The sequence below is a fragment of the Sphingomonas endolithica genome (assembly GCF_025231525.1).
GTDB classification, from domain to species: Bacteria; Pseudomonadota; Alphaproteobacteria; order Sphingomonadales; family Sphingomonadaceae; genus Sphingomonas; species Sphingomonas endolithica.
Genome location: NZ_CP103057.1, coordinates 566,177 through 623,070, shown reverse-complemented (window position 1 = coordinate 623,070; position 56,894 = coordinate 566,177). Strand labels below are relative to the sequence as shown.

53 protein-coding genes, 2 tRNA genes and 1 other annotated feature (2 of these 56 running past the window's edge) are annotated in these 56,894 nt (G+C 63.7%); of the genes, 17 read left to right on the top strand and 38 right to left on the bottom strand.

From position 1 onward, the window contains the following. Positions 1-627, bottom strand: partial view of a lytic murein transglycosylase gene (locus tag NV382_RS03035; protein WP_260599069.1) — the 5' portion only. 417 nt of this gene lie to the left of the window's left edge; 627 of the gene's 1,044 nt are visible here — the first part of the coding sequence; its start codon is at positions 625-627; its stop codon lies off the left edge, out of view. Positions 628-785: 158 nt separating this feature from the next. Between NV382_RS03035 and NV382_RS03030 the strand changes: the two genes are divergently transcribed. The 3 genes from NV382_RS03030 (at position 786) to NV382_RS03020 (ending at position 1,842) form a co-directional block, all read left to right on the top strand. Continuing rightward, positions 786-875: transfer RNA gene (locus tag NV382_RS03030), tRNA-Ser, on the top strand. 74 nt (positions 876-949) lie between these two features. After that, positions 950-1,444, top strand: coding sequence for a hypothetical protein (locus tag NV382_RS03025; protein WP_260599068.1), 495 nt, complete (start codon positions 950-952; stop codon positions 1,442-1,444). Next, the gene (locus NV382_RS03020) at positions 1,420-1,842 is read left to right on the top strand and encodes a hypothetical protein (protein ID WP_260599067.1); all 423 of its coding nucleotides are present in this window, start codon (positions 1,420-1,422) and stop codon (positions 1,840-1,842) included. Before NV382_RS03025 ends, NV382_RS03020 begins: the two co-directional genes overlap by 25 nt. Before the next feature lie 283 nt (positions 1,843-2,125). Here NV382_RS03020 and rpmE read toward each other — a convergent pair whose 3' ends face one another. From rpmE to NV382_RS02965, 11 genes are all read right to left on the bottom strand, one after another. Then, positions 2,126-2,356: a 50S ribosomal protein L31 gene (gene rpmE, locus NV382_RS03015; RefSeq protein ID WP_260599066.1), complete on the bottom strand. Its 231-nt coding sequence runs from the start codon at positions 2,354-2,356 to the stop codon at positions 2,126-2,128. Positions 2,357-2,452: 96 nt separating this feature from the next. Continuing rightward, on the bottom strand, positions 2,453-2,875 hold the full coding sequence (gene fabZ / locus NV382_RS03010) for a 3-hydroxyacyl-ACP dehydratase FabZ (RefSeq protein ID WP_260600288.1): 423 nt from the start codon (positions 2,873-2,875) through the stop codon (positions 2,453-2,455). A 59-nt stretch (positions 2,876-2,934) separates the two neighbouring features. Then, complete coding sequence (locus NV382_RS03005) at positions 2,935-3,624, bottom strand: OmpH family outer membrane protein (protein ID WP_260599065.1); 690 nt, start codon at positions 3,622-3,624, stop codon at positions 2,935-2,937. Continuing rightward, positions 3,624-6,374 carry an outer membrane protein assembly factor BamA gene (bamA, locus tag NV382_RS03000; protein ID WP_260599064.1) on the bottom strand — a complete coding sequence of 917 codons (2,751 nt, stop codon included), beginning with the start codon at positions 6,372-6,374 and terminating at the stop codon, positions 3,624-3,626. Before bamA ends, NV382_RS03005 begins: the two co-directional genes overlap by 1 nt. A gap of 92 nt (positions 6,375-6,466) precedes the next feature. Next, positions 6,467-7,600, bottom strand: a complete 1,134-nt coding sequence (rseP, locus tag NV382_RS02995; protein ID WP_260599063.1) for an RIP metalloprotease RseP — start codon at positions 7,598-7,600, stop codon at positions 6,467-6,469. Next, the gene (locus NV382_RS02990; RefSeq protein WP_260599062.1) at positions 7,597-8,754 is read right to left on the bottom strand and encodes a 1-deoxy-D-xylulose-5-phosphate reductoisomerase; all 1,158 of its coding nucleotides are present in this window, start codon (positions 8,752-8,754) and stop codon (positions 7,597-7,599) included. The genes rseP and NV382_RS02990 overlap by 4 nt, the downstream gene beginning before the upstream one ends. After that, positions 8,751-9,500: a phosphatidate cytidylyltransferase gene (locus NV382_RS02985; RefSeq protein WP_260599061.1), complete on the bottom strand. Its 750-nt coding sequence runs from the start codon at positions 9,498-9,500 to the stop codon at positions 8,751-8,753. The genes NV382_RS02990 and NV382_RS02985 overlap by 4 nt, the downstream gene beginning before the upstream one ends. Before the next feature lie 50 nt (positions 9,501-9,550). Continuing rightward, positions 9,551-10,291, bottom strand: a complete 741-nt coding sequence (locus tag NV382_RS02980; RefSeq protein WP_260600287.1) for an isoprenyl transferase — start codon at positions 10,289-10,291, stop codon at positions 9,551-9,553. 14 nt (positions 10,292-10,305) lie between these two features. After that, positions 10,306-10,863, bottom strand: a complete 558-nt coding sequence (gene frr, locus NV382_RS02975; RefSeq protein WP_260599060.1) for a ribosome recycling factor — start codon at positions 10,861-10,863, stop codon at positions 10,306-10,308. A 3-nt stretch (positions 10,864-10,866) separates the two neighbouring features. Further along, a complete protein-coding gene (gene pyrH / locus NV382_RS02970; protein WP_260600286.1) occupies positions 10,867-11,535 on the bottom strand; it encodes a UMP kinase in 669 nt (222 codons plus the stop codon). Between the two features lie 212 nt (positions 11,536-11,747). Then, positions 11,748-11,996 (bottom strand): hypothetical protein, encoded by a 249-nt coding sequence (locus NV382_RS02965; RefSeq protein WP_260599059.1) that lies wholly within the window; start codon positions 11,994-11,996, stop codon positions 11,748-11,750. Positions 11,997-12,158: 162 nt separating this feature from the next. After that, positions 12,159-12,214: a sequence feature (sul1 is cis-regulatory element that is thought to sense ions involved in sulfur or methionine metabolism; They are found in Alphaproteobacteria), on the top strand. 68 nt (positions 12,215-12,282) lie between these two features. Between NV382_RS02965 and NV382_RS02960 the strand changes: the two genes are divergently transcribed. Beyond that, positions 12,283-13,761: a SulP family inorganic anion transporter gene (locus NV382_RS02960; RefSeq protein WP_418066749.1), complete on the top strand. Its 1,479-nt coding sequence runs from the start codon at positions 12,283-12,285 to the stop codon at positions 13,759-13,761. A 61-nt stretch (positions 13,762-13,822) separates the two neighbouring features. Here NV382_RS02960 and tsf read toward each other — a convergent pair whose 3' ends face one another. The 4 genes from tsf to NV382_RS02940 form a co-directional block, all read right to left on the bottom strand. Next, positions 13,823-14,755, bottom strand: a complete 933-nt coding sequence (tsf, locus tag NV382_RS02955; RefSeq protein ID WP_260599058.1) for a translation elongation factor Ts — start codon at positions 14,753-14,755, stop codon at positions 13,823-13,825. 102 nt (positions 14,756-14,857) lie between these two features. After that, positions 14,858-15,742, bottom strand: a complete 885-nt coding sequence (rpsB, locus tag NV382_RS02950; RefSeq protein ID WP_260599057.1) for a 30S ribosomal protein S2 — start codon at positions 15,740-15,742, stop codon at positions 14,858-14,860. A 397-nt stretch (positions 15,743-16,139) separates the two neighbouring features. After that, on the bottom strand, positions 16,140-16,946 hold the full coding sequence (gene pssA / locus NV382_RS02945) for a CDP-diacylglycerol--serine O-phosphatidyltransferase (RefSeq protein WP_260599056.1): 807 nt from the start codon (positions 16,944-16,946) through the stop codon (positions 16,140-16,142). A 7-nt stretch (positions 16,947-16,953) separates the two neighbouring features. Continuing rightward, complete coding sequence (locus NV382_RS02940) at positions 16,954-17,685, bottom strand: phosphatidylserine decarboxylase (protein WP_260599055.1); 732 nt, start codon at positions 17,683-17,685, stop codon at positions 16,954-16,956. A 165-nt stretch (positions 17,686-17,850) separates the two neighbouring features. Between NV382_RS02940 and NV382_RS02935 the strand changes: the two genes are divergently transcribed. After that, positions 17,851-19,071 carry an NADP-dependent isocitrate dehydrogenase gene (locus NV382_RS02935; RefSeq protein WP_260599054.1) on the top strand — a complete coding sequence of 407 codons (1,221 nt, stop codon included), beginning with the start codon at positions 17,851-17,853 and terminating at the stop codon, positions 19,069-19,071. Positions 19,072-19,485: 414 nt separating this feature from the next. Here NV382_RS02935 and NV382_RS02930 read toward each other — a convergent pair whose 3' ends face one another. Beyond that, positions 19,486-20,694: an FAD-dependent oxidoreductase gene (locus tag NV382_RS02930; RefSeq protein WP_260599053.1), complete on the bottom strand. Its 1,209-nt coding sequence runs from the start codon at positions 20,692-20,694 to the stop codon at positions 19,486-19,488. A 39-nt stretch (positions 20,695-20,733) separates the two neighbouring features. Here NV382_RS02930 and NV382_RS02925 point away from each other — a divergent pair, with 39 nt between their 5' ends. Next, positions 20,734-22,560: a cation:proton antiporter domain-containing protein gene (locus tag NV382_RS02925; RefSeq protein WP_260599052.1), complete on the top strand. Its 1,827-nt coding sequence runs from the start codon at positions 20,734-20,736 to the stop codon at positions 22,558-22,560. A 17-nt stretch (positions 22,561-22,577) separates the two neighbouring features. Here the strand turns inward: NV382_RS02925 and NV382_RS02920 are convergent, their stop codons facing one another. The 5 genes from NV382_RS02920 to NV382_RS02900 form a co-directional block, all read right to left on the bottom strand. Next, on the bottom strand, positions 22,578-23,273 hold the full coding sequence (locus tag NV382_RS02920; RefSeq protein WP_260599051.1) for a hypothetical protein: 696 nt from the start codon (positions 23,271-23,273) through the stop codon (positions 22,578-22,580). A gap of 127 nt (positions 23,274-23,400) precedes the next feature. Beyond that, positions 23,401-26,055 (bottom strand): alanine--tRNA ligase, encoded by a 2,655-nt coding sequence (gene alaS, locus NV382_RS02915; RefSeq protein ID WP_260599050.1) that lies wholly within the window; start codon positions 26,053-26,055, stop codon positions 23,401-23,403. 824 nt (positions 26,056-26,879) lie between these two features. After that, complete coding sequence (locus NV382_RS02910) at positions 26,880-27,725, bottom strand: hypothetical protein (protein WP_260599049.1); 846 nt, start codon at positions 27,723-27,725, stop codon at positions 26,880-26,882. A 168-nt stretch (positions 27,726-27,893) separates the two neighbouring features. Then, positions 27,894-28,793: a diacylglycerol/lipid kinase family protein gene (locus NV382_RS02905; RefSeq protein WP_260599048.1), complete on the bottom strand. Its 900-nt coding sequence runs from the start codon at positions 28,791-28,793 to the stop codon at positions 27,894-27,896. Continuing rightward, a complete protein-coding gene (locus NV382_RS02900) occupies positions 28,790-30,040 on the bottom strand; it encodes a M24 family metallopeptidase (RefSeq protein ID WP_260599047.1) in 1,251 nt (416 codons plus the stop codon). Before NV382_RS02900 ends, NV382_RS02905 begins: the two co-directional genes overlap by 4 nt. An 88-nt stretch (positions 30,041-30,128) precedes the next feature. On the opposite strand from NV382_RS02900, the gene NV382_RS02895 reads away from it, so the two are divergent. Continuing rightward, positions 30,129-31,448, top strand: coding sequence for a dicarboxylate/amino acid:cation symporter (locus tag NV382_RS02895; protein ID WP_260599046.1), 1,320 nt, complete (start codon positions 30,129-30,131; stop codon positions 31,446-31,448). A 141-nt stretch (positions 31,449-31,589) separates the two neighbouring features. Here NV382_RS02895 and NV382_RS02890 read toward each other — a convergent pair whose 3' ends face one another. The 8 genes from NV382_RS02890 to dapA form a co-directional block, all read right to left on the bottom strand. Further along, the gene (locus tag NV382_RS02890; protein WP_260599045.1) at positions 31,590-32,216 is read right to left on the bottom strand and encodes a glutathione S-transferase family protein; all 627 of its coding nucleotides are present in this window, start codon (positions 32,214-32,216) and stop codon (positions 31,590-31,592) included. Positions 32,217-32,371: 155 nt separating this feature from the next. Continuing rightward, positions 32,372-33,481, bottom strand: coding sequence for a recombinase RecA (gene recA, locus NV382_RS02885; protein ID WP_418066748.1), 1,110 nt, complete (start codon positions 33,479-33,481; stop codon positions 32,372-32,374). A 131-nt stretch (positions 33,482-33,612) separates the two neighbouring features. Beyond that, positions 33,613-33,966 (bottom strand): response regulator, encoded by a 354-nt coding sequence (locus tag NV382_RS02880; protein ID WP_260599044.1) that lies wholly within the window; start codon positions 33,964-33,966, stop codon positions 33,613-33,615. A 101-nt stretch (positions 33,967-34,067) separates the two neighbouring features. Then, complete coding sequence (locus NV382_RS02875) at positions 34,068-36,476, bottom strand: hybrid sensor histidine kinase/response regulator (protein ID WP_260599043.1); 2,409 nt, start codon at positions 36,474-36,476, stop codon at positions 34,068-34,070. 151 nt (positions 36,477-36,627) lie between these two features. After that, positions 36,628-38,685 (bottom strand): M13 family metallopeptidase, encoded by a 2,058-nt coding sequence (locus NV382_RS02870; RefSeq protein WP_260599042.1) that lies wholly within the window; start codon positions 38,683-38,685, stop codon positions 36,628-36,630. 205 nt (positions 38,686-38,890) lie between these two features. Beyond that, on the bottom strand, positions 38,891-39,466 hold the full coding sequence (locus NV382_RS02865; protein ID WP_260599041.1) for a DUF2062 domain-containing protein: 576 nt from the start codon (positions 39,464-39,466) through the stop codon (positions 38,891-38,893). Positions 39,467-39,620: 154 nt separating this feature from the next. Next, positions 39,621-40,103 (bottom strand): SsrA-binding protein SmpB, encoded by a 483-nt coding sequence (smpB, locus tag NV382_RS02860; protein WP_260599040.1) that lies wholly within the window; start codon positions 40,101-40,103, stop codon positions 39,621-39,623. A gap of 163 nt (positions 40,104-40,266) precedes the next feature. Next, positions 40,267-41,148, bottom strand: a complete 882-nt coding sequence (dapA, locus tag NV382_RS02855; protein WP_260599039.1) for a 4-hydroxy-tetrahydrodipicolinate synthase — start codon at positions 41,146-41,148, stop codon at positions 40,267-40,269. A gap of 87 nt (positions 41,149-41,235) precedes the next feature. Between dapA and NV382_RS02850 the strand changes: the two genes are divergently transcribed. The 5 genes from NV382_RS02850 to NV382_RS02830 all read left to right on the top strand — a co-directional run bounded on the left by NV382_RS02850 (position 41,236) and on the right by NV382_RS02830 (position 46,695). Then, a complete protein-coding gene (locus NV382_RS02850; RefSeq protein WP_260599038.1) occupies positions 41,236-43,227 on the top strand; it encodes a lytic transglycosylase domain-containing protein in 1,992 nt (663 codons plus the stop codon). Positions 43,228-43,266: 39 nt separating this feature from the next. After that, a complete protein-coding gene (gene greB / locus NV382_RS02845; protein ID WP_260599037.1) occupies positions 43,267-43,758 on the top strand; it encodes a transcription elongation factor GreB in 492 nt (163 codons plus the stop codon). 54 nt (positions 43,759-43,812) lie between these two features. After that, positions 43,813-44,595, top strand: coding sequence for an NYN domain-containing protein (locus tag NV382_RS02840; RefSeq protein ID WP_418066747.1), 783 nt, complete (start codon positions 43,813-43,815; stop codon positions 44,593-44,595). Next, complete coding sequence (locus NV382_RS02835; RefSeq protein ID WP_260599036.1) at positions 44,595-46,241, top strand: M28 family peptidase; 1,647 nt, start codon at positions 44,595-44,597, stop codon at positions 46,239-46,241. Before NV382_RS02840 ends, NV382_RS02835 begins: the two co-directional genes overlap by 1 nt. A gap of 181 nt (positions 46,242-46,422) precedes the next feature. Continuing rightward, on the top strand, positions 46,423-46,695 hold the full coding sequence (locus NV382_RS02830; protein WP_260599035.1) for an acylphosphatase: 273 nt from the start codon (positions 46,423-46,425) through the stop codon (positions 46,693-46,695). Between the two features lie 46 nt (positions 46,696-46,741). Here the strand turns inward: NV382_RS02830 and ettA are convergent, their stop codons facing one another. Beyond that, positions 46,742-48,421 (bottom strand): energy-dependent translational throttle protein EttA, encoded by a 1,680-nt coding sequence (gene ettA, locus NV382_RS02825; RefSeq protein ID WP_260599034.1) that lies wholly within the window; start codon positions 48,419-48,421, stop codon positions 46,742-46,744. A 151-nt stretch (positions 48,422-48,572) separates the two neighbouring features. Here ettA and NV382_RS02820 point away from each other — a divergent pair, with 151 nt between their 5' ends. From NV382_RS02820 to NV382_RS02810, 3 genes are all read left to right on the top strand, one after another. After that, positions 48,573-49,994, top strand: a complete 1,422-nt coding sequence (locus NV382_RS02820; protein ID WP_260599033.1) for a M20/M25/M40 family metallo-hydrolase — start codon at positions 48,573-48,575, stop codon at positions 49,992-49,994. A 158-nt stretch (positions 49,995-50,152) separates the two neighbouring features. Continuing rightward, complete coding sequence (locus tag NV382_RS02815; protein WP_260599032.1) at positions 50,153-50,416, top strand: hypothetical protein; 264 nt, start codon at positions 50,153-50,155, stop codon at positions 50,414-50,416. 223 nt (positions 50,417-50,639) lie between these two features. Beyond that, positions 50,640-50,716 (top strand) — tRNA-Pro (locus NV382_RS02810). A gap of 202 nt (positions 50,717-50,918) precedes the next feature. Here the strand turns inward: NV382_RS02810 and NV382_RS02805 are convergent. The 6 genes from NV382_RS02805 to NV382_RS02780 all read right to left on the bottom strand — a co-directional run bounded on the left by NV382_RS02805 (position 50,919) and on the right by NV382_RS02780 (position 54,243). Beyond that, entirely contained in the window at positions 50,919-51,272 is a 354-nt protein-coding gene (locus tag NV382_RS02805) for a DUF308 domain-containing protein (protein WP_260599031.1), read from the bottom strand. After that, positions 51,266-51,496, bottom strand: coding sequence for a hypothetical protein (locus NV382_RS02800; RefSeq protein ID WP_260599030.1), 231 nt, complete (start codon positions 51,494-51,496; stop codon positions 51,266-51,268). Before NV382_RS02800 ends, NV382_RS02805 begins: the two co-directional genes overlap by 7 nt. Before the next feature lie 112 nt (positions 51,497-51,608). Then, positions 51,609-52,250 (bottom strand): DUF1109 domain-containing protein, encoded by a 642-nt coding sequence (locus tag NV382_RS02795; RefSeq protein ID WP_260599029.1) that lies wholly within the window; start codon positions 52,248-52,250, stop codon positions 51,609-51,611. After that, the gene (locus NV382_RS02790; RefSeq protein WP_260599028.1) at positions 52,240-52,743 is read right to left on the bottom strand and encodes a sigma-70 family RNA polymerase sigma factor; all 504 of its coding nucleotides are present in this window, start codon (positions 52,741-52,743) and stop codon (positions 52,240-52,242) included. The genes NV382_RS02795 and NV382_RS02790 overlap by 11 nt, the downstream gene beginning before the upstream one ends. Before the next feature lie 207 nt (positions 52,744-52,950). Beyond that, positions 52,951-53,808, bottom strand: a complete 858-nt coding sequence (locus NV382_RS02785) for a serine hydrolase (protein WP_260599027.1) — start codon at positions 53,806-53,808, stop codon at positions 52,951-52,953. 171 nt (positions 53,809-53,979) lie between these two features. Beyond that, entirely contained in the window at positions 53,980-54,243 is a 264-nt protein-coding gene (locus tag NV382_RS02780) for an RNA 3'-terminal phosphate cyclase (protein WP_260599026.1), read from the bottom strand. 56 nt (positions 54,244-54,299) lie between these two features. Between NV382_RS02780 and NV382_RS02775 the strand changes: the two genes are divergently transcribed. After that, positions 54,300-55,397 (top strand): NADH:flavin oxidoreductase/NADH oxidase, encoded by a 1,098-nt coding sequence (locus NV382_RS02775; protein WP_260599025.1) that lies wholly within the window; start codon positions 54,300-54,302, stop codon positions 55,395-55,397. Between the two features lie 39 nt (positions 55,398-55,436). On the opposite strand, the gene NV382_RS02770 is transcribed toward NV382_RS02775, so the two are convergent. Beyond that, positions 55,437-56,084, bottom strand: a complete 648-nt coding sequence (locus NV382_RS02770; protein ID WP_260599024.1) for a sulfite oxidase-like oxidoreductase — start codon at positions 56,082-56,084, stop codon at positions 55,437-55,439. A 214-nt stretch (positions 56,085-56,298) separates the two neighbouring features. On the opposite strand from NV382_RS02770, the gene NV382_RS02765 reads away from it, so the two are divergent. Further along, positions 56,299-56,894: the beginning of an Hsp70 family protein gene (locus NV382_RS02765; protein ID WP_260599023.1), read on the top strand. Its footprint extends 1,111 nt past the window's final position; the window shows 596 of its 1,707 coding nt (coding positions 1-596); it begins with the start codon at positions 56,299-56,301; its stop codon lies beyond the right edge, outside the window.

Genomic DNA, 56,894 nt, shown 5'->3' with positions numbered 1-56,894 from the left:
ATCCCGCGCCAGGCGCAGATAGACCGAGGGAAGGAATTGCGGCCCGCCGAACGCGCCGGCCCAGCTGCCCTTCAGTTGATAAACCGGCACACCGCGATCGACCATCTGCATTGCGGCGATGAACTCACCCGCGAACAGATCGCGCCGCCGCCCCTCATATGCGAGCGACGCAAGCGCGCGTGGCAGGTCGAAATTACCCATCACCGCGCCGTAGCTCGTCTCGTGGCCCCAGATTGCGACCATGATCGATTCAGGTACGCCGAGCTCGCGCTCGATCCGCTCCAGCCGCCCGCGTTGCGCAAGATAGGCCGTGCGGCCGCGGCCGATACGCGACGCGTCGACATGCGATAGACGGTATGGTGCGAAGTTCGGCACCGGCGCATTCGGTGACGCCTCCGGCTGCGCACGATCAAGTTCGATCACGCGCGTATTGAGCGTCAGCGTCGGCAGCACCTGATCCAACGTCCGAGCGCTCACGCCCTTGGCGATCGCTTGTCGACGCAGCACTTGCAGATAGGATTGAAAGCCCGCCTCATCCTGCGCGACGGCGGCGCCACTGCAAGCAACGCACGCCCAGGCGGCCAACAGGGCGGCAATCGATCGCCTGGTAAGAATTGTCTTCAGCATGTGATGACTGTGGCACAACGTGCCGCCGACATGAACCCCGAACGATCGCCCCTCTTGCACAAAGCGGCGCGACGCGCATAAGCCCCATCTGTCTTGCGTCTCCAGGCGCAAGACGGGAGAATGGTGCTGCAGCCCAGAGCCAAGCTGCCTGCCGGTGTGGAAGAGTGTCCGAGTGGTTTAAGGAACTGGTCTTGAAAACCAGCGACGGTGCAAGCTGTCCGTGGGTTCGAATCCCACCTCTTCCGCCAATTGCCGAACAGCGGAAACAAGATGTCGCGGCTTGTAGAGGCCTCGACTGAAACGCCGGAAAGGTGTTGCGACTGTGTCCGCAAAGATCAACAAACCAGACAGGGTGCAAGCCATCGAGCTACTGCGCATCGTGGCGGCGTATGGCATCGTTGCCTATCATGCGCAGGCCCCGCTTCATGATCTGGCCTACGCCGGCCTCGTCATATTCCTGATCCTATCACCAATGTTGGACCTGCGGTTCAACTTAGATCGGATCAGATCGCCTGCGGCACTTGCACGCGCCCTGCTGCTGCCTTGGGCGTTCTGGATGGTTGTTTACGGCGCCGTGAATCTGGCTCAACATAGGCCGTTCGTGGAAGCCTCGTTCATGGGCATCCTTTATGGCAGCAGCCCGCATCTTTGGTTTTTGCCTTTCATGTTCGCCGTCCTGACGGTTCTGAACATGCTCAAGTCTCTTGCGCCCGCTATATTGTTTTATGGTAGCGCCTTGGTCGCGACCGCGCTGCTGCTGACGGTGACCATGTGGCGTTCCGCATCGCTGGAATGGTCGCTGCCTTTTCCCCAGTGATCCATGCCGCTCCCGGCATCATGGTCGGCGTCATGTTTGGCCTGGCATGGAAAATTGGGCCGCGGGGAAGGCTGGCCGTGCTCATCTCTGCGGCAGCTCTCGTGTTTGCCGATTTTGCAGGGCTGCCGGGCATCGGAACACCGTACACCGTCGGCGTTGCCGCTATCGCTGCCGCCGCGATGTTCGGAGAGCGCATGATACCCACGCCCTGGAGCGCACAGCCCGTTGCGGCTTGCATGTTCGGCGTCTATCTCTGCCACGTTCTGATCTTGAAGGTGGTCGGAGTGGTCACCGGTCGCGGCAATTACCTAACGGTAACGTTGGCGTTCGTGTTCGCATTGTTCGCGATATGGATAGTGCGCCGCTTCATCCCAACTAGTAAGATCTTACTGGGGTAACGCATCGCTGATCCAACGTAGCCACTATCCGCATGATGACGCGGATCGGTTTATTGTATTGCTCGACTGCTGGCGGGCGGCCGACTGACCGCAGATCGGGCGGGTGGACTCGTTCGTGGCCAATAGCCCTACAACCTGTATCGGTGGCAACGAATGAAACAGCCGATATCAGCTTGCCACAGCGCACCCGAACAAATCACACGCTAAAAAAGGACTCGCTTTGATGGAAGCGTATACTTCCCCGGCGCGCATCGAAGCGCGCCGGGGAAAATGCTTGCTTGTCTTACTTCTTGCCGAACGACATCGCGCCGAAACGCTTGTTGAAGCGCGCCACCTGGCCGCCGGTGTCGAGCATCGAGCCACGGCCGCCGGTCCATGCCGGATGCGCCAGCGGATCGATTTCGAGCGTCATCGTGTCGCCTTCCTTGCCCCAGGTGGAGCGGGTCTCGTACACGGTCCCGTCGGTCATCTGCACCTTGATGGTGTGATAATCGGGATGAATGTCTTTCTTCATGGTCTGTTCCTTTATGTCAGTGGCTGGTTTCCGACCAGCCGGACAAGCGCGGCGCCCTACACGCCACGCCTCGGCAGAGCAAGCGATTAGGATCGATCAGGCTTTCGGCGGGTCCGCGATCATCGCGGTGAAGTTCGCCTCAGCCGCCAATTGCCCATCGATCGTCGCGCGACCGGCAAATTTGCACACGCTGGAACGCTTCTGCACGAACTCGACGTCGAGCTTCATCAGCACGCCAGGCTCCACCGGCTTCCTGAACTTCGCCCCGTCGATTGCCATGAAATAGACGAGCTTGCCCGATCCCGCGAGCCCAAGCGATTCGACCGCAAGGATGCCCGCCGCTTGGGCCAGCGCCTCGACGATCAGCACGCCCGGCATGATCGGACGTCCCGGGAAATGCCCCTGGAAGAACTGCTCGTTGATCGTCACTGCCTTGATCGCGGTGATCGACCGGTCGAGCGCCAAGCGCTCGACCCGATCGACCAACAGCATCGGGTAGCGGTGCGGGAGCGCCGCCATGATCCGTCCGATATCGAACGGGCCGATAGCGTTCTCGGCGCCCCCTTCTACCGTGTCGTTCACCGCGGCTTCTCGGCCTTCCGCGGGGTCGTGGTGGCAGGCGTCGCGGTCCCTGCCGCCGGTGCTGCGGCTGCCGCAGCGCCGGTACGGGCCTGCTGGCCCGGCTGCCAATTGGCCGGCGGCGTGATGCTCGCCTTCGGGTACAGACGGTCAAGCTCGGTGCTGATCGCCGGCGTGATGTCGGCTGCGGGATCGGCGAAGAATGCCGCGTTCGGGCGCAGCAGCAGCGTGATCCGGCGCGACTTCACCACGTTGGTAACGGCATCGTTCACCTTGCCCGAGATCTGCTCGGCTGCATAAGCGCGCGCGCGCGACGGCTGCAGCGTCATGCGGCCCAGTTCCTCCTGCGCAGCCTTTTCCTTGGCCTCGATCTGGGTCAGCTCGGGCGCACGGCGTGCCCGTGCGGCCTCGATCTCGGCCTGGCTCAACTGGTTGTCGCCATTGCTGTCGAACTTCTTGTAGAGTGGCTGCAACTCCGCCGAGATTGCATCGCCGCGCGTCTTGGCCTGGTCGAGCTGCGTCTTGTAGGTCGTGGCGATTTCCGCCTGTGCTGCGGCCCACACCTTGGAATTGGCGACCGCCGCTTCCGGATCGGCCACCGCGACGGTCTGTGCCTGCGCCTGTGCGGCGATCAGCATGATTGGAGCAGCTGCTACGGCCGCCAGAACGAAATTCTTGTACGTGTTCATCAGAATGAAGTCCCTACGTTGAACGTGATCAGTTTGGTATCGTCGCCCTCATCCTTGAGCAACGCATAAGCGAGATCGATGCGGAGCGGGCCGAACGGTGAATTCCAGTTGACGCCGGCACCAATCGCCAAACGCGGCTTAGCCGAATTGCCGACGAAACGCTCCTGGAACGGCTGGATTGGCTGGCCAACCGCAATGTTTGGCGTCACGCCGTTGCACTTGCCGCTCGCATCGGGAATGCCGGCGGCGCAGCTCGTCGCCACCTGCCCGCCATCCGCTTGCGTGTAGTAATAAATCGGGTTGTTCGACGCATCAAGCGTTGGCTGGAAGTAGGATTGCACGGTGACGTTGCCCTTGGCGTCCGTCGTGGTGGGGAAGCATCTCGCAGTCTGCCCGTTAGCGCAGATGCCGATAGTTTCTCTCGGCTTGGTAATGCCAAACAAGGCGCCGGTTTGCAGGTAGATCGACGGTCGCAGCCCCAGTTCGCGCGCACCCGCGCCCAGTGGGATCTCCAGTTCCAGCCGGCCCGAATAGTAGGCCCGGCCGCCCAGTGCATCATCACTAATGTTGTCACGGTTCGTCTCGACCGTCTGGAGTCCGGTCGTCGGATCGGCAATGTAATTCGCGCGCAGTACACGTGGACCGACACCGCGAATGTTGAAGCCTCGGAATTCTGGCTCGCCGAGATAGAAGCGGTCGGTGATGCGCACCTTGTCGATACCCTCGCCACGGCTCTTCTCCTGCGAATGGATATAACCGCCCTCGGCACTGGCCGACAGGATGAAGCCGCTGCCCAGCCCCCAATATTTGTCGCCGTCGAGCTTGGTTCGAATGTACTTCACGTCACCACCCAGCCCGGCAAAATCCTGGCTGATGATCAGCCGCTGGCCCGCGCTCGGACGCAGGCGGCTGTTAAGGCTGTCGAAGATCAGCGAATAGCCGACAGAGGACGTCGCACGATTACCGACCGCATCACAAAGATATTGACCGGCGATGAAAGGATCGCAGACACCGTTCCTAAAAAAGCGCGACCGGTCGAGCCCGACCTTGTCGAAGCTCAAGCCGTAGCGTGCCGACAGCGACCAATATTCCGTAAGCGGCACGCCTGCCCGCAACTGGAAGCCGGTCGATACCTGCGTATAGGTGGTGTTGCGGTCACCATTGTTGTTGAATTGGAATGAATTGTAATCGCGCCGGAAAATATCGCCGCCGACCGCAATGTTCTTGTCGAACAGATATGGCTCGGTAAAGCCCAACTCGACCGACTTCGAATAGCTCGAATAGTTGACGCTGGCGCGCAATTCCTGGCCCTTGCCTCGGAAGTTGCGCTGGCGGATCGATGCCTGGACGATGAAGCTCTCCAGGCTCGAAAAGCCTGCCGACAGCTGCAGCTCACCGGTCGACTTCTCCTCGACGTCGGCGGTCAGCACCACGCGGTCGGGCGCAGATCCTGCCGTCTGCTTGATCTCGAACTTGTCCTGGAAGTAGCCGAGCGAGTTGATGCGGTCCTGCGAGCGCTTGACCTGGAAGCTGTTGAAGGCATCGCCTTCCGACAGGCGGATTTCACGCCTGATCACCTTGTCCTGCGTGTTCGTGTTCCCGTTGATGTCGATCCGCTCGATATAGGAACGCTTGGCCTCGGCGATGTTGAAGTTCAGCGTCATGGTCAACGCTTCCCGGTCACGCTGATACTCCGGGTTCACCTCGGTAAAGGCATAACCGAACAGGCCCGCGGTTTCGCTCAGCGTATCGATGGCCGTTTCCACCTTCTTCGCGTCGTACCAGTCGCCCTTCTTGATCCCGACGCTTGTTGCCAGCTTGGTATTGTCGAAATCGCGGATCGAGCTGTCGACGGTCACGTCGCCGAACTTATAGCGCGGCCCCTCCTCCACCACATAGGTGATGATGAAGTCTTCCTTATCCGGCGTCAGTTCGGCGATGGCCGACGTCACGCGGAAATCCGCATAGCCTTCTGTCAGGTAGAATTGGCGAAGCTTCTGCTGGTCATACGCCATGCGATCCTGGTCATAGCTCGTCGCCGAGCTCAGCAGGCGGAACAGGCGTGCCTGCTTGGTCGCCATCTGCTCACGCAATTTGTCGTCGTCGAACACCTCGTTGCCGATGATGTTGATCTGGCGGACCTTGGACTTGGCGCCTTCGCTGATCTCGAAGATCACATCGACGCGGTTCTGGTCGAGCGACACCATCTTTGGCGCGATCGTCGCGGCGAAGCGGCCCTGGCGGCGATACAGCTCGACGATGCGGGCGATATCCTGGCGGACGGCGGTACGCGTGAAGATCTGCCGCGGAGCGAGCTTGATCTCTTTCCGGATCTTGTCTTCCTTCAGGCGCTTGTTGCCCTCCAGGATGACGCGGTTGATGATCGGGTTCTCACGAATGCGGATGATGATGTCGCCGCTCTCGACGCCGGCAATCGAGACATCGGCAAAGAAGTCGCTGGCGAGCAGGTCACGCAACGCCTGGTCGAGTGTCTCGTTGGTATAGGCCTGGCCCACGCGCAGCTTGGTGTAGGACAGCACCGTGTCCGGTTCGATACGCTGCGAACCCTCAACGCGTAGCGTCTTGATCGTGCGCGATACGGGCGCTGCAACCGGCGCCTGCGTGGTCGTTGCGGCGGTCGGGGCTGACGCAGCGGGCGCAGGCGCCGGCGCCGTCTGGGCGCTCGCCATGACGGGCAGGCCAGACAGCATCGTGCCGGCCAGCAACGCTGTCGTGGCGCGAACGCCCATCGTAGAAACCTTGATCGCTGTCACTATCCCACCCCAAAAACGGAGAAATTACGCGGGCCGATACCGTGCCGGTACCCCCTGCCTTACCTAGATCAACCGATCAAGCCGGCCAAATTCTTCCACAGCCCGAAAGCGCCTAGATCGTTGAAGGTTACCAGCATCATCAGCATCAACAACGCCACCAACCCGCCACGAAAAGCCCATTCCTGCACTTCCGGCTTCACCGGCCGCCGCCGCACGGCCTCGATCGCATAGAAGAACAAATGCCCACCATCCAGCATCGGGACTGGCAAGATGTTGATGAACCCCAAGTTAATCGACACCAGAGCAATCAATCCGATCAACTCCGGCACGCCGAGACTAAGCTGCTCGCCCGACACCTTGGCGATGCGCAAGGGGCCGCCGAGTTCGCTGACCGACCGTCTGCCGGTCACGATCTGACCGATACTGTCGACCATCATGGTCACGATCGCACCGGTGCGTTTGATCGCAACGCCCGGCGCATCCACCAGATCGACCGGCATCCAAACCGGCTTGACCGGCGCGATGCCGAGCAGGCCGATCTTGAATTCGTTGCCGAAGCGGTCGCGCAGCGTCTGCGATCCGATCGCCGCGTTGATGCTCATGGCCTTGCCGCCGCGATCGAAATCGACCCGCAGCGGCTGGTCGGCACGCAGCTGGATATATTGCTGCACTTCGTCGAACGTGCGCACACTGCGGCCGCCAAGCGCAGTGATCCGGTCACCCGGCTGCATGCCGGCCTTTGCCGCAGCGCTGACCGGCACGATCTCGCGCGCGATCGCGGGCGTGCGGCTCTCGCCATAGGCAAGCGCGAAACCCATCAGGATCAGCACGGCAAGAACGAAATTGACCGCCGGGCCCGCCGCGACGATGATCGCGCGCTGCCATAAGGGCTGAGCCTGGAACGTTTGTGCTCGCTCGGCGGCGGGCAGCGACAGCCATGCCGCATCGGGCTGGCTCGCCGGGTTCATGTCGCCGGCGAACTTCACGTAGCCACCCAGCGGCAGCCAGCCGAACTTCCAACGCGTACCGCGCTTGTCGGTCAGGCCGAAAACCTCGTGGCCGAAGCCGATCGAGAATGCCTCGGCCTTCACGCCGAACCAGCGACCGGCGAGATAATGGCCCATCTCGTGCACGAACACGAGCGGTCCGATCACGAGCACGAAGGCCAGAATGGTCAGGAAAAACCCGGGGGCTTCGATCAACGACTGCGATCCTCAATACGTTCTGCCGCAATCCGGCGCGCCCCCGCGTCGACTGCCAGGACCTCGACCAGCGTTTGCGGGGCCGGTGGGTCGTAACACGCCAACGTATCGGACACGATTGCGGCAATTTCGAGGAAGCTCAATCGTTTTCCCAGGAAAGCGGCAACCGCGATCTCATTGGCGGCATTGAGAATTGTCGGACGTGCGCCCCCGGCATCGAGCGCGGCACGCGCCAGCCGCAGTGCCGGAAAGCGCACCTCGTCCGGAGCCGAGAAATCGAGACGCCCGATCGCCACCAGGTCGAGCGGCGCCATCGGCGTCGGCATCCGATCGGGCCAGGCCAGGCAATGGGCGATTGGTGTGCGCATATCGGGCGGCCCGAGCTGCGCCAGCACCGATCCGTCGACATAATCGACCAGCGAATGCACAACCGATTGCGGGTGGATGACGATTTCGATTGCGTCATGCGGCACCGGGAACAGCCGTGCCGCCTCGATCAGTTCCAGCCCCTTGTTCATGCACGTCGCCGAGTCGACCGAGATCTTGGCGCCCATCGACCAGTTCGGATGCGCCACCGCTTGCTGCGGCGTCACGCTCCGCATCTGTTCGGTCGACCAATCGCGGAAAGGTCCGCCGCTGCAGGTGATGACGATACGGCGGACGCGCTCGGAGCGGCTCGCATCGAAGCATTGGAAGATCGCGTTATGTTCGGAATCGGCCGGCAGCAACGTCGCCTGATGCCGCTTGGCCGCGGCAAGAATGATCTCGCCTGCGGACACCAGCGGCTCCTTGTTGGCGAGCACGACGGTACCGCCCTGCTCCACCGCCGCCATCACCGGTTCCAACCCAGCGCAACCGACGATCGCCGCCATCGTCCAGTCCGCGCCCATCGCCGCAGTGTCGAGCAGCGCTTGCCGGCCGCCTGCCGTATCGATGCCGGTCCCCGTCAGCCGCTCGCGCAACGCCGGGAGGTACGCTTCATCCGCCATCACCGCCGACCGCGCGTTGGTCCGGATTGCCGCCGCCGCCAGCTTCTCGACATCGCGATCGGCCGTCAGCGCGAGCACCTGAAAGGCGTCCGGATCACGCTCGATCAGGTCGAGCGTCGAACTGCCGACAGAGCCGGTCGCCCCCAGGATGGTAACCGTCTTCACGCGTAGAATCGCGGCAGCACGACTAGCAGGGCAGCAAGCGGCGCCACCGGTACCAATCCGTCCAGGCGATCGAGCACGCCGCCATGCCCCGGAAGGATGCTCCCGCTATCCTTCACCCCTGCCCGACGCTTCAACCAGCTCTCGAACAGATCGCCGCCCACGGCCACCGCCGCCAGCACCGGTGTCGCCAGCGTCATGCGCCACGGCAGTCCATATTGTACGTGCATCAGCGCGCCGAACAGGCTTGCCGCCAGCACACCGCCGATCAGCCCCGCCCACGTCTTGTTCGGGCTGATTGCGGGCGCGAGTTTCGGCCCGCCGAACGTCCGCCCTGAGAAATACGCGCCGATGTCGCACGCCCAAACCAGCGCAAGCGCCCATAAGGTGAAGACCACGCCCTCTTCCTGCCGCCGGAGAAAGACCAATGCCAGTACCGGCAGACCGCAATAGATGACGCCGGCCGCCAAGGTCGGTCGCCGCGTCACGATGACGCAGAAGAATGCCGCGCCGGCCAACAGGCCGATGGTGAAGAAGTCGTGCACTTCGAGGATCAGCGACGCCGGCGCCATCGTCGCCAGCGGCACGGACACGCTAAACTGCGCGAGACGCTTGTTGCGGGCGCTGGCCACCGGAGTGACCGCGTCGAGATTGGCCCATTCGGCCATCATCACCAGCGCCCCGACGATGCACAGCAGCCAGAACGCCACGCCGCCCAGCCACAGCGCCACGCCTGCAACCAGGATCATGAGCGCACCGGTGCCGGCCCGTACGCCGAGATCGGACCTTCTAGCCTCGTTCACAGGCCGCCATAGCGCCGCTGGCGTTGCCCGAACGTCGCTACGGCCGCCGCCAACGCCGCGCCGTCAAAGTCGGGCCACAGCGTATCGACGAACAGCAATTCGGCATAAGCCGCCTGCCACAGCAGGAAGTTCGACAGCCGCACCTCGCCCGAGGTGCGGATCAGCAGGTCGAGGGGTGGCAGATCGCGCGTATCGAGCTCGCGCTCGATCGCCGCTTCGTCGATCGCCTCGACCGATAATTGGTTTGCCACGGCCCGCCGGGCAAGCGAACGCGCCGCCGCGGCGATCTCCGCCTGGGCGCCGTAGTTCAGCGCAATGACCAGGATCGGGCCGGTATTGGCCGCCGTCCGCGCAATCGCATCGTCGACCATTTTGACGAGATCGGCCGAGAAGCGACGATACTCACCGATCACGCGCAGCCGCACGTTTTCGCGAACGAGCTCCTCGATATCGCTGCGGATGAACACGCGCAGCAGCCCCATCAGGTCGCTGACTTCCTCCTCCGGTCGACGCCAATTCTCCGAGGAGAAGGCATACAGCGTCAGCGCCTCAATCCCCATCGCCCGCGCCGCGCGCGTGACGGTGCGGACCGCCTCGACGCCGGCCTTGTGACCGGCAAACCGCGGCAGGAAACGCTTCTTCGCCCAGCGCCCATTGCCGTCCATGATGATCGCAACGTGGCGCGGCAAGGCGGCCCCGCCAGTGCCGGGGTCACCGCCTGCGGTCTCCGGCGCCATGGCAGGAGCCGAACTCACTTGCCCAGGATTTCCTTTTCTTTGGCACTTGCGGCCGCATCGATGTCGGCGATCGTCTTGTCGGTCAGCTTCTGGACTTCGGTTTCGAGCTTCTTGCGATCGTCCTCGCCAAACAGACCCTTCTTTTCGTCGGCCTTAAGCGAATCCATGCCGTCGCGGCGCACGTTGCGCGCGGCGATCCGCGCATCCTCGGCATACTTGCCCGCAAGCTTGGCGAGTTCCTTGCGGCGCTCCTCGGTCAGATCGGGGATCGGCAGGCGCAGCGTGGTGCCATCGACGATCGGGTTGAGCCCGAGCCCTGCCGACCGGATCGCCTTGTCGCACGGGCCGACATTGGCCTTGTCCCATACCTGTACCGAGATCATGCGCGGCTCGGGGACCGAAACCGTCGCCACCTGGTTCAGCGGCATCTGCGCGCCATAAACCTCGACCGTCACTGGATCGAGCAGCGAGGTGGAGGCGCGCCCTGTGCGTAGGCCCGACAGATCACCCTTCAACGCCTCGACGCTACCCGCCATGCGGCGTTCGAGATCGGCCTTGTCATAAGCGGCCATAAGTCACCCTTCTTTCTGTACGGTCGTCGATATGCCGTCACCTGCCAGCACGGCAGAGAAATTGCCATGCTCGCGGATGTTGAACACGACGATCGGAATATTGTTGTCACGGCATAGGGCAATGGCGCTGGCGTCCATCACCTTGAGGTTCTTGGCCAGCACGGTATCGTAGCTGACCGTCTTATAGCGCGTTGCCCCCGGCACCAGCTTGGGATCGGCATCATACACGCCATCGACCGAGGTGCCCTTGAACAAGGCATCGCACTTCATCTCCGCAGCGCGCAATGCAGCACCGCTATCGGTGGTGAAATACGGCTCGCCGACGCCGGCCGCGAAGATCACCACACGGCCTTTTTCGAGATGCCGCTCGGCACGGCGACGGATCACCGGCTCGCACACCTTGTCCATCGAGATCGCGGATTGAACGCGAGTCGATACGCCGATCTGCTCCAGCGCATTTTGCACCGCCAGCGCGTTCATCACCGTCGCCAGCATGCCCATATGGTCGGCGGTCGCCCGCTCGAACCCCTTGGCGGCGGCGGCCAGCCCACGGAAGATGTTGCCGCCACCGACGACGATGCACAATTCATAGCCCTGCGCCTTCACGTCGGCAATCTCGCCGGCAACGCGCGCGGTAACGGCAGGATCGATCGCGAGGCCGTTCTCGCCCATGAGGACTTCGCCCGATAATTTGAGCAAGATGCGTTTGTACGGGCGTAACGTCACGGGGGTCCAATATGCTGCGAGTGGGATGGCGCGGACCTTACTGACGCAGGCGCGGAATTGGAAGGGGCGACGGCAGGGTCAGCATCCTGCCCGGCGCATGATGCGGTGTGGAACGCACGCGACCCGGAGTGTCACATGGGGCGAACGCGCGCTCCATCTCAAAAATTAGACCGGATCGATGACGGCCGGACCAGCCGATCCTCGTAAGCCCAGGTTCTGGTCACCACGTCGATCGAGAAGGCGATCGCCTTGTTCTCGTCCTCAGCAAAACTGTCTGTCTCGGCTTTGGTCAGCGCGATCGTGACGTCATATTGCCCGACGCCGCCGGTAGTGACAGTCATGTAATACTGACCGCCCAGCTCGAATACATCGATCATGTAGCAATCGCTCGACCGCAGAATCGTCATGGCTTGGCTCCGATGACGTTCGGTATACTGCCTCGCGGATCGAACTGGCGACCTCTGGGATCCGCCATATGAGATCACAGCGATCCGCGGCTTCTCGGGCCTGGTCCGACCGCTGGTCGGCTGTTGCGCGATGATCCTCCAGCTCCTACAGCGGCGCATTCGCTTGGACCCGGTGCAACCCCGGGTGGCTATTCCGGCCGCCGATCCGCCGGACAACGCATCTCGCATGGCAGAGCTCACGCCGTTCCCGGCTGCCACCGTAGCGATTTTCGCGGACACTCATTTGATGAACATGACCCCCCTCGCTCGGTATAGCGCCGAATGGTTCACCGGCGTCGCGGCGGCGCGGCGCGACGTTCTGGCTGGCATGGTCGCCACCTTCGCGCTGATCCCCGAAGTCATCGCCTTCTCGTTCGTCGCGGGCATAGATCCCGAGGTGGGCCTGTTCGCCTCCTTCGTGATCGGCATCGTGCTCGCCTTCGCTGGCGGCCGGCCCGCAGTGATTTCGGGCGCAGCGGGATCCGTCGCACTCGTAGCCGCCGCCCTGGTTCACAGCCATGGTCTTGGCTACCTGCTCGCCGCCACCTTGCTTGCCGGCATGTTCCAGATCGTCTTCGGGCTGGTCAAGCTAGACGTCCTGCTGCGCTTCGTCTCGCGCTCGGTGCGCACCGGCTTCGTCAACGCGCTCGCCATCCTGATCTTTTCGGCGCAGGTGCCGCAGATGCTCGGCGTCTCCTGGCATAGCTATGCGATGATCGCCGGCGGTCTTGCCATCATCTACCTCGTGCCGCGCCTGACAAAGGCGATCCCCTCGCCGCTCATCTGCATCGTCGTCCTCACGGCGATATCGATCGCCTTTCCGATGCCGATCCATACCGTTGCAGATCTCGGCCGCCTGCCCGACGCGTTGCCCAAATTCGGCCTCCCCGCCGTGCCGTTTGATTGGAAAACGCTGCGCATCGTCGCGCCTTACGCCTTCGCCATGGCAGCGGTCGGCCTGCTCGAATCGATGATGACCGCCAGCGTCGTCGACGACCTGACCGAAAGCAGCAGTTCCAAGGCGCGCGAGTGCACCGGTCTCGGCCTTGCCAACGTTGCGGCGGGCCTGTTCGGCGGCATCGCCGGCTGCGGCATGATCGGGCAAACGGTCGGCAACGTGCGCTATGGCGGACGCGGCCGGCTGTCGACCGTGGTCGCGGGTGTGTTCCTCCTCGTCGTCATGGTGCCCTTGCGCCACTGGGTCGCACAGGTGCCGGTCGCCGCGCTCGTGGCGATCATGATCATGGTGTCGATCAGCACCTTCTCCTGGGGGTCGCTCCGCGATCTGGCTCGGCATCCAAAGGTCTCGGGCATCGTGATGCTCGCGACCGTCGCAGTGACCGTGGCGACGCATGATCTGTCCGCCGGCGTCGGGGTTGGCGTAGTGCTGAGCGGCGTCTTCTTCGCCTACAAGGTCACCCGCTTGATGCACGTGGCGACCCGCTACGACGCCGCGACCGACACGCGGATCTATACCGTAACCGGGCAGATATTCTTCGCCAGCGCCGACATCTTCGCCGATCGCTTCGACCTGCGCGACACAGCAGGCGCGGCACGGATCGACCTTACCGCAGCGCATTTGTGGGATGTAACGGCGACTGGCGCGCTAGAGGACGTCGTTACCAAGATGCGCCGCCATGGCATGGTCGTCGAACTGGTCGGCCTCAACGAGGCAAGCGCCATCTTGATCCATCGGCATGCGCCGCAGGTTCGCGTCGCGGACTGACTACGAAAAAGGGCCGCGCCTTGCGGCACGGCCCTTTCGAAGCTTTATCGGAGAACCAGCCTCAGACCGGCTGCTTGACCCCGGACGCCGCGGCGACTTCGGCGGCGAAGTCGCTCGTTTCCTTCTCAATGCCTTCGCCGAGCTGGAAGCGGACATAGTCGGTCAGCTTGATCGGCTTGCCGGCAGTCTTGGCGGCATTTGCCACGACGTCGCTGATCTTGGTCTTGCCGTCCATCACCAGCAACTGGCTGACCAGTGCATTTTCCTTGCGGTACTTGGCGATCGAGCCCTCGACCATCTTGGCGACGATGTCGGCCGGCTTGCCACTCTCGGCTGCCTTTTCGGTCGCGATCGCACGCTCGCGGTCGATGATCTCCTGGTCGAGATCCTCTTCGTTCAGCGCCAGTGGGAAAGCGGCCGCGATGTGCATTGCGATCTGCTTGCCTAATGCGTTCAGCGTCTCGGCATCGGCTTCGCTCTCCAGCGCAACCAGCACGCCGATCTTGCCGAGGCCCGGAGCCGCCGCATTGTGGACATACGGCACAACGACGCCGGCGCTGACTTCGAGCCGCTTGGCACGACGGATCGCCTGGTTCTCACCGATCGTGGCGATGTTGTTGGTCAGCACTTCCTCGACGGTCTTGCCGCCAAGCTCAGCCGCCTTGATCGTGTCGATCGAGTCGCCCTGATCGAGCGCGATCGCGGTCACGTCGCGCACGAACGTCTGGAACTGTTCGTTCTTGGCGACGAAGTCGGTCTCGGAATTGACCTCGACTGCCGCACCCTTGGTGCCCGCGACGGCGACGCCGACCAGGCCTTCAGCTGCCGTGCGGCTAGATTTCTTGGCGGCCGATGCCAAACCCTTGGCGCGCAGCCAATCGATCGCGGCGGTCATGTCGCCGCCCGATTCGGTGAGTGCCTTCTTGCAATCCATCATGCCCGCGCCGCTCTTCTCGCGCAGGTCTTTCACCGCAGCTGCCGTGATCTCGGCCATGTCTCTAATCCTTCTTCAGTCTGCAAATGGTATGCGGGCGGGGAAAGACTATTGCCCTACCCCGCCCGTTAACTCAGCCCCACTACAACAGCAGGGTGACGCTTATGCGTCGATCTGGCGCTCGCCTTCGGCTGCCGTTTCCGGCTCCGTCGATGCCGCCGGCGTCTCCGGATCGGCAGCGGCAAAATCAGCTTCCGTCACCGATGTGTCGGCAGCGACCGACGGCGATGCCTCGATCGGGGTCAGCGCCTCTTCGACCGGCGGCTGATCGAGCGAACCGACATCGACGTGACGTGCCTGCTGCTCCTGGCCACCGCGCGTCGCGGCAATGGCGATCGCTTCGCAATACAGGCGGATGGCGCGGCTGGCGTCATCGTTGGCCGGTACCGGGAACGCGATGCCATCCGGCGAGACGTTCGAATCGAGGATCGCGACGACGGGGATGCCCAGCGTGTTGGCTTCCTTGATCGCCAGCTCTTCCTTGTTGGCGTCGATCACGAACATCACGTCCGGAATGCCGCCCATGTCGCGGATGCCGCCCAGCGACAATTCCAGCTTGTCGCGCTCGCGCGTGAGCTGCAGCACTTCCTTCTTGGTCAGGCCGTGCGTGTCGCCCGACAGCTGCTCTTCCAGCGTCTTGAGGCGCTTGATTGAACCCGAGATCGTCTTCCAGTTGGTGAGCATACCGCCCAACCAGCGATGGTTGACGAAATGCTGACCCGAACGCCGCGCGGCTTCTGCGACCGGATCCTGTGCCTGGCGCTTGGTGCCGACGAACAGCACCTTGCCGCCAGCAGCGGTCGAGGCAGCGACGAATTCGAGCGCGCGCGCGAACAGCGGTACGGTCTGCGAGAGATCGAGGATGTGGACGCCGTTGCGGTCGCCAAAGATGTAGGGCTTCATCTTCGGGTTCCAGCGATGCGTCTGGTGTCCGAAATGCGCGCCCGTTTCGAGCAACGCCTGCATGGAGACGACTGGTGCCGCCATAGATAATTCCTTTCCGGTTGAGCCTCTGGGAAGCGAGTGATCCAGCGGGCAAAGCCCCGGACACCGGCTATGTATGCTTCCCATGCGGTGTGAAGCTGGCGCCTCTATCCGAGAACAAAGCGCAAATCAAGCGTTGACAGTTGGAACATAGATGGAACATAAGGAGGCTGTAAGTGGATCATGGAACTTAGCACGATTAACCGTGTTTCTCGTTCCGTACTTTTGGCCCACTAATCAGGGAGTTGGGCAATGATGACGGTTGTAGCATTTCTCCTCTTCGCGGTGACGTTGACGACGTCACTTGCCGCGATGTTCTACACGCTTGTTCCGGCGATGCCGCGGATCGTGGCGCTGCTCAGCAATGGTCACGATGTCGTGCCGATGCCGAACCTCGTGCTTAGGGACCGGCGTGCCCAGCCGCGGGTGCGGCAGATTGCCCACCCTGTGACACGGCGCGCAGCCGCTTGATGCGGGCATATCCCGCAATGCTGAACGGGATCGAGACAATATAAGCCACGCACAGCGCGCAGACGGTATGCCACGGCGCCGAAACCAGCGCGGCGAAGATCAGCACGGCCACGGCCAGTGCCTCGAACCGGATGTTGTTGCGCAGCTTCATCGATCCCCATGAATAGGTCGCGACGCTCGACACCATCAACGTGGCGATCAGCGCCACCCAAGGTGCGACCAGATAGGGCGAGCGGAAGATCGTCTCGCCCGTCCAGACCCAGAAGAACAGCGGCAGCATCGCCAATGCCGCGCCGGCGGGCGCCGGTACGCCGGTCAGGAAACCAGCCGACTTATGCGGCTGCTCCGACACGTCGATCTGCGCATTGAAGCGCGCCAGGCGCAGCGCGCAGAATACCGCCAATATCAACGCGCATAGCCAGCCGACCCGCGGCAGGTCCTTCAGCGACCATAGATAGACGATCAACGCCGGCGACACGCCGAACGATATCGCGTCCGCCAGCGAATCAAGCTCGGCACCAAAGCGGCTCTCGCCATGCAACATGCGTGCGATCCGCCCGTCCAGGCCATCGAGCACGCCCGCAACCATGATCATCGTCACGGCCACTTCGAACTCGCCGGAGATGGCAAACCGGATGCCGGTCAGGCCGAAGCACAGAGCCATCGCCGTCACGGCGTTGGGGGCGACGGCGCGCAACGGCAGCCCGCGCCGAACCCGGGGGAGCGGACGCCTCATGCCTGTATCACTGCGCGATGCCGGTCGGCGACACGCCGCCGATGCGGCCAAGCACGGTCTCTCCGGCGATGCTGCGCTGGCCAAGGCAGACCTGGCAGGCAACGTCGTCGGGCAGGAACACATCGACACGGCTGCCGAACCGGATCAGCCCGACCCGCTGCCCCGTCGCCACCATGTCTCCGGGCTTCACGAAGCCCAGGATGCGGCGAGCGACCAGCCCCGCAATCTGCGTAAAGCCCACGCGGCGGCCATCCTTGCCCTCGACCACGATATGCTGGCGCTCATTCTCCTCGCTCGCCTTGTCGAGATCGGCGTTGAGGAACTTGCCCGAGATATACACCACCTGCCTGATGGTGCCCGCGATCGGCGTACGATTGATGTGAACGTCGAACACGCTCATGAAAATCGACACGCGCACCAGCGGCGCATCGCCCAGCCCGTTCTCACCGGCCAGTTCGCGCGGAATAGCAACGCGCTCGATCATCGTGATAAGCCCGTCCGCAGGCGCGACGATCAGGTCGCTGCCCTGCGGGGTCGTGCGTATCGGATCGCGGAAGAACGTCACCACCCAGGCGGTAACCCCCAGCAACGGCCAGAACAGGACGTCCGAGATCAGCCAGGTGCACAGCAACGTTATTGCAAGGGCGATGAGAACGTATTTGCGCCCCTCGGGGTGCATGTCGGGGAATCGCCATTTGACGGTGGTCGTCGCCAGCGGCGGCTTGTCGAGTGATGCCATTGCTCGGTACTACCGACGAGGGAGCGCACTGACAACGTCCATCGGCAAACGCCGCCGACAGGCAGGTCCGCTGACGATGCGGAAAGCCGCATCATGGCAAGGTTGATCAGCGCGCCTCTTGCTCCTAGACGCATGGCCAAACCTCCCCTCACGGAAAGAACATCGATGGCGAAGATCAAGGTTAAGACGCCGGTCGTGGAAATCGACGGCGACGAGATGACGCGGATCATTTGGCAGTGGATCCGCGAGCGCCTGATCCTCCCCTATCTCGATATCGATCTCGAATATTACGACCTCGGCATGATGAGCCGCGACGGCACCGACGACAAGATTACCGTCGACAGCGCCAAGGCGATCCAGAAATATGGCGTCGGCGTGAAGTGCGCGACGATCACGCCGGACGAGCAGCGCGTCGAGGAATTCGGCCTCAAGAAGATGTGGAAGTCGCCCAACGGCACGATCCGCAACATCCTGGGCGGCACGATCTTCCGCGAGCCGATCGTGATCAAGAACGTCCCCCGCCTGATCCCGGGCTGGACGCACCCGATTGTCGTCGGCCGCCACGCTTTTGGCGATCAGTACAAGGCGACCGATTTCCTCGTCCCCGGCCCCGGCAAGCTGCGCCTGGTGTTCGACGGCGATGACGGTCAGGTCATCGATCAGGAAGTGTTCCAGTTCCCGACCTCGGGCGTCGCGCTGGCGATGTACAATCTCGACGATTCGATCCGCGATTTCGCTCGTGCCTCGATGCATTACGGACTGAACCTCAAATGGCCGGTCTACCTGTCGACCAAGAACACCATCCTCAAGGCCTATGACGGCCGCTTCAAGGATCTGTTCGCCGAGGTGTTCGAGGCTGAGTTCAAGGACAAGTTCAAGGAAGCGGGCATCGTCTACGAGCATCGCCTGATCGACGACATGGTCGCCTCGGCTCTCAAGTGGCACGGCGAGTTCGTCTGGGCGTGCAAGAATTACGACGGCGACGTGCAGTCGGATCAGGTCGCACAGGGCTTCGGCTCGCTCGGCCTGATGACCTCGGTGCTGCTCACGCCCGACGGCAAGACGGTCGAGGCCGAAGCTGCCCACGGCACCGTCACGCGCCACTTCCGTCAGCACGAGCAGGGCAAGGCGACCTCGACCAACCCGATCGCCTCGATCTTCGCCTGGACCGGCGGCCTCAAGTATCGCGGCAAGTTCGACGGCACGCCCGAGGTCACGCAGTTCGCCGAGACGCTCGAGCGCGTCTGCGTGCAGACGGTCGAGAACGGCCACATGACCAAGGATCTCGCATTGCTGATCGGCCCGGAACAGCCGTGGATGACGACCGAGCAGTTCTTCGAGCAGGTCCGCCTCAATCTCGAAACGGCGATGGGCGTTCGCGCCTAAACAACCGGCGAGAAGTTCTGGCGCTCGGCGCGGCTTGAGGTTGGTGGGTCCTTCTCGTCAACCAAGTCGCGCCTGGACCGTGTCTCGGGCATCAACCAAGAGCCTTAGCCCGGACTTGTTCGGTGATCGCACCGCTTGGACATGTACCACGTCATCCCCGCGCAGGCGGGGATCCATACCGGCTTGCTTTCGCGGCTGGAGTCCTGACGTTCGACTTTATGGATCCCCGCCTGCGTCGGGATGACGAACTATGCTCGTAAGGGATCGGCGTCATGTTTCCAGGGTCCACGGTGCCGCGCGCTCTACCTTCCACGCACTGTGCATGTCGAAAGCCGCTTGGTGGACCCCCGGAACAAGTCCGGGGTGACGAAGGCATAGCTTCGACGGAACGCCAGTCGGCCCGCACACCCAAGGCTATCTCCGCCCGCCGGCATCCGGAGAGCGGACATGCTCCGGCCGAAATCCCATCCCGATCGCACGCGCCGGCATCCGGCGCAGCGGGGCGACGCGATCGAGCGCCCGCGCTACGAACGGCGGCCGTTTCATCGGCTCGGTCGATCCGAGCAGCGGCGCGACGATCCGGTCCTGTGCGGTCCGCTGCGCCCATTGCGTCAGTCGTACCGGCAACATGCGCCTCTTCTCCACCTGCTCCAGCAATGGATCGGGGTCCAAGCCACGCGCCATCGGCGCGGCCAGCACGTTGGCGGCAGCAACCGCATCCTGGATCGCCAGATTGATGCCCACTCCGCCAAGCGGCGACATGGCATGAGCAGCGTCGCCGATCACCAACAGACCCGGCCGGTGCCATCGCTGCAGGCGATCCACCGTTACGGTGAGCAGCTTCACCTGATCCCAGTCGGTGATCGCTTCATCCACACCGACCGTCTCTGGTCCCACCGCACGAACCCGGTTGCAAAAGGCCGGCAGGCCCTCTGCCTTGATCCGTTCCGCCGTGCCCTTGGCGAACACGAAGGCGCATTGCCAATAGTCACCACGATCGATCAGGATGAACAGGCGCCCGGCGTCGAACACGCCCGTCGTGTCGTTCTCCGCGCCCGCGCGCTTAGGCAGGCGAAACCAGAACACGTCCATCGGCGCGCCGATGTTGATCGCCGGCAACCCCGCCCGAAAGCGTGAATCGCGGCCGTCGCAGGCGATCACCAAGCGTGACCGTATATCCTCGTTCTGCGCGGTACGCACCCCGGCGACACGGCCCGCTTCTTCGATGAGCGCGGTGCCCTCGCAGCGTTGACGCAGCTCGAACGTCGGGTAGCGTCGCGCTTCGCTGGCGACAAAATCCAGGAACTCCCATTGCGGCATCAGCGCGATATAAGGTGCCGGCACGTCCAGATGACGAAAGTCGGCGATCTTCGTCGCCCGCCCGGCAATGCGCGCGCCAAGCTCGGCGACCCGATCGTGCGGCCGATCGAGCAGTTGGGGCAGCAAGCCCAGTTCGTCGAAGATCCGCAACGTCGCCGGATGAACGGTATCGCCGCGGAAATCTCGCAGGAAATCGCCATGCTTTTCCAGCACCAGTGTCTTCAATCCCGCACGCGCAAACAGCAGCCCGGCCACCATGCCGGCCGGCCCACCGCCGACAATCAGAACATCAGTGCCGGGCATGGGCTGACAACGCCTCCCATTCGCCGCTAGATCATACCCATGGCAGCACCTCTCCTCAATAGCGGTTTCAGCGACGCGTTGGTCATTCTCGGCGCGGCGGGCATCGTAATCCCCGCATTCGCGCGGTTTCGCATCAGCCCGGTGATCGGGTTCATCCTTGTCGGGCTCCTGGTCGGGCCCTCCGGTCTCGGTCGGCTCGTCGGCGAACATCCCTGGCTCTATTACTTCACGATATCGGACGCGCACTCGATCGAGCCGTTCGCCGAGTTCGGCATCACCATGCTGCTCTTCTCGATCGGTCTCGAACTATCGCTGAAGCGCTTATGGGGCATGCGTGCACAGGTGTTCGGCACGGGTGCAGCGCAGTTGATCGCCTCGGGCGTACTGATCGGCCTCGGCCTCTATCTGTACGGCCAGGTCGATGCCGATTCGGCGGTACTCGGCATTTCCGGCGCCCAGGCACTCGGTATCGCCCTGGCGCTGTCGTCCACCGCGCTGGTGCTGCCGATCGCGGGCACCACAAGCCCGGTTGGGCGATCCGCCTTTGCCATGCTGTTGTTCGAGGATCTGGCGCTGGTGCCGATCATCTTCGTGCTGGCCGCCCTGGCGCCGACCGCCTCGGGGGATGGGCTGGCCAACATCGTCGGCGTGCTCGGCCGCGGTGCTCTCACCGTGGCGATCATCTTTGTCGGCGGCCGCATACTGTTGCCCCGGCTGTTCGCACAGGCTGCGCGCACCAAGAGCCCCGAGCTCTTCCTCGCCGCATCCTTGCTGGTCGTCATTGCCGCCAGCCTCGCGACCACGGCGGCGGGGCTTTCGCCGATCGTCGGTGCCCTGCTCGCTGGGCTGCTGATCGCCGAGACCGATTATCACAGCGAAGTCGAGGCGATCACCGCACCGTTCAAGGGGCTGGCGCTGGGCGTGTTCCTGATCACCGTCGGGATGAGCCTCGACATCAGGATGATTGCGGCAAACTGGATCGCGTTGCTCGCGGCGATCGCCGCTGTGGTCGCGGTGAAGACGGCGGTGACTTTCGGCCTGTTGAAGCTTACCGGCATCCGCAACGGTGTCGCTGCCGAAACCGGGCTGCTGATGGCCAGTCCGTCCGAAACCACGCTGATCGTGTTGGGAACGGCGGCACAAGCGCAGTTGATCCAGGCGTCTACCGCCAGCTTCTGGCAGACAGTGACCGCGATCGGCCTGACGATCACCCCGCTGCTGGCGCAACTCGGCAAGAGCGTATCGAAGAGCATCGAACGGCGAACGTCGGGCGACCCGGTCGACATGGAAATTCCAGCGGAAGGACCGGGGACCGTCGTCATCGGCTTCGGGCGTGTCGGTCGGATGGTTGCCGACATGCTGATGGTACACAATCAGCCTTTCGTCGCGGTGGAGGCCGATATCGATGCCGTGACCGCCGCTCGGGCAGAGGGCTATCCCGTGATCTTCGGGGACGTGTCGCGCAGCGGGCTGGTCGATCAGCTCAATCTCGGCCGGGCCAAGGCGCTGATCCTGACGATGGACGATCCCGTGCTCTCGGTGCATCTCACCCGGCGCGTGCGCGGCTGGGTCCCGGAATTGACCATCGTCGCCCGCGCGCGCGACGTCCACCATGCAGCGCAATTGTATAAAGCTGGGGCGACCGATGCGGTACCGGAGACGCTGGAAAGCTCTCTGCAATTATCCGAAGCGGTGCTCGTCGATCTGGGCGTGGCCGCCGGCCCGGTAATCGTATCGATCCACGAGAAGCGCGACGAATTGCGTAAGGAAATCCGCGCATCGGCCGAGATGGACCGCGATCCCCGGCTTAATCGCTTGCGGCGTCGTGCCCCCGGACCAAGCACGCTGGGTGAAAACGTCACCTGACGGCAATGCCCCGCCGCTTACTTGCCGGCGAATTGCCCCAGTGGGAGCAGTCGGTCGGCAAGCGCCTGCGTTGCCTTGCGGTCGCCCTTGCGCAATGGCACCAACACCGCGGCTGCCGATCGTTGCATGATCCGGTCGAGTGCCGTCGGGGCTGATCCCCGGCCCGCTGCCTCTGCCAGTTGCCGGCCACGGGGATCGGAGGGGTCGAGCTCCAGCCGCAACAAGGCACCGAGCCCCAGGAACATCGCGCGGTTATTGCCGAGCGCGACCGCGCGTTCGATCGACTCCATGCCGATCCGCTTCTGCGCGCCGACCGCGGCACGGCCGACGAACTGGCCGAACGAGGCGATCACGCCGATATGCCACGCGCCCAGCGCAATATGCACCTCGGGGTTGCGCGGGTATTTGGCGACCAGCATCTCGAACCGCTTGCGTGCCGCCACTGCCCCGCTGCGATTGCCGGTGAGCTTCGCGCGGTAGCCGGCTGCCGTCGCCTGCACGATCGCTGCCTCTTCATTGTCGGAACTGCGCGCCAGGATGGCATTGGTCGCCTGGCTGACGTGATCGATCCTGGACAAAGCCGTCGGCTTGTCCCGCGTGGTGAACACCGCATCCAGCAGCAACTCGCGCGGTGTCTCGGCACAGGCAATTGCCGGCATCGTAGCCAGCGCCCCGGCAAGCATCACGCCGCCCCACATTCCATATCGCCCCATGATCGTACGCCTTCCTGATCGATAGAGCCCAAGCCAGCCGTTCGGTCTCTGGCCTGTAGTAATAAGAATGCAACCTTTACTATGACTTACCGGGTGACTGTATGCTGAACAAGAGGTTATGCTGGCATCATCCGGCAAGCGCCGAACGTATCGCGGCGATCGCGTCCGCCGCCTTGTCCCCGTCCGGGCCGCCGCCTTGTGCCATGTCGGGACGGCCGCCGCCGCCCTGACCGCCGAGCACGGCTACTGCTGAGCGCAGCAGATCGACCGCATTGTGGCTGCCGACGAGATCGGTGCTGACGCCGACGGCGATCGATGCGCGGCCATCATTGACCGCGAGCATCACCACCACGCCCGATCCGATACGCTGTTTCACCTCGTCCACCGCCCCGCGCAGGCCCTTGGCATCGAAGTCCTGCAGGATCTGCCCGACGAACTTGATCCCACCGATCTCCTCAGGGCCAGCGAGCGCCGAGCCGCCACCGCCCATCGCCAGCGCCTTCTTCGCCTCGGCCAGCTCGCGCTCGAGCCGGCGGCGATCCTCGACCAAGGCAGCGACCCGCGCCGGCACTTCGTCCGGCGTCGCCTTCAGCGTCGCCGCCGCCTCTCGCAACTTTTCGTCGCGCGATGCCAGATACTGCCGCGCCGCCTCGCCGGTCAGCGCCTCGATACGGCGCACGCCGGACGAGACCGCGCTTTCGCCGACCACCTTGAACAGCCCGATATCCCCCAGTGCCGTGACATGCGTGCCCCCGCACAGTTCGAGCGAATAGGTCTTGTCGCCCTCCCTGCCCATCGAGACGACACGGACCTCATCGCCATATTTCTCGCCGAACAGCGCCATCGCGCCTTCCTCAATCGCCTCGTCGGGCGTCGTCAAGCGCGTGGAGACCGGCGAATTGGCCCGGATATGGTGGTTCACATCGGCCTCGACCTCGCCGATCCGCGCAGGGTCGATCGCGGCAGGCTGAGAGAAGTCGAACCGCAAGCGATCCGGCGCGACGAGGCTCCCCTTCTGCGCGACATGCAGCCCGAGCCGCTGCCGCAGCGCCTCGTGCAGCAGATGCGTCGCCGAATGGTTGGCGCGGATCTGGTCGCGGCGTGCGACATCGATCTGCAGCTTCACCGTATCGCCGACCTTGATCCCCCCGGCATCGACGATAGCGTAATGCACGAAGATGCGGCCCAATTGCTTCGACGTCTCGGTAACCTGCGCACGCAACCCCTCGTCGTTCGCAATCGTGCCCGTATCGCCGACCTGCCCGCCGCTCTCGCCATAGAAGGGCGTCTGGTTGACGACGATCGACACGGTGTCCCCCGTCGCCGCCTGATCGACCCGCGCGCCCTCCTTGACCAGCGCAACGACCTGCCCCTCGCCCGCCGTGGCGGTGTAGCCCAGGAATTCGGTACCGCCCGATTGCTCGGCAATGTCGAACCAGATGTCATCCGATGCCTTGGCGCCCGACCCCTTCCAGGCGGCCCGTGCGGCGCGCTTCTGCTCGGCCATCGCGGCATCAAAACCGGCGCGGTCGATCTGCATGTCGAGCCCGCGCAGCGCGTCCTCGGTCAGATCATAAGGAAAGCCGAACGTGTCGTAGAGCTTGAACGCGGTCTCGCCGGGCAAGGTATCGCCCGCCGACATGCGCGCGGTCGCCTCGTCCAACAGCCGCAGCCCGTTGGTCAGCGTGCGGCGGAACTGCGTCTCCTCCTGCAGCAGTGTCGATTCGATCGATGCCTGCGCGCGCAGCAATTCAGGGTACGCGGCGCCCATCTCGGCGATCAGCGCCGGCACCAGCCGGTGCATCAACGGCTCCTTCGCGCCGAGCAGATGCGCGTGACGCATCGCGCGGCGCATGATGCGACGCAGGACATAGCCGCGGCCTTCATTGGCCGGCAGTACGCCGTCGGCGACCAGGAAGCCGCTGGTGCGCAGGTGATCGGCGATGATGCGGTGGCTGGCCTGGTTGTCGCCGGTCGTGGCGGTGCCGGTCAGCGCGCCTGAGGCGGCGATCAGCGCCTTGAACGTGTCGGTATCGTAATTGTCGTGCACGCCCTGCAGCACCGCAGCGACGCGCTCCAGACCCATGCCGGTATCGATCGACGGCTTGGGCAGATCGCCGACGATCTGATTGTCGAGCTGCTCGTACTGCATGAACACGAGGTTCCAGATCTCGACGAACCGATCGCCATCCTCGTCCGGGCTGCCCGGCGGGCCACCGGGGATATGATCGCCATGATCGTAGAAGATTTCCGAGCATGGCCCGCACGGTCCGCTATCGCCCATCGTCCAGAAATTGTCCGCGGTCGCAATGCGGATGATCCGCTCTTCTGGCAGCCCGGCGATCTTCTGCCACAGGCCGAATGCCTCGTCGTCGGTGTGATAGACGGTGACGGTGAGCTTGTCGGCGGGCAGTCCCCAGACCTTGGTCAGCAAGGTCCAGGCATGGGTAATCGCCTGTTCCTTGAAGTAATCGCCGAACGAAAAGTTGCCGAGCATCTCGAAGAAGGTGTGGTGCCGCGCCGTATAGCCGACATTGTCGAGATCGTTATGCTTGCCCCCGGCGCGGACGCACTTCTGGCTCGACACCGCGGTGACATAGGACCTTGTCTCGAGGCCGGTGAAGACGTTCTTGAACGGCACCATGCCGGCATTGACGAACATCAACGTCGGATCATTCTGCGGCACGAGCGGCGCGGAAGGCACGCGGGCGTGGCCGGCCGCCTCGAAATAATCGAGGAAGGAACGGCGGATGTCGTTGGTGGACATGAAGTGTGCGGTCATGGGAATGCGATCTAGGCGAGCACGCGGCTCGGCTCAAGCGGCGTGGTGGTCGCTGGGGGAAGCCGCGCGCATGACCAAAGCGTGTGGGATCCGAAAAATCGGCAAACGTATGAAAACCGGGAACAGGCGAACGTCGATTCGGACGTGAGACGTGCAACAGCCCGTAGCCTTGGCGCCAATGCTGAGCATCGGCCTATGATGGGAACCCCATGTTCAATCATCCATCCTAAGTCGTTACGCAATCGATGGCTAAGACGGGGTTAGTGAGATCGACAAGGCTTTGCGAAGAGCGAAATGGTGTTGCATCCTCTGGAGGAGGGAGCCAGCATATTCAGAGCGGCCAAACGCTAACTAGTAAGAATTAGGTCCTGGACAGCAATGCGAGGCCGATTAGCATTCGCTGTCTCGATATTCGTTCAGGCATCACAAGCAAAGGATGGAGCCTATGAAATCGTATTTTACGGCCGTCGCAACTCTGATTGCAGCACCCTGTGGCGCACAGGTATACGTTGCCCCGCCGCCAGCCTTCCCGGCAGCTCCCAATCCCGATTTCACGCAAGGTGAGTATCGCAGGAACCTACACGAACTGAGGAATGTAGCCGTCATGCAGCAACGCGCCGACGGCGGCAAACTCAGCCTCAAATCGATCGCTATACTTCGAGCACGCTACGCGCTCCTAGAAAAGAGCCATAAGCGGCAGCTTCGTAAGACCGACCGGGCGGAGATCAACATGCTAGACCATTCTTGGTAAAAGCTCCGCTTACGATAAGCCGCTTGCAGTAGCTGCACATTTCGAATTTTTTGCTTTTCTGCTGCGTTGTCGATTAATTATGCTTGATGCCGGGGGACGATGATCCCGTGTGACGCATAAAAGAGCTCATGTTCGAGCGCTGTATCTCGGCACTTGATCCCGGCGCGGTAGAGTATAAGGCTAACAATAAGTCGTAGTCATTTCGTGTAAGATCGATCGGCGGATGCGTGCCCTTTTTTGATCGATTGAACAATGACATGATTGTCTCCTCGTCGAAGTAGGCGTTCATGTCCGGTCGTGCAAGCGACACCATAGCGAGGTAAGCTGACACCTGCCCCCATGTGAAATCCTCAAGGCGCGCAGCATCAACGATAATCATTGACAGCGCGGCATCTTCCCGGGTGCTGCGAATCAGGCGAGATGCCGAGTGGATCGGGTTCAGACGCTCGGCTATTGGAACACCTTGCGGGCCGTTGGTTCGACTGGCAGCAAGCCACCGGACTGGTCGGGACGATAGTAACGCGTCCTGTCTGCTCCGACTCGCTAGCCCCTCGTCGGGGTTGCCGAACAGGCGGGGATGGCGCCGCACCAGTTCCCTGGCGAAACCATCCGGCTCGGCTGTGAAGATGATCAAGATGTTTGGATGGCATCGGTTGCGGCCAATCTGCAACTTTACCTTCAGCGCAATGGCATTGATCCTTTTTTCAACGTAGCCAGCATGAGCCGCGTCGATCCCGATCGCGCGTGGACAGATGGAGGCGTTCCAGCGGGCGATCTGCTTGCCACGTTCATTGTGCGTCATAGATTCGACCAACCGGTCAACAGCATCCCGGGTCTTGGCAGTGACGACGATCTCCTTGTCAGATGGCGCATCATTCCCCGGGATGGGCGGCGAAGCCTGCGCAAACAGAAGTAGCAACGGTAGGAACGACCTGCCTTATAGCGCCAAAGCTTTATCAAAAATCGTCTTTCGAGAGCTAAGTCACTGCTAATATAGCGAACAACTAATCACGTTTGAAGTAAAGCGTTTTTGAAGCGAGAAATGGCCGAATTGGGCCAGCAAGCTTGTCTGATCCCCACCGCCACGTTAGCGCACCTCCGCAGCGACCACCACCAGCGCGCGGCGGTCGATCGTGAACTTCAGTGGCATGCGCAATTCTTCCACCTCGCCGTCCAGCGCCACATCGATGTGGTGCGATCGGCCGGTCACGGTGAGTTCCGGCACATCGCCGAGCGCCGCGAAATCCTCGGCCGGGTCGGCGCGGCCGGCGAGTGTGCGCAGCGCAAAGCCGAGCAGCGCGCGACGGCGGCGGGCAGCGACCGCGAAAACCGAGAGTAGGCCATCATCCAGGGCGCTGCGCTTGCCGAGTTGCCCGGCCTCCAGCGCATAATGATTGTTGCCGACGAACAGCATCGGCGTGACGATCTCGCGCTCGCCCTGCGGGCTGTTGAGGCGCAGCCGGTGATGGCGCAGGCGCTTGAGCGCGGCCCAGGCGGCGGGGATTGCGGCCAGCGACTTGGGGAGATTGAGCCGCTTCTGACGCGCGTCACGCCCCCTCACCAGTTCGGGGTAGATGCCGATCGACGCATTGTTGACGAACAGTCGGCCGTTGACGCGTGCGACATCGATCCGCCGCCTGAAGCCCTTGGCAATCAGCCCGGCCGCGCCCGGCAGGTCGAGCGGGACGTCCAATTCGCGCGCGAGATGGTTGCGCGTGCCGAGCGGCAGGATGCCGAGCGCCGCCTTCCCTTTGATGAGCGCACCCGCCGCACAGCCGAGCGTCCCGTCCCCGCCGCCCACCACCACCAGCGGCAGATGTGCGTACTGTGCCGCAGCGGCCTGTATGTCGCGGCCGTCGAGCAGCAACAGATCGATGTCGATCTCAACATCGGCAAAGGCGGCACGGACTTCGGCCTCGAGCTTGTCCCCCTTGGACGCAGCCGTGCCGCCGCCGGCATTGATCAGGACCGGGACGGGTTCGCTCATCCGAGCGGCGCGTCGATCGATACCGGGGGACGCGAGAACCATTGCGGCCCCGTAGCTGTCATGTGGAAGCAATCTTCCAGCCGCACGCCGAAACTGCCTGGAATGTAGATGCCCGGTTCGTTCGAAAAACACATGCCGGGCGCCAGCCGCGTCGTCTCGCTGCGGACGAGATTGATCGGCTCGTGCCCGTCCATGCCGATGCCGTGCCCGGTGCGGTGCGACAGACCGGGCAGCCTGTAATCCGGCCCATAGCCAAGACCGGTATAATAGCCCCGAACAGCATCATCAACCTGGCCCGCCGGCGTGCCGAGCCTGGCGGCGGCGAACGCCACCTGCTGGCCGCGTGCGACCTGATCCCAGACCTTACGTTGCGCCACGCCAGCAGTGCCGTGGACGAAGGTGCGCGACACGTCGGACTGATACCCTTGCACGGTGCAGCCGCAATCCATCAGCACCACTTCGCCGTCGGTGACGACCTGCGGCTTCTTGCTGCCGTGCGGGTAAGCTGCGGCTTCACCCAGCAGGACCAGCGAAAACTCCGGGCTACCGCCAAGCTTCCTGGTCGCGGCGTTCATCAATGCGGCGATGTCGGCGTTGCTCATGCCGCGTTCGATGCGCGGATAGGTCCAGCGATAGGCGGCGATGGTGACATCCGTCGCGGCCTGCATCAGCGCGATCTCGGCCGCCGTCTTGATCATCCGACAACCGCGCACCACCGGGTTGGCGGAGACGATCTTTGCCGATGGCAGCACTCGCGTGAGTCCATCGACGGCGAAATAGCGCATCGTCTCTTCGATGCCGATCGGCCGGTCGGCGAGCTTGCGGTCGTGCAGGAAGCCGGCGACAACGGCCAGCGGATCCTGATCCTCCTGCCAGACGCGTACTTCGGCTGGGATTCCCAGCGACTCGCGGACGGACGGCTCCTCGAAGAATGGCGTGACGATGCACGGCTTGCCTTCGGCCGGCAGGATGGCGCAAGTCAGTCGCTCGCTGCGGCTCCAGCGCACACCGGTGAAATAGATCAGCGAGGATCCGGGTTCGATCAGCACTGCGCCGATGCCGTTCGCCTTCATCAACGTCTGCGCACGGTCGATGCGTGCCGCCCGTTTGGCCGGGCCGATCGGCTGCGTTGCCTTGGTAATATCGCCCAGCGCCGCGAGATCGGGTTCCGCGGCGCGCAGGATGCGGGGGAGGGCGAGCAGCGGCGCCGCGGCGGCGGTGGCGATCAACTGGCGGCGGCTGGGCATGGCTATCGACATGGCGGCAGCGATACGGTGCTTGACCGCGCGGCCGCAATCCCCTTCCCTATTCGCCACTGACAATGCCGGAGCATCCATGGGCAAGCGCCTCACTTATTATATCCTGATCGGGCTCGTGCTGGGCGGCGTGGTCGGCCTCGGCGTGAACGCGTATTTCGACGATAATGGCGGCGCCGGGACGCAGCAGGCAACAGAGATCGCCGGTTATTTCTCGATCATCACCGCCGTGTTCCTGCGGCTGATCAAGATGATCATCGCGCCTCTGGTCTTCTCCACCTTGGTCGTCGGCATCGCGCATATGGGCGACACGCAGGCGCTCGGGCGGATCGGTTTCCGCTCCGTCGCCTGGTTCATCTGCTGCAGCCTCGTGTCGCTGACCTTGGGGCTGATCCTGGTCAATTTCTTCCAGCCTGGCGTTGGTCTGGCGATCCCGATCCCGCCGGTCGATGCGGCAAGCGGCGTCGACAAGGCGGCGTTCAACCTGAAGGACTTCATCTCGCACATCGTGCCGTCGTCGATGGTCGATGCAATGGCCAAGAACGAGATCCTGCAGATCGTCGTCTTCTCGCTGTTCGTCGGCGTCGGGATCACGGCGGTCGGCGAAAAGGCCGCGCCGTTGGTGCGCGGGATCGACGGCTTGGCGCAGGTGATGCTGCAAGTAACCAATTACGTCATGCGCTTCGCCCCGTTCGCGGTGTTCGCCGCGGTGGCGGGGACACTGGCCGAACGCGGGCCGTCGATCATCGGCAGCCTCGCTTATTTCATGGGCACCTTCTATCTCGGCATGGCGCTGTTATGGTGCGTGCTGATTGGCGCCTGCTTTCTGATCGTCGGTCCGCGCACCGGCTTGCTGGTGCGTTATATCCGCGAGCCGTTGCTGCTGGCCTTTTCGACCGCTTCATCCGAGGCCGCCTATCCGCGCACGCTGGAGGCGCTCGACCGGTTCGGCGTGCCGCCGCGCATCGCCAGCTTCGTCCTGCCGCTCGGCTATTCGTTCAACCTCGACGGCTCGATGATCTACATGACGTTCGCGGTTATGTTTATCGCCCAAGCCTACGGCATCGACCTCTCACTCGGACAGCAGATCACCATGCTGTTGGTACTGATGGTAACGTCGAAGGGCGTCGCCGGCGTGCCGCGCGCCAGCCTGGTGGTGATTGCCGCGACGCTGGCGTTCTTCAACATCCCAGAGGCGGGATTGCTGCTCATCCTGGCGGTGGACCACTTCCTCGACATGGGGCGCAGCGCGACCAATGTCGTCGGTAACGCGGTGGCAAGCGCAGTGATCGCCAAGTGGGAGGGCAAGCTCGACGTGCTGGAGCCTGCCGAGATCGATCCTTTGCCGGTGCCCGCAGGACATGGCCCCGCGGTGGATGAGGATCGGTTTGGCGGCTGACGCTGCTATGCTGGCGTTCCCGCTTTCGCTCCCCGGCGAAGGCCGGGGCCCAGTTGGTAAAGTCTAAGTTCGTTAGCGTAGCACCTGCGATTTTCGTCTCGCGGCTGGGCCTCGGGCTTACCGGGGAACAGAAAGACAAGGTCACGCGTAAGCGTAAGGTCCGCCCTTTTGCAGTGCCGTCTGGTAGGCAGCCCGTGCGTGGATTTTGGCCAGCCACGCTGTCGTTGCCGGACGGGACGAGTCGAGGCCGGCTCGCGATGTTGCCGCCTCGAGCGGAAAGCTCATCATGATGTCGGCGGCGGTCATCTGGTCGCCGGCGAACCACGGGCGGCTGGCGAGTTCCGATTCGACAAAATCGAGGTGCACGTTCACCATCGGCTGGATGCGCTTCAACGCACGTTTGCCGAACAGCGGAATGCGGCCGACGACCAGCAGCAGCAACAGCGGCGGCATCATCGAGCCTTCGGCGTAATGCAGGAACTGGCGATAGCGCAGCACCGACTCGCGATGGGCAGGCGCACCCAGTTTCCCATCAGCTTTTTCGACAAGATATTCGACGATCGCACCAGTTTCGACGATCACCTTGCCGTCATCGACGATCATCGGCGATTTGCCGAGCGGATGGACCTTCTTCAGTTCGGGCGGGGCGAGCATGGTCTGCTTGTTCCGCTCGTAGCGCTTGATCTCGTAGCGAAGACTGAGTTCCTCGAGCATCCACAGGATGCGCTGCGACCGCGAATTTTCCAGATGATGGACGATGATGGTCATGTGCGCTCTCCCGTTTTGCTCTTGCTAGCAGTGAAGGAGACGAAGGTCATCGTCGGCGATTCCGCGACGTTTCGTCTTCGCCGCCCTTACAAACGCGAAAGGCCCGCCACATGGGCGAGCCTTTCCAATCATGCGACACATTCACGCCGCTGGTATTACATCTCGTCGTCGCCATCCTCGTCCGGTTCGGAGCCGACCATCATCTCCTCAGCCACCTTGTCGGTGCGCGTGCGGATCGCCTGTTCGAGGCGGTCGCACATTTCCGGATGCTCCTTGAGGTAGGTCTTCGAATTCTCACGGCCCTGACCGATGCGCACGCTGTCATAGCTGAACCAGGCGCCCGACTTCTCGACTAGCCCCGCCTTGACGCCGAGATCGAGGATCTCACCGATCTTGGATACGCCCTGTCCGTACATGATGTCGAACTCGACCTGCTTGAACGGCGGCGCGACCTTGTTCTTGACCACCTTCACGCGCGTGGCGTTGCCGATGATCTCGTCGCGATCCTTGATCTGCCCGGTGCGACGAATGTCCAGCCGGACCGAAGCATAGAATTTCAGCGCGTTGCCGCCGGTGGTGGTCTCGGGATTGCCGTACATCACGCCGATCTTCATGCGCAGCTGGTTGATGAAGATCACCATGCAGCGCGAACGGCTGATCGAGCCGGTGAGCTTGCGCAACGATTGCGACATCAAGCGCGCCTGCAGGCCAACATGGCTGTCGCCCATCTCACCCTCGATTTCCGCCCGCGGCACCAGCGCTGCGACCGAATCGACCACCAGCACATCGATCGCATTGGAGCGCACCAGCGTATCGACGATCTCCAGCGCCTGCTCGCCGGTGTCGGGTTGCGACACGATCAACTCGTCGATGTTGACGCCCAGCTTCTTGGCATAGACCGGATCGAGCGCGTGCTCGGCATCGACGAAGGCCGCAGTACCACCGCCCTTTTGAGCTTCGGCAATGACATGCAGCGCCAGCGTGGTCTTACCCGATGATTCCGGGCCATAAATTTCAATCACGCGACCGCGCGGCAGGCCGCCGACGCCGAGCGCGATGTCCAGCCCTAGCGACCCGGTCGAGATCACCTCGACCTGCATCGTCTCCTTTGCGCCCAGCTTCATCGCCGAGCCCTTGCCGAACGCACGATCGATCTGCGCGAGTGCCGCCTCGAGTGCCTTGGCGCGTTCGCCAGCGGCCTTCTCGCCCGCTTTGTCTGTTGCTGCTGCCATTTTGCCGTCGATAACCTTGAGAGATGCCGCCACTGGAGCCTCCATCGCTATACCGAACGCCAGATGCGTTCAATGCGTGTTGGAGCTTGTATCGCATTTGTTCTTATAGAACAAGACTGGAACGATACTTAGTTCAACCGCTCTCCGTAGCGATTACCGTATTGTCAGCCCAGGCTGTCGAGTGCCTTGGCAACGCCATCCATGGTGAAGGGCTTGGCCAATGTCGGACGCATGCGGTGCGCTTCGATCAGCCCCTCTTGCGAGCCGCCGGTCGCAAACACGAAAGGTACGTTCCTGGCTGTCAGCGCATCGGCGATCGGCCAGCTCTGTTCGCCGCCGCGCAGGTTCACGTCGAGGATCGCAGCATCGATGCCACCCCTGTCGATCAGTGACAGCGCATCGGCCACCGTGTCGGCCTGCCCGGCCAGCTGCTTGCCGAGTACGTCGAGAAAGTCCTCGAGCATCATCGCGATGAGGGGTTCGTCTTCGACGATAAGGATACGCTGAACCACGGTCATAAACCGGCTTTAGACAAAGGCTTGCGGCATCGCCAAGTCATTTCGCCTGCGATATACAAAACGACACGTTTGCCGCGCGCGGGGAACGCCATGGTGGAAGGTCAGGATGGCTGCGCTGCCAACAATGCCCTTGCCGCTTCGGCCAATTGCTGCACCGAAAAGGGTTTCGCCAGGAACTGGACATTGTCGATGTCGATCGACTTGCGCAGCGTCTCTTCGGCGTAGCCGGACATGAACAGCACCGGCAGATCGGGGTAACGCTGCCGTACCAGACGGACCATCGTGGGACCGTCCATGATCGGCATCATCACGTCGGAGATGAGCAGATCGGGCCGGCCGCTGTTCGCCACCACCTCCAGCGCCGCCTCACCATGCTCTGCAGTCAGCACGGTATAGCCTTGGCGGCTGAGCGCCCGGTCCGCGATGGTACGGACCATGTCCTCGTCCTCGACCAGCAGGATCGTCCCCGTTCCCCACAAGTCGACGGGTTTCTCTGTCGCTGCCAGGCGCGGGCGCACCGGCTCCGGCGCGCTCGTCGCGGTGTGGACCGGCAGATAGATGGTGAAGGTCGTGCCCGGGCCGGTCTTGTTGTTCTCGGCGAAGATATAGCCGCCCGATTGCTTGACGATACCGTAGACCGTCGAAAGGCCGAGCCCGGTCCCCTTCCCGACTTCCTTGGTGGTAAAGAAGGGCTCGAAGATCTTGGGCAACACGTCGGCCGGGATGCCCGTCCCCGTGTCTCCGATCGCCAGCGCGATATAGTCGGCAATGGGCAGGATGTCCGAGCCCATGTGACGGACCTCTGCTGCAGAGACGGCCATCGTCTGGATCGACAGCGTGCCGCCGCCGCGAGCGTTGCGAGTCACCATCGCATCGCGCGCATTTACCGCGAGATTGACGACAACCTGTTCGAGCTGCCCCGGATCGGCGCGTACCGGCCCCAGATTGCGCCCATGTTTGACGGTGAGCGTCACCGTTTCACCCAACAGCCGCTTCAACAGGTTCGAGACCTCGGATATGACGTCGGGTAGCTGAAGCACCTGTGGCCGCAGCGTCTGCTGGCGAGAAAAAGCGAGCAACTGCCGCGTCAAGCTGGCAGCACGATTCGAATTGGCGCGGATCTGCTGGATGTCGTCATAATCACTGTCGCCCGGCGTGTGGCGCATCAACATTAGATCGCAATGGCCGATGATGGCCGTCAGGATATTGTTGAAATCGTGCGCGACGCCCCCGGCCAACTGGCCCACCGCCTGCATCTTGGTCGCCTGCGCCACTTCGCGCTTCAGCCGCGTCTCCTCATTATTGTCCTTGAGGCTTAGCAGAACGGCCGCTTCGCCCAAGCCCCGGGCGCCAGCGATCGACAAAGCGACGGGTTCATCGGGATGGTCCTTCAACCGCACGGCAAGATCGGTCGAGTGCGTTGCGCCGCCCGCGAAGCGCCGGATCGCGTCGGCCACCACGCCCTTGTCCTCGCGCACCAACAGGTCGCCGGGATAGAGCGGTGGGCTGGCCGGATCGACCTGCGCCGCCCGGGCAAAGGCGTGGTTCATCTGGATGAAGCGGCCATCGCGACCGACCAGCGCCATGCCGAATGGCATCAGGCTGACGAGGTTGCGAATATGGGATGTCGAACTGTCGCCCACCGCGGGCGCGGCGCCCCCCGCTTCCTCATCGAGCAGGACGATGAGCATTGGCGCGTCATCCCCTTCAAGGAACGGGATCTGCAGCACGCGCAGCGGCACGCCGCCCAACCCCTCGCGTTCGAAATGCACGTTGCCGCCGGTGTCGGTGATCAGGAAACGCGCAAAGTCACGTCCGGCAACTGCGCCTTCCTCATGGCCCATCGCCCGGGCGCGGAACACGCGGTTAGCGCTGCGGATGCGCCCGTCGGGGCCTAGCAAGGCCGTCATGATCCCGGCGGCGGCAAGCCGGTCACCCGTCTGGCCGGCAATCAAGGATTCGACCCTGGCCGCCAGATCCAGTTCTTCGGTGCCACGGAAACGCCAGATCAGCAGGTCGTCTGCCTCCCCTGCACGTTCGATCATCGCGTCGAGCGGCATGCCGCGTGCAACGAGGCGTTGGAGCGCGGCGCTGCCGTCTCGCCAGGCTGCGCGGCCGGCGCTGCTCAGCCGCTCCACGCCGGTATTGTCTACCGGCAAGCCCGGAGGTGTCGGAAACCCGCCAAACAACGTTTCGTAGCGGTCGTTGGCGCAGACCATGCGGCCGGCGCGGTCGGTGATGGCCACTGCGTCTGCGCTGCTCGCGGCCAGCGTGCGCGCAACCGACCAGTCCGGTTCGGTCTCCCCAAGCTTCGAGGCCGGGAACAGGCGCCGGGCGGCGACCAGCCCACTCGTTATAACGAGTGCTGTGGCAAGGAAGGCAGCGGCAACGACGATATTGCCGACAAGGCCGAGGATCACGAGCGCTGCGGCGACACCGCAGCCGATGGCGATCAGAGCAGCGCTGCGCGTCTGGTCAGGTGTGGTCGGGGGTGCTGGGAGGCTGGCCATCGGCATGTGTCTTGGAGCGGGACGCGGGAGCGTTCAAGCGATTACGATGACATGGGTTTGAGCCACCACCTATCCGATCGTCCTGAGTAGCGGCCGTGCGTATTTAGCTACTCAGCACGAACAGCTCCCCCCGAAAGGGAGGGAGCTCAGATCACCACACCTTCAGCCGCTCCGCCGGGGCCAGATACAGCTTGTCGCCGGGCTTGGGCTGGAACGCGCCATACCACGGATCCATGTTGCGGACGATCGAGGCGCGCTGTTCGGACGGGCTGTGCGGGTCGGTCAGCAGACGCTGTCGCAACGTCGCCTCACGGTAGCTGCGGCGCCACACCTGGGCCCAGCCGAGATAGAAGCGCTGATCGCCAGTGAAGCCGTCGATCACCGGCGCTTCCGCGCCACTCAGCGACTTCTTGTACGCATCATACGCGATCGTCAGGCCCGCGAGATCGGCCATGTTCTCGCCGAGCGTCAGCGCGCCCTTCAGGTGCATACCGGGCAGCGGCTCGTAGGCGTCATATTGCGCGACGACCTTGCCGGTCAGCGCGGTGAAGTTCTTGACGTCGGCCGGGGTCCACCAGTCGGACAGCGTGCCGCTGGCGTCGTACTTGGCACCCTGATCGTCAAAATGGTGGCTGAGCTCATGCCCGATCACCGCACCGATGCCACCATAGTTCACCGCCGGGTCGGCGGCCGGATCGAAGAACGGCGGTTGCAGGATGGCTGCGGGAAAGACGATCTCGACCATGCCGAAATTGGCATAAGCGTTGACCTCCATCGGGGTCATCCCCCATTCCCAACGCTCGACCGGATGGCCGAGCTTGGCGATGTTATAAGCGTGCTGCCATTCGCTCGCACGCATGTTGTTGCCGAAAGCGTCGCCGGCGCTGATCTGCAGGCCGGAATAATCCTTCCAGCGATCGGGATAGCCGATCTTCGGCACGAACGCGGCAAGCTTGGCATGTGCCTTGACCTTGGTCTCGGGTGCCATCCAGTCGAGCTGGTCGATACGCGTGTTCATCGCCGAGATGATGTTCTTGACCAGCGTGTCCGCCGCTGCCTTCGTCTCAGGTGGGAAGTACTTCGCTACGTAGAGCTTGCTGACCTCGTCATCCAAGGCGCTGCTGGTGAACTGCACGCTGCGCTTCCAGCGTTCCTCCTGCTCCGGCGTACCGCCAAGCGTGGTGCCGTAGAAGGCGAAGCTTTCATCGTCGAGCGGCTTGGGCAGCACGTCGGCGAAATTGTGCAGCGTGTTATAGACGAGCTGATCGCGCAGCACGCCGATCGGCGCAGCGCGGACGAGCCGGGCGATCGCGGTCACGGCGCTTGGCTGCGCGACGACGACATCGCTCACGTTATCGGCACCGCTGGCCTTCAGCATCGCCGCGAAATCCAGGCCGGGCGCCGCCTTCTGCAACTGGACAAGCGTCATCTTGTTGTAGGTCTTGGTCGCATCGCGGCTGTCGATGCGGGTCCAGCTGACCTTGGCGATCGCGGTCTCGAGATCGACGATCGCCTTGGCGCGCGGTGCGGCGTTGGTCTCGCCGGCGAGTGTCAGCAGCCGGGCGACATGCACCTGATAGGCGGCCTTGGCTTCGGCAAGCTTGGCGTCGGTGCTGAGGTAATAATCGCGGTCGGGCAGATTTAGTCCGGCCTGGTAGATGCCGAAGACATAGGCATTCGGGTTCTTGTCGTCCTGACCGACGCCCGCCGCGATGGGGCCGCGCACGCCGACGCGTGACAACTCGCCGAGCAAGGTGGAATAATCCGCCTTTGTCGTCGCCTTGATGCGGGTGAGCAGCGGCTGCACTGGCGCCATGCCCTTGGCGTCGATCGCCGAGCGGTCGAGATAGCTCGCATAAGCCGTACCGATCTTGGACGCCGGATCCTTGGCCGCGGCATCGAGAATCTCGCGGGTGCGCGACTCCGACAGGTCGGAAAGGATGTTGAATGCGCCGTAGTTCGACTTGTCGGCCGGGATCGGCGTGTTCTTGGTCCAGGTGCCGCTGGCGTAATTGTAGAAATTGTCACCCGGCTTCACGCTGCGATCCATGCCGGCTTCGTCGAAGCCGAACGTGCCGTAAGCGGGCTTTGCCGCCGGAGCCGCGACGACGGGTGTCGTTGCAGCCGTGTCGGTGCCCGGGCGATCGGCGGTGGTCGCGCACCCGGCGAGCATCGTGGCGGAGAGCAGAAGGGCGAGCGAAAGTTTCATGCAAGACGACTCCGGGACAGCGATGCTGACCTGTTCTACTCGGCTGATATGCTTGTCAAATCTTGTTCGTCACAGGAGATGTGTCAGGCGAACGCAGCGCACACTCTCTTGTTTTGTTATCCACGATTGCGGGCGTCCAGGGCCGCGAGCGCTGGTGTTTGTGTCCCTAAGCCCCCGCGTTCGCGGGGGAACAAGAAGGATACGGTCAGCCGTTAGCTGCGTCGATCTTGTGGTGACGATGCCGCCACTTATGCGCGATCCACAGCCGCCAGCCGAGCGCGCTCAGCGCATAGCCAGCGACCGAGAAGACGATGGTGATGATCACCAGGCCGATCACGAACGACGGCAATGCGCCGGCCCATAACCAGTGGATCCAGCTAGAGTTCGCCTCCACCGCCCCGGCGATCGGCGACCCTGGCACTTGCGAATCCAACCGCAGGACGCGTCCACCGATCCAGTAGGAGGCAAGCCAGAAGAGCGGCGTCGTCAGCGGGTTGGTGATGAAGGTCGTCGCCGCGGCGGTCGGAATGTTGGCCCGAAAGGGCAGCGCGAAGATCGCCGACAGCACGATCTGCGCGACCGGGAACAGGATGCCGGTGACCATGCCCAATGCCACGCCACGGGGCACGGAACGACGGGTGAAGCGCCACAATTCGGGAGCAAGCACGCGGTGTGCGACGGGTTTCAGGAAACGATTGTGCTCCAGGCTCTCGCGCGTCGGCATCGAGCGGCGCCACCAAGCAGCGAGGCGCGTGAAGATACCCGGTTTTTTGAGGGGCATCGCTGACGCAGAACCCTCGAAGCGACCTTCGCCGATCCGTCGCACATCGAGCATTTTACTCTGCTGAGCCGAAGTGTCAGGCTGCAAACGGACGTGCTCTGACAAGCTTGACACAGCATCGCCGGATGCATTGTCGATTATAATGGGCGGTTTCTCAGCCACGATCACGCATGATCCGGCCCTGGTCCCGCTTCCACTCGCGTTCCTTGATCGTATCGCGTTTGTCGTGCGCCTTCTTGCCCTTGGCCAGCGCCAGCTCGATCTTGGCCCTGCCCGACGGGTTGAAGTAGATCGACAGCGGCACGAGCGTCATGCCGTCGCGCATCACCGCCCCGAACATCTTCTTGATCTCGCGCTCATGCAGCAGGAGCTTACGCGGACGCTTGGGTTCGTGGTTGAAGCGGTTGCCATGGCTGAATTCGGGGATGTTCGAATTGATCAGATGGACCTGCCCGTCCTTCACCTCGGCATAACTCTCGACGATCGAGCCCTGCCCGGTGCGAAGCGATTTCACTTCGGTGCCGACCAGGGCGATGCCCGCCTCGAACACCGTCTCGATGAAATAGTCGAACTTGGCGCGCCGGTTCTCGGCGACGACCTTGGTCTTTTCGAAGGTGGCGGGTTTGGGTCTGGCCATGGGAGGCAGCGATGTAGGGGGGCGGAGGGAGGAAGGGAAGCGGGTGTTTTGTTGCTAAGCTTCGGAAGAGCGAGGTGGATGAAGTGCCCGCTCGCCTTTCCACCAACGTTGCTTGACGGATTCACCCACCCCTGGCCCCTCCCTTCCAGGGAGGGGAGAAGGGTTAGGCCACGCCAGCGCTTACCATCGCCGCATCGACCGCTGCCCGGCTGGCCTCCCCCGCCGGAGTCATCGGTAGGCGCAGGTGCATCGGCCAGTCTGGCTTGAGCTTGCCGAGCGCATATTTGACCGGCCCGGGCGACGCATCGGTGAACAGGGCGACATGCAGCGGGAAGAGACGGTCGTGCAGGTCGAGCGCCAGCGTGTAATCCTCGTCCGCACAAGCCGCCTGGAATTCGGCGCACAGTCTGGGGGCTACATTGGCGGTGACCGAGATGCAGCCGACCCCACCGCTGGCATTGAAGGCCAGCGCCATGTCGTCATTGCCCGACAATTGGCAGAAATGCGCGCCGGCCGCGAGCCGTTGCGCCGATGCGCGCTGGATAATGCCGGTCGCGTCCTTGATGCCGACGACGCTGGGGAAGGCATGGGCGATGCGCCCGATGGTCTCGACCGCGATATCGGTCACGGTACGGCCCGGCACGTTGTAGAGCACGATCGGCAAGTCACAGCTGTTTGCGACCGCCTCGAAGTGCCGAAAGATACCCTCCTGGTTCGGACGGTTATAGTAAGGCGGCACCATCAAAGCGGCCGTCGCGCCGGCTTCCTTGGCAGCCTGAATGTTCTGGATCGCGACCCGCGTATCGTTCGAGCCGGCGCCAGCGATGACGGGCACCCTGCCCTTCGCCTGATCGACGCACACGCGCACCGCTTCGAAATGCTCGGCAGCGGTCAGCGTAGCGGCCTCCCCGGTCGTGCCGCAGGGGACCAGCCCGGTCGAACCTTCGGCGATTTGCCATTCGATAAAGTCGCGATAGGCGCCCTCGGCAAAGCTGCCATCGGTGGCGAACGGTGTGACGAGTGCCGGGATCGATCCGGAAAACATGCGCAATATGCTCCTGCGCGGCGATAAATGCCGGGTTTTGCTGATTTGTTCACTGACAAACAATGTGGCGTCCCATAGACTGCACGCATGATCCCGTCGATTTTCAAATTCGGTCTGCTGGCAAGTTCGGGCGTCGCCCTGGCTGGTGTCACGCAGGAACAGCTCGGCTGGGGCCGCGTACAACAATTAGTTCAGGCGCAGGCGCAGATGCCGGCGCAGCCCGCGCTCGCCTCGGCCGTGGCGGAGTGGAATTCGCTCCGCCAGTCCGACTCCTATCCGTTCGACAATTATGCACGCTTCCTGCTCGCGCATCCCGGCTGGCCGGGCGAGATGGCGATGCGGCGGTCGGCGGAGCGGACGCTGACCGGAGGCAATTGGTCCCCGGCCAGCGTCGTAACCTATTTTCGACGCTTCCCACCATTGACCGCGGGCGGCGGTGCGGCGTTCGCGCAGGCCCTGTCGGTCACCGGCCAGCGCGACGAGGCGTATCGCACCGCGCGCAAGGCTTGGACGATGGGCGCCCTGCCCGCCCCCAGCGAAGCGCTGCTGATCTCCAGCTTCTCCGGGGCGCTGACGCCCGCCGACCATGATGCGCGGATGGACGCGTTGTTGTGGCAGGCGTCGACCAGTTCGGCGCAGCGCCAGATCGCCTATGTCAGCCCGGCCAGACGCCTGATCTTCGAGGCGCGGCTCGCCTTCCGCATGAACTCGCCGGCGGCCAGTGCGCTGTCGAGCCAGACCGAGGCGCTCGGCGCCAACGATCCCGGCTATATCGCCGATCGCGCAACCTGGCTGCGTGCTAGCGCCGCGGCGCCGAGTGCCCGTGCCTGGCTGGCGCGGCCGCGCGTGCTGGCGATGCGCCCCGGCAATGTCGAGGAATGGTTCGAGGTGTTGCTGACCAACGCGCGCGAGGCGGCGAATGACGGGCAGTACCAGCTCGCCTACGACATCGCGAGCAAGGTCGACGATGCCTATCCGGCCGGTACCGACGTCGGCAAGACGCCGCTTGGCGAGCGCGACGATTATACCAGCCTGGTATGGCTCGCCGGGCAGACCGCGCTGAAGAAGACATATCGCGCCGCCGACGCGATCGGCATGTTCGATCGCTATGCGCGCGGATCGGCCACGCCGCAGTCGCAGTCCAAGGGCTATTATTGGGCCGGCCGCGCGGCGGAGTCGGCCGGACGGCAGGCCGAGGCGGCAACGTTCTTCGGCAAGGCCGCCGGGTATCGCGACCTGTTCTATGGCCAGCTGGCGATCGAACGGATCGGCCGGCCGCTGACTGCGCCCGGCGCCCCTGCCCCGCGCACGATCGATCCGACGGTGCGCGCCGCCTTTATGAACCGCGAGGTCGTGCGCGTCGCGCAATATCTCGGCAGCTATGGTCGCTGGGAAGACCAGAGCCTGTTCGTCCGCCAAATCGCGATCGACGCCAAGAGCGACACCGATCACACGCTGGCGACCGAATTGTCGAAGTCTATCGGCCGCCCGGATCTCGGCGTGATGGTCGGGCGTAGCGCAGCCCAGAATGGCCTGACCGATTATACCGCGGTCGCCTTCCCGCAGGTGCGTGTGCCCGATACGCAGGCGAGCAACTGGACGATGATTCATGCCATCGCGCGGCAGGAAAGCCAGTTCGATCGTGCCGCGGTGAGCCATGCCGGTGCGCGTGGGCTGATGCAGCTCATGCCCGGCACCGCGCGCGAGACCGCGGGGAAGCTGGGCTTGTCCTACGATACCACGGCGCTGACCACGGACACCGATTACAACATCCAGCTCGGATCGAGCTATTTCCAGCGCATCTATGCGCAGTTCGGCAGCTATCCCCTGGCGGTGGCGGCATACAATGCCGGCCCCGGCAACGTGAACAAATGGCTGCGCGCCAATGGCGATCCGCGCTCCGGCACGGTCGACGTGGTCGACTGGATCGAGGCGATCCCGATCCAGGAGACGCGCAACTATGTGCAACGCGTGCTGGAGAATGCCGTGGTGTACGATCTGATCAACCCGACACGGGCGCGCTCGGCAGGGGCGAGCAACAAGATCAGCTGGTATCTCGGCAAGGGCAAGCCTGGCTGAGGATGAGCCCCTCTCTTCCGGGGAGGGGATGAGAAGAACATGGATCGCCCGAACTACATCACGCCTGCGGGCTATGCCGCGCTGAGTGCCGAATACCGCCAGTTGCTGGGCGAGGAACGGCCCAAGCTGGTCGACGTGATCTCCTGGGCGGCGGGCAATGGCGATCGCTCGGAGAATGGCGACTATATCTATGGCCGCAAGCGGCTGCGCGAGATTGATCGTCGGGCGGGGTTCCTGGCACGGCGCATGAAGGCGGCTAAGGTCGTCGATCCGGCGCAGCAGCCCGACCGGACGCGCGTCTATTTCGGCGCGACCGTCACCATTGCCGATGAGGACGACCAGCACCGCACGCTGACCATTGTCGGCGATGACGAGACGGATGCCGGCGACGGGCGGATCGGCTGGAACGCGCCGCTCGCCCGAGCGCTGCGTGGCGCGGGCATCGGCGATGTACGGCGTGCCGAACTGCCCGGCGGCGAGCGCGAATATGAAGTGATCGCGATCGACTATCCTGCCGCCATTCAGGCGTGACATCGCCCGCCTGTCGCTGATAGGCCCCGTGCGAGCAATCAACGGAGACCGATAGTGAGCGACGATCCTACCCGAAACGTCGCCTTGCTGATCGACGCCGACAATGCGCAGCCATCCTCGCTCGATCCGGTGCTGACGGTGCTAGCCGATCTCGGCGCGGTCAACGTGCGGCGCGCTTATGGTAATTGGAGCAAGCCGGGGCTTAAGACCTGGGCGGCGCTGACGCTGAAGCATGGTATCGAACCGCAGCAGCAATTCGACATCACCAAGGGCAAGAACGCGACCGACATGAAGATGACGGTGGATGCGATGGACCTGCTGTACCGCGGGCGCGTCACCGGCTTTGGGATCATGTCGTCGGACAGCGATTTCATGCCGCTGGTGATGCGCATCCGCCAGGAGGGGCTGCCGGTCTATGGCTTCGGCTCGTCGCGGACGCCCGAGGGATTTCGTCAAGCCTGCACGCGGTTCATCGACGTGACGGGCCTTGCCGTACAGGTAGAGATGCCGCTGCCGCCTGCGATCCTCGCCAAGCCGGCAAAACCGGCCATCGCCTCGACGCCGGCGGCGCCACCCCCGCCGCCTGCCCCGGGCAAGGATGCCGCGGCGCCGGTTGGCGAGGAATTGGTCAAGCTGCTTGGCGACGCGTGGAAGGCGGCCAAGCGCGATGCCGACGGCTTTGCCAGCGTGTCGGAGGTCGGGCGGATCGCCGGCAACCGATCGAGCTTCGACGTGCGCAGTTATGGCTTCTCCAAGCTGGCCGACCTGATCGCCACCCTGCCCGAGTTCCGCGCTGAAGTGCGCGAGGGCCGCACTTATGTGAAGCGAGTACGCTGATGAAACGCACGACTGCCCTGACGCTGGCCGCCCTGAGCCTGGTCGGTGCCACGAAGCCCCCGGTTGCGGTGGAGCCGGCGCGACTGTCCGGGATCGTCAAGACGCTGGCTTCCGACGACTTCGAGGGGCGCGGGCCAGGTACGGCGGGCGAAACCAAGACGATTGCGTATTTGATCGAGCGCTTCAAGGCGCTGGGTCTGCAGCCCGGCGGTCCGGGCGGCGCTTGGACACAGAAGGTGCCGCTGATCCACACCCAGCTCGGCCAAGGCGAGACCGCCCTGATTGGGGCGGACGGCAAGCGCACCGCATTGGTGCGGCCGGCCGAACTCAATCTGACCACCGTGGGTGCGGCCCCGCGGATCGATATTGCCGGCGCGCCGATGGTGTTCGTCGGCTACGGCGTGACTGCGCCGGAGCTCGGCTGGGACGATTTCAAGGGCGTGGACCTGCGCGGCAAGGTCGCCGTGTTCCTGGTCAACGATCCCGATTTCGAAGCGGTGGCGGGTGAAGACGCCAAGGGCAAGTTCGGCGATCGTCGCATGACCTATTACGGCCGTTGGACCTACAAGTTCGACGAGGCCGCGAGACGCGGTGCGGTCGCCGCGCTGATCGTGCACGACACGGAGGGCGCGGGCTATGGCTGGTCGACCGTGTCGGCCAATGCCGGCGAGAATTACGATATCGTGCGGGGCGCCGACGACAAGCGCGTGGCGCTGCAGGGCTGGATCGCGCACGAAGTCGCCGAGCGCATGTTCGCGCATGCGGGGCAGGATTTGGCCAAGCTGCGCAAGGCGGCACGCTCGGCCGCGTTCAGGCCGGTGGCGCTGCCGCTGAAATTCGCCGCGTCGCTGCCGGTGACGGTCGAGCGGGTCGAAAGCGCCAACGTGCTCGCCAAGCTGCCTGGCAAGAGCCGCCCCGACGAGAGCGTGATGTTCGGCGCGCATTGGGATGCCTATGGCAAGGGCCCGGCGGATGCGTCGGGCAAGACGATCCGCCCTGGCGCCAGCGACGATGCGCTGGGCGTAGCAGGCGTGCTGGAGCTGGCACGGGTGTTGAAGGCAGGGCCGGCGCTTGATCGATCGATGGTGTTCGCACTGTGGACCGGCGAGGAACGTGGCCTGTTGGGGTCGGAATATTACGCGACGCATCCGGTTTATCCGCTGGCCAGGACCGCGGCGAACCTGGCGCTCGATATCCTTCAGACTGCGGGCCCTGCCAGGGATGTGATCCTCGTCGGTGCCGGCAATTCGTCGCTCGATGCCGTGCTGACCGATGCGGCGCGGGCGCAAGGGCGCACGATCACGCCCGAAACGTTCAGCGAACGCGGGCTGTTCTACCGTGCCGACCATTTTTCGGTCGTACGGCGCGGGGTGCCCTCGCTGCTGCTGATGGCGCTCGGCGGCGCGCCTGATCTGCGCACCGGCGGCAAAGTGGCCGGGCAGAGCTGGCTCGACGGCTACATGGCCTGCTATCACAAGACCTGCGATGCCTGGGACGCCGGGTGGGACCTGCGCGGGGCCGCGGAGGACGTGGCGCTCTTCCAGACGATGGGGACGCAACTGGGCAAAGCAGGGGTCTGGCCGACGTGGAGCGCTGGATCCGAGTTCGCCGGCGTGCGCGCGAAGAGCGATGCACAGCGACGGTAGTACCGCGATGCAACCCTATGATCCAACCAACGGATCGTCGCGATTTTAGACCAAGCTGCGCCGGAAGCGCTTCAAATCACGACGAGATTGCGGTGCCTAGCCTTTCGCCTGACAGCAAGCGTGATAGCGCTTGATCCAGGATCGCGCGGGGGTCGCGTGGTCGGGAGGATGGGTAATGGACATGTCGGCGCACCGCGTAATCGTGACGGGCAAGGTACAAGGCGTGGGATATCGCAACTGGGCGGTCAGCCGCGCGCGCGTGTTCGGTGTGACCGGCTATGTGCGTAATTGCGGCACCGCGGTCGAAGCGATCGTGTCGGGCGACGACGACGCCGTCGACCGGATGATCGAAGCGATGCGCGAGGGTCCGGCAATGGCGCGCGTCGATCACCTGGAAGTGCAGGCCGCTAACGACGCGAAGCTGAAGGGCTTCACCAAGCGTCTGGGCGCCTGAAGCCGGGTCAAGCGCGGCCGATCGCTGTCGATCGGCCGCGGAGATATTATCGCGTCAGCTTCTTGTACGCCAATGCTGTCGGCCGATCGGCCGCATCGCCCATACGGCGGCGCTTGTCTTCCTCGTACGCCTCGAAATTCCCCTCGAACCATTCGACATGGCTGTTGCCCTCGAACGCCAGGATGTGCGTGGCGAGGCGATCGAGGAAGAAGCGGTCATGGCTGATCACCACCGCGCAGCCGGCGAAATTCTCGATCGCTTCCTCCAGCGCACCCAGCGTCTCGACGTCGAGATCGTTGGTCGGCTCGTCGAGCAGCAGCACGTTGCCGCCGCGCTTCAGCATCTTGGCGATATTGACGCGGTTGCGCTCACCACCCGACAGCTTGCCGACATTCTTCTGCTGGTCGGCGCCCTTGAAGTTGAACGCACCCACATAAGCGCGCGTCGACTGATCGTGGCCGTTGACCTTCATGTAATCCAGCCCGTCGGAGATCTCCTCCCAGACGTTCTTTTTTGGGTCGAGATGGTCGCGGCTCTGGTCGACATAGCCGAGCCGCACCGTGCTGCCCTTGTCGATCGTGCCGGTGTCCGGTGTCTCACCGCCGATGATGAGCTTGAACAAGGTCGACTTGCCGGCACCGTTGGGGCCGATCACGCCGACGATGCCGCCCGCGGGCAGCGTGAAGGACAGGTTCTCGAACAGCAATTTGTCGCCATACGCCTTGGAGACGTTCTCGACCTCGATTACCTTGCCGCCAAGCCGCTCGGGCACCTGAATGACGATCTGCGCCTTGCCGGGTGTGCGATTGCTCTGCGCCTCGACCAACTGGTCGAACTTGGCGATACGCGCCTTGGACTTGGTCTGGCGCGCCTTGGCACCCTGGCGAATCCATTCGAGCTCGTTGCGGATCGCGGTCTGTCGGCTCGAATCCTCACGCTCTTCCTGCTCGAGCCGCTTGGACTTCTTCTCGAGATAGGTCGAGTAATTGCCCTCGTAGGGGAAGTACTTGCCGCGATCGATTTCCAGGATCCATTCCACGACATTGTCGAGGAAATAGCGATCGTGGGTGATCATCAGCACCGCGCCGGCATATTCCTTGAGGTGATTTTCCAGCCATTTGACGCTCTCGGCATCAAGGTGGTTGGTCGGTTCGTCGAGCAGCAGGATCGATGGCTTCTGGATCAGCAACCGGGTCAGCGCCACGCGACGCTTTTCACCGCCCGACAGGCTGGTGACCGGCGAGTCCGACGGCGGGCAGCGCAGAGCCTCCATCGCCAGCTCGAGCTGGCTGTCGAGCGCCCAGCCATCGACCGCGTCGATCTTCTGCTGCAGATCGCCCATTTCCTCCATCAGCGCGTCGAAATCGGTGTCGTCCTGCGGATCGCCCATTTCGGCCGAGATCGCGTTGAAGCGATCGACCATGTCGGCCGCCGCGCGCGCGCCGTCCTTGACGTTTTCGAGCACCGTCTTGGTCGGATCGAGCTCCGGCTCCTGCTCCAGATAGCCGACGGTGATGTTCTCGCCCGGCCACGCTTCGCCGGTAAAATCGGTATCGACGCCGGCCATGATCTTCATCAGCGTCGATTTACCGGCGCCGTTCGGCCCGACGATACCGATCTTGGCACCCTGGTAGAATTGCAGGTTGATGTTCGACAGCACCGGTTTGGGCGCGCCGGGGAAAGTCTTGGTCATGTCCTTCATCACGAAGGCGTATTGAGCGGCCACGGGAAATGCTCCGTTCTTGGCGAAATGATCTGCGGGGATGTCGGCTCGCGATGTAGTGAAGGCGGGCACGCTTGGCAAACCGCCTTGTTATGCCGGGCAGCTTCCCTTTAAGCGTCGGCACACGTCGCCAGTATTCGAGGAAGCTTCCGTAATGAACCGCACTGTCCTGTTCGCCGCTCTGGCGGCGACCGCCCTCTCCTCCTCCCTCACAGCACAGACTCGCCCGCAGCAGCGGACCGACGTGCCTGCCGCACCCAAGGTCGACGCTTCCGTCGCCAAGCTCCGCGATGCCGCGCTGAACGACAAAGTGGCGTACGACATCGTCGAAGGGCTAACGACCGAGGTGGGCCCTAGACTCGCCGGCACCGATGCCGAAGCCCGCGCACGGGCGTGGAGTGTCACCAAGCTGAAGGCGCTCGGCTTCCGGAACGTGCACATCGAGACCTATCAGATGCCGGTATGGGTGCGCGGCGCAGAAACCGCCGAAGTGCTCAGCCCTTTCCCGCAGAAGCTGCACCTCACTGCGCTCGGCAATTCCGGCGCCACGCCGCCGAGCGGACTGACCGCGGAGATCGTTTATTTTCCGAGCTTTGCCGATCTGCAGGCCGCACCGGCCGGCAGCCTGAAAGGCAAGATCGCCTTCGTCTCCAACGCGATGGTCGCGACGCAGGACGGCAGTTCCTACGGCCAGTTCGGTACCGCACGCTTCACCGGCCCGAACATCGCGGCGCAGAAGGGCGCGGCGGCGATCGTCATCCGCTCGATCGGATCGGATCATGGCCGCGGGCCGCATGCGGGCAACACCAATTTCGCGGCGGGCGTGACGCCGATCCCGGCCGCGGCCTTGTCGACGGCGGACGCCGACAATCTCTCGCGCATTGTGGCGCGTGGCAAGCCGGTGACGATGAAGATCGTCCTTACGCCACAACAGACCGGCAACCACGAATCCGGCAACGTCGTAGCGGAAGTGCCGGGCAGCGATCCGCGCGCCGGCGTGGTGCTGGTCGGTGGGCATCTCGACAGCTGGGATCTCGGCACCGGCGCGATCGACGATGCGTCGGGCCTGGCGATCACTGCCGCTGCGGCCAAGCGCCTACTCGATGGCCCGCGGCCCAAGCGCACGATCCGTGTCGTGTGGTTCGGGTCCGAGGAAGTTGGCGGCTTTGGCGGGCGTGCCTATGCCGAGGCGCACAAGAACGACCGGCACGTGCTGGCGGCAGAATCCGATTTCGGCGCCGACCGCGTCTGGCGCCTGGAAACCAACCTGCCAGATGCCGCTAAGCCGATCGGCGACCGTCTCGCAGTGGCGTTGGCGCCGCTCGGCATCGTGCGCGGCAGTGGCAAGTCGCACGGCGGCAGCGACGTCGAACCGGTGCTGGCAATGGGCGTGGCGGGCGTCGATCTCGATCAGTCGGGGCAACGCTATTTCGATTATCACCATACGCCCGAGGACACGCTCGACCGCGTCGATCCGGAACAATTGGCGCAGAACGTCGCCGCCTGGACGACGATGCTCGCGATCGTCGCCAATGCGCCGGAGGAGATCGGGCAGGTCGCTGTGGCAGCAGACTGACCGCAATGCCGCACGCCTGCGATCCTTGCGCTTGCCTGAATGCCGACCGGCTTGATCGGAGTTTGCGATTGACCGTGGCAGAAACGCCGTTATCAGCGGTGTTTCGCGGGGGGCAATCGAGCTGGCCGCGAATTTTGCTATGCTTGGGAGCAAACCGCATGAAGAAAATCGCTTTTGTTCTCGCCGCCGTCGGCCTGATGTCCGTGGCTGCTTGCACCAAGTCGCCGGAAGCTGCCGCTGTTGAAAACAACGCGGAGATGGTGGCTGACAACATGGAAATGACGGCTGACAACATGGAAGTCCTGGCCGACAACAGCACGAACGCTGCTGCTGCCGACGTTCTCGAGAACGTTGCCGACAACATGAACGCCGCTGCTGACAACGTTCGCGACGCTGCGGACGAAAAGGCAGACAACATGTAATGGCGCCGGCTGGCCTTCGGGCCGGCTGGTTCTGTCGCAAGAAGGGCGTCCCGCAAGGGGCGCCCTTTTTCGTTGCGCCGAATGGATCCAGGTGCGTCTGGAGATCTCTACGTTCGACGGCTGACTTCTCGGTCTTAAAACGGGCCGGCGGCAATTCCGTAGCTGGCCGCCACGCTTATCGCCTTGCGTCGCCGCCGCTTCCCCCCTAAGCGCACCCCAGCGTCGGGGAGTGGCGCAGCCCGGTAGCGCGCCTGCTTTGGGAGCAGGATGTCGCAGGTTCGAATCCTGTCTCCCCGACCACTCATCGCTAAGCTGCAAGGGCTTTGCCCTCCCTAGGCGGTAGTCACTCAATACCCTCCATCGGAACAGACCGGATACCGTCGGAGGGTTTGCGACAGCAATCTCACGGTTTAGTCACGGACGACTGTCTCGTTCGATAACCATGGATCAATCCTTTTCGTGCGACTGCAGCCGCTTGCTGCGGCGGATGGTGGGGAGTGGCTCAGGCCACCACGCTGGCACGGCGACGTGCATCGCTGACCGTCAGCAAGACAGCCGAAACGAGGAAGTAGAAGGCGCCGAACGCCGCATAGGGCGCGATGTCGGCAATATCGACTGGCGCGGGACCGGCGGCCTTGCTGAGCATGAAGGCGCCGGCAAGCCCGGACTGGGCACCGCTCAGGATCATCGCCCACTGCGCCCCATGTGACGTCCAGCGCCGCATGCCGGTGATAAGCTGGAACAGGCCGGATAGGATGGCCCATATGCCGAAGATCTGGAGAACGGCGTGCAGGCCATGCGAAAGGGTCGCAGCGACGGTGACCGCGGTCACGATGCTGACCACGAAGTTCAGCATCTGGCTCTTGTTCCTAGCCAGGCCGCCGCTCCGGCCGGCGTCCAGATAGTCGCCAGGGCGTCCCAGGCAGGATAGGCGATGAGCATCACGGCGGCCAACTGGGGTATGGTCCTGGCGATGGTTAGGGCAAGCGCGACCCACAAGGCGGATACCGCGAAGCGCAGGTAGTAATAGGTCTTGAGCCAGTCCCGCTCAGGGGCGTTCGCGTCGATGCTGGTTGTCATTGGATGGTTCCTTTCTTTCATAAGGGCGCACGTCTCCCATCCCGGAATTGAGCGGGTCAGTGGCTATCGGTCTTGACGAAGCGCGGCGTGAGGCCGGCCGCGGCAGGTAGGGTTAGAGGCGGAAGCGGCGCAGCAGGCGCCAGCGCGCTACACCAGCCACGGCGGCACAGCCGATGCTGTACCAGACCACCACGTAGAGCGGGTCGTTGAAGGGGCAGCAGAAGGCGAACACAGAGGCGCCGCAGGTGCCGGCGGCGAGGCCCGCAGCGAGCGCGCTGAGCCTGGGTTGAGTCGGCGCCGCCTTCCGCATCATGGCGCCGAGCAACGCCACGATCGGCAGCGACAGCACGAAGATCGACGTGGCGCACACCACGCCGCTCGCCGGATCGATACGACCGAGCAGCCTGTGGTCGCTCATCCCGGCAGGCGTGACGAACGCGGCGGCGCCGATGGCCGCTGCCGCAAGGGCACACGCCAGCATCAGCCCGCGCCGCGGCCGCGCCGTGGGCGAAAATGATCGGACCGCAAGCACGCAGGCGGTCATGGCCAGAAGTCCGAGGCTCCCCACTCTCCACACCAGATACGGCGATCCGATCATGTGGTTTATGTCCGGCCGCATTACGCCCAGGGCGAGAACAAGCGCCAGTTCCGCACCGCAAAGCGCAAAGAGAAGCGCGCCTTCACGCACCATGCTGCGGCGCCGGACCGGCGGCAGGTCTGACGACAGATCGAAGATCAAGGCTTCATTCGACATCGGGGGACTTCTCAATCAATGCCGTGAGGCGAGCGAGGCGACGGTGGATGTTCATCTTCACGGCCGACGGGGAGAGCCCGATCTGGAACGAGGCTTCGTCGACACTGTAGCCCTGCACCTTGACCAGCAGGATGGCCTGAGCCTGTGCGGGGCGGAGTTCCTCGAGAAGGCTGGCGAGCACGGAACTGCTGATCACCGACGCCTCATGGTCGCCGACCGGAATGTCTTCCGACAACTCTTCGATCGGCCGCCGCGCCAGGCTGCGCAACTGGTCGATCCACTTGTTCTTGGCAATCGCCGCCAGCCAGGGCCCGAAGGGATATTGCAGATCGTAGGTATGGCGTCGCCGATGAATGGCGAGCAGTGTCTCCTGGACGGCATCGTCCACGTCGCCCGGCGGCAGTCGCCGCTCGAAGTAGCGCTTGAGCCATACCGATGCCTCCCCAAGCAGCCGCCGATACGCCCCGCCATGTCCATTCTGGGCAGCCTCCATGAGGCTGCTCCAGCTGTCCGGTGCTGTCCGGGACGGCCGCTCACGACTGAGCCGCGCCGCCCCAGACGAAGAACCTGAGATAAATCTCGACAGAAAGTCCGGGCGCATGGTCTCTTATTCGCGCGCTACGCGATGTTGGTCACTCCATGTCGAGCTTTTTTGTCACGGCGCCGACCGCGGTAAAGTATGCTTCTACGCGGTCTCGGCTCACCGCATTCGCATGAACAGGGCGAGTGCGTTGCGGGCGCTATCCGCAAAGCGGTCGTAGATCGCGCGCGAGACCTCAGCGATGACCGGCTGGCGATCGCGTCCCCCGCGAGCGAACACCGCGATTGCCACGCGGCGACCGTCAGGCATGGTGATGAACCCCACATCATTCGTCACGCCGTCAAGCGTGCCGGTCTTGTTTTCCACCAAAGTACCGGCGGGAAGCAGAGCCCGGATACGGCGCGTGCCCGTCTGGCACCGGCGCATCAGGTCGAACAGAAAGGTGCGGCTTTGAGCCGACAGAACGGTGCCATTGTCGAGTTTGGACAAGAGCCCGACCATGGCGATCGGCGTGGCGATATCCTTGCTGTCGGCAAGGTGGCCGCGCTCCCGCAACAGCTGCGCAATGGTCCGGTCTACCCGCATGCCCGCGATCTTTTGGGACCACAGCCACTGCTGGACGGCAGCGGGGCCGCCGACGTTGGCGAGCAGTTGGTCGGTCGCATAATTATCACTATGTATGATCATCAGCTCCAGGACCTTCGCGGCAGTGCGGCCGGAGATCATGTCGCCGAGGGTGCGGCGTCCTTGATCCACCTGGGCGAGGTAGGTGGCTGCAACGGCGAGCTTGACCGTGCTCGCCATTGGAAACGAGATGTCGCCGTTAATGGCAACGGTCGAGCCATCGCGAAGGTCGAGCGCCGCAATCCCATATTCGCCGGAGCGTTGCGCGAGCAGCGTGCTCAGCTCGCGCTCGAGCCCGACGAGCTCAGAAGAGCTTGCGGCTGCCGGTGCCGGAACGAGGAAGCTCGCGGCGATGCCGGAAAGAAGCAGGCGGAAAAGCAGGGGTACGCGCATCGATCGTCCTTGATCCTTGTCCTTCAGCGACCAGCCAACGCTAAGCTGCGAAACATGAACACCTCGTGTCGCATGCGGTGAGTTGAGGTCAATGGCGGATCGCAGGCGGCGAGTAGCGGCGGCGGTTAATTGCCCCGAAAATCGGCCGCTGTCGCGCAAGCGGCGCTGGGATCACTGCTTGGCGCCACGTTTCTCGATCTTTGTCGTCCTTGCTGCCGCCTCCGGCAACTCGCGCACGGAGAACGCCTCCTCTGGCCAGCCGGCGAGCAGCTTCCCCGCGGTCGCCACGCCAGGCGGAATGGCCTCGAACATGGCCAGTGCCAAACGAGCGACCGGTGCCCCACGTTGGAGGCAGTCGATCAGCCTTAGCGGCGCCGGCGCGATGTTCACCTCGAACTGCCCGCCACCACGCGGGTAAGTGCCGGACCGCAGCACATGGGGACACTTCCGCCGTCCGTACGTTACGCCGCCGACCCTATTTGGAGACGATCATGTCCGGCCCTACCCTATTCACTCCATTCCGTGTCGGCGCGCTTGAGCTCCGCAACCGCATCGTGATTGCACCGATGTGCCAGTATTCGGCTGAGGACGGCTGCATGACCGATTGGCATCTCATCCATCTCGGGCAGCTGGCGCTGTCGGGGGCCGGGCTGCTGACGATCGAGGCGAGCGCGGTCACGCCAGAGGGGCGGATCACCTATGGCGACGTCGGGCTTTACGACGATGCCACGGAGGAAGCGATGGCTCGAACGCTGGCGGCGATACGGCGCTGGTCGGACATGCCGATCGCGATCCAGCTCGCGCATGCCGGTCGGAAAGCGTCGTGTGCCAAGCCCTGGGACGGCGGCAGGCAGATCGCACCCGACGCCGAGAATGGGTGGCAGACCGAAGCGCCATCCACGGCCGCCATCGAGGCTTATGAGAACCCGCCGATCGCGCTGGATGCGGATGGCCTATTGAGGATCCGCGAGGCGTTCGTGTCCTCGGCCATGCGGGCCAAGCGGCTCGGGATCGATGCCGTGCAATTACACGGCGCGCACGGCTATCTGTTGCACCAATTCCTGTCGCCACTCTCCAACCAGCGCGAGGACGATTATGGCGGCAGCCTGGAGAACCGGATGCGCTTCCCCCTGGAAGTGTTCGACGCGGTGAAGGCAGTGTTCGACGGGCCGGTGACGATGCGCGTGTCGGGCAGCGACTGGGCTCCAGGCGGCTGGGACTCGGAGCAGACGGTGGCGTTCGCGCAGGCGCTCGAAGCGCGCGGCTGCGATGCAATGCACGTGTCGAGCGGCGGGCTGACACCTGCGCAGCAGATCCCGGTTGGGCCGAGCTATCAGGTACCTCTCGCCCGAGACGTAAAGAAGGCGGTCGCGATGCCGGTGGTGGCGGTGGGGATGATCACCGAGTTCGAGCAGGCCGAGGCGATCGTCGGGACCGGCGATGCGGACCTGATCGCGATCGCCCGCGCTGCGCTCTACGATCCGCGCTGGCCGTGGCACGCGGCGGCGGCTTTGGGCGGCCAGGTAAAGGCGCCGCCGCAATATCTGCGTAGCCAGCCGCGGCAGTACAAGGATCTGTTCGGAAAGTGACGTCCCCTCCCCGTCCTTCCGGCGATGCCGGGAGGACGGTCAGGAGTAGCGCTCCTCCGCCCAGGGATCGCCGCGCATGTGATAGCCGTTGACCTCCCAGAAGCCGGGCTTGTCCGCGCCGAGGAAGTCGATCCGGCTGATCCACTTCGCGCTTTTCCAGAAATACAGATGCGGGATTACCAGCCGCACCGGCCCGCCATGGTCACGGGTCAGCGGCTTGTCCTGCCAGCTATGCACCAGCAGCGCGTCGGCGGCAGCGAAGTCGGCGAGCGGCACGTTGGTGGTATAACCATCATAGCCGTGCAGGGTCAGAAAGCCGGCCTCGTCGCGGGGCTCGACCAGATCGAGCAGGTCGCGTGTTGCGACTCCCGTCCAATCATTGTCATAGCGCGACCAGGTCGTGACGCAGTGGATGTCGGTCCGGACCTTGGTTTGCGGCAGCGCCATGAAGCTCGCCCAGTCGAGCGTGACGGGGCGCTGGACCATACCGCCGACCTTGAGACGCCATCGCTCCTGCGACACGTCCGGCTGGCGGCCGAGATCGAGCACGGGCCAGTTCTTCACCAGATGCTGGCCCGGTGGCAGACGCTCCACATCGGGACGTGCCGTATGGCCGGTAAGGAACTTGTGCTCGCTCGCCCAGCGCTGCTTGGAGCGGGTGAGCTTGCTGGAAGTGTCGTCGTCCATGCGGTGTGCTCTCTCCAGGGGGCGGTCCATCTTCCGCCATTGATGGCACAGGATCAAGCATGAGACAGGCGACGAGCAGATTATCGGAAGCACGTGGCTTGGCAGCCTGTCGCATGGGTCAGCAATAACAGGTTCGAGCCTGCAGCCGGCGTCTATGTTTGACGACCCTCCGCACCGCATCTATCGCGCAGGCGGGATATAAGGGGCATATACGATGATCGTCGGCATCGATCTGGGCACGACAAATAGCGCGATCGCGATCTGGCGCGACGGGCAGGCCGAACTCATCCCCAATGCACTCGGCGATATGCTTACCCCTTCCGCCGTCAGCATCGCCGCTGACGGAGCGGTGATCGTCGGCCTGGCCGCGCGCGATCGGCAATCGACGCATCCGGCCGATACCGCCACGGCGTTCAAGCGCTACATGGGTACGCAACAGAGCGTGAAGCTCGGCAAGACCAGTTTCACCGCCGAAGACCTGTCGGCGATCGTCCTGTCGAGCCTGAAGGCGGATGCCGAGACTTTCCTGGGCGAGCCGGTGACCAGCGCGGTGATCACGGTGCCGGCCTATTTCAACGATCGCCAGCGCAAGGCCACGCGGCGTGCCGGTGAACTGGCCGGGCTCAAGGTCGAGCGGCTGATCAACGAACCGACCGCCGCCGCGCTCGCCTACGGCATCCAGACGCGCGAGGAAAAGGAGCCGTTCCTGGTGTTCGATCTCGGTGGCGGCACGTTCGATGTGTCGATCGTCGAGATGTTCGACGGGGTGATGGAAGTGCGCGCCTCGGCGGGCGACAACCGGCTGGGCGG

Bases quoted from the DNA above. Each gene is read 5' to 3' on its own strand.
- NV382_RS03020 (WP_260599067.1), top strand. From the start codon at position 1,420: ATGGTCGCTGCCTTTTCCCCAGTGATCCATGCCGCTCCCGGCATCATG.
- rpmE (WP_260599066.1), bottom strand. From the start codon at position 2,356: ATGAAGAAAGACATTCATCCCGATTATCACACCATCAAGGTGCAGATG.
- fabZ (WP_260600288.1), bottom strand. From the start codon at position 2,875: ATGGCGGCGCTCCCGCACCGCTACCCGATGCTGTTGGTCGATCGGGTC.
- NV382_RS03005 (WP_260599065.1), bottom strand. From the start codon at position 3,624: ATGAACACGTACAAGAATTTCGTTCTGGCGGCCGTAGCAGCTGCTCCA.
- bamA (WP_260599064.1), bottom strand. From the start codon at position 6,374: ATGGGCGTTCGCGCCACGACAGCGTTGCTGGCCGGCACGATGCTGTCT.
- NV382_RS02985 (WP_260599061.1), bottom strand. From the start codon at position 9,500: ATGATCCTGGTTGCAGGCGTGGCGCTGTGGCTGGGCGGCGTGGCGTTC.
- NV382_RS02980 (WP_260600287.1), bottom strand. From the start codon at position 10,291: ATGGCGCCGGAGACCGCAGGCGGTGACCCCGGCACTGGCGGGGCCGCC.
- frr (WP_260599060.1), bottom strand. From the start codon at position 10,863: ATGGCCGCTTATGACAAGGCCGATCTCGAACGCCGCATGGCGGGTAGC.
- pyrH (WP_260600286.1), bottom strand. From the start codon at position 11,535: ATGGGCGAGAACGGCCTCGCGATCGATCCTGCCGTTACCGCGCGCGTT.
- NV382_RS02965 (WP_260599059.1), bottom strand. From the start codon at position 11,996: ATGACGATTCTGCGGTCGAGCGATTGCTACATGATCGATGTATTCGAG.
- NV382_RS02960 (WP_418066749.1), top strand. From the start codon at position 12,283: ATGAACATGACCCCCCTCGCTCGGTATAGCGCCGAATGGTTCACCGGC.
- tsf (WP_260599058.1), bottom strand. From the start codon at position 14,755: ATGGCCGAGATCACGGCAGCTGCGGTGAAAGACCTGCGCGAGAAGAGC.
- rpsB (WP_260599057.1), bottom strand. From the start codon at position 15,742: ATGGCGGCACCAGTCGTCTCCATGCAGGCGTTGCTCGAAACGGGCGCG.
- pssA (WP_260599056.1), bottom strand. From the start codon at position 16,946: ATGAGGCGTCCGCTCCCCCGGGTTCGGCGCGGGCTGCCGTTGCGCGCC.
- NV382_RS02940 (WP_260599055.1), bottom strand. From the start codon at position 17,685: ATGGCATCACTCGACAAGCCGCCGCTGGCGACGACCACCGTCAAATGG.
- NV382_RS02935 (WP_260599054.1), top strand. From the start codon at position 17,851: ATGGCGAAGATCAAGGTTAAGACGCCGGTCGTGGAAATCGACGGCGAC.
- NV382_RS02930 (WP_260599053.1), bottom strand. From the start codon at position 20,694: ATGCCCGGCACTGATGTTCTGATTGTCGGCGGTGGGCCGGCCGGCATG.
- NV382_RS02925 (WP_260599052.1), top strand. From the start codon at position 20,734: ATGGCAGCACCTCTCCTCAATAGCGGTTTCAGCGACGCGTTGGTCATT.
- NV382_RS02920 (WP_260599051.1), bottom strand. From the start codon at position 23,273: ATGGGGCGATATGGAATGTGGGGCGGCGTGATGCTTGCCGGGGCGCTG.
- alaS (WP_260599050.1), bottom strand. From the start codon at position 26,055: ATGACCGCACACTTCATGTCCACCAACGACATCCGCCGTTCCTTCCTC.
- NV382_RS02905 (WP_260599048.1), bottom strand. From the start codon at position 28,793: ATGAGCGAACCCGTCCCGGTCCTGATCAATGCCGGCGGCGGCACGGCT.
- NV382_RS02900 (WP_260599047.1), bottom strand. From the start codon at position 30,040: ATGCCCAGCCGCCGCCAGTTGATCGCCACCGCCGCCGCGGCGCCGCTG.
- NV382_RS02895 (WP_260599046.1), top strand. From the start codon at position 30,129: ATGGGCAAGCGCCTCACTTATTATATCCTGATCGGGCTCGTGCTGGGC.
- NV382_RS02890 (WP_260599045.1), bottom strand. From the start codon at position 32,216: ATGACCATCATCGTCCATCATCTGGAAAATTCGCGGTCGCAGCGCATC.
- NV382_RS02880 (WP_260599044.1), bottom strand. From the start codon at position 33,966: ATGACCGTGGTTCAGCGTATCCTTATCGTCGAAGACGAACCCCTCATC.
- NV382_RS02875 (WP_260599043.1), bottom strand. From the start codon at position 36,476: ATGGCCAGCCTCCCAGCACCCCCGACCACACCTGACCAGACGCGCAGC.
- NV382_RS02870 (WP_260599042.1), bottom strand. From the start codon at position 38,685: ATGAAACTTTCGCTCGCCCTTCTGCTCTCCGCCACGATGCTCGCCGGG.
- NV382_RS02865 (WP_260599041.1), bottom strand. From the start codon at position 39,466: ATGCCCCTCAAAAAACCGGGTATCTTCACGCGCCTCGCTGCTTGGTGG.
- smpB (WP_260599040.1), bottom strand. From the start codon at position 40,103: ATGGCCAGACCCAAACCCGCCACCTTCGAAAAGACCAAGGTCGTCGCC.
- dapA (WP_260599039.1), bottom strand. From the start codon at position 41,148: ATGTTTTCCGGATCGATCCCGGCACTCGTCACACCGTTCGCCACCGAT.
- NV382_RS02850 (WP_260599038.1), top strand. From the start codon at position 41,236: ATGATCCCGTCGATTTTCAAATTCGGTCTGCTGGCAAGTTCGGGCGTC.
- greB (WP_260599037.1), top strand. From the start codon at position 43,267: ATGGATCGCCCGAACTACATCACGCCTGCGGGCTATGCCGCGCTGAGT.
- NV382_RS02835 (WP_260599036.1), top strand. From the start codon at position 44,595: ATGAAACGCACGACTGCCCTGACGCTGGCCGCCCTGAGCCTGGTCGGT.
- NV382_RS02830 (WP_260599035.1), top strand. From the start codon at position 46,423: ATGTCGGCGCACCGCGTAATCGTGACGGGCAAGGTACAAGGCGTGGGA.
- NV382_RS02820 (WP_260599033.1), top strand. From the start codon at position 48,573: ATGAACCGCACTGTCCTGTTCGCCGCTCTGGCGGCGACCGCCCTCTCC.
- NV382_RS02815 (WP_260599032.1), top strand. From the start codon at position 50,153: ATGAAGAAAATCGCTTTTGTTCTCGCCGCCGTCGGCCTGATGTCCGTG.
- NV382_RS02805 (WP_260599031.1), bottom strand. From the start codon at position 51,272: ATGCTGAACTTCGTGGTCAGCATCGTGACCGCGGTCACCGTCGCTGCG.
- NV382_RS02800 (WP_260599030.1), bottom strand. From the start codon at position 51,496: ATGACAACCAGCATCGACGCGAACGCCCCTGAGCGGGACTGGCTCAAG.
- NV382_RS02795 (WP_260599029.1), bottom strand. From the start codon at position 52,250: ATGTCGAATGAAGCCTTGATCTTCGATCTGTCGTCAGACCTGCCGCCG.
- NV382_RS02790 (WP_260599028.1), bottom strand. From the start codon at position 52,743: ATGGAGGCTGCCCAGAATGGACATGGCGGGGCGTATCGGCGGCTGCTT.
- NV382_RS02785 (WP_260599027.1), bottom strand. From the start codon at position 53,808: ATGCGCGTACCCCTGCTTTTCCGCCTGCTTCTTTCCGGCATCGCCGCG.
- NV382_RS02775 (WP_260599025.1), top strand. From the start codon at position 54,300: ATGTCCGGCCCTACCCTATTCACTCCATTCCGTGTCGGCGCGCTTGAG.
- NV382_RS02770 (WP_260599024.1), bottom strand. From the start codon at position 56,084: ATGGACGACGACACTTCCAGCAAGCTCACCCGCTCCAAGCAGCGCTGG.